Origin of the sequence: Rhodococcus sp. BUPNP1 (assembly GCF_002215235.1) — a bacterium.
Taxonomy (GTDB): domain Bacteria; phylum Actinomycetota; class Actinomycetes; order Mycobacteriales; family Mycobacteriaceae; genus Rhodococcus.
The window spans coordinates 115,344-162,020 of record NZ_NERM01000014.1 but is presented as its reverse complement, the minus strand read 5'-3'; the positions used below and the strand labels follow the sequence as shown (position 1 = coordinate 162,020).

Genomic DNA, 46,677 nt, shown 5'->3' with positions numbered 1-46,677 from the left:
CCCGCTGCGCGGCGGACGCGTCATCGGCGTGCTCGAACGCGGCGCGGTCACCGCCTCGATCCTCGCCGGATGGCCCGAGGGGATCGCGGTCATCATGGCGGTGAAGGGGCTCGCCCGTTATCCCGAACTACGCGAACCGAACGCCTCCGAACAGTTCATCATCGGCACGTCCACCTCGGTGCTGTGGGCGGTCGCGGTGTGCGGTGTCGGGCAGGCGCTGATCACCTGACCCGGATCTCCGCCGTCAGACCTTCTTCAGCGCACTGCCCTTGTGCATCGCGACGTGATCGGTCTTGTCGCTCCGGATCTCGTACTGCGGCTCGTCCTCGCTGCACCGCCGCGTGCGTCCCTTGAACTCCACGTCCTCCGTGTGCTTCGCGATGATCACACCCTCGACGTATCCGGCTTCGGAGTTCCATCGGACGTGATCACCGACGGAGAAGTGGGTCGCCATGTCGTCGTCCTCCCGATCGCCCGCTTCCTGCGACCGTCGGATAGCCGTCTCCCACCGGTCCTACACCCCGTCGGTCAGACCGTCCGATGCTCCGCAGGATCCGCGGACCCCTCGGCGACGGCGCGGAAACGCTCCAGGTCCTCCGGCCGGAACTCGGGTCGGACGACCACCGCGTCGACGAGCAGACGCAACTGGTGTTGCAGGGCCGGCACCGACTCGGTGCGCCCCTGCGCCGAGAGGTGATCGATGAGCATGCGCAGCACCCGGGCCAGGGCCGTCGCCACGTGCAGCTGCGCCGAACCGGCGTGCCGGATCTGCTCGAAGGCGTGCTCGACATATTCGTCGGGCGACAGGATCCACGGACGCAGCAGGATCCGGCCGTCCGCGCCCTCGATCGCCGGCGCCGGACTGTCGGTGACCAGCAGGGTACGCAGGAGACTGCCGAGCCGGAGCACCACCTCGGTGGCGGTCGTCGGATCGTTGATCGCCTGGCTCAACGCACGCAGCGCGATGTCGACGAGTTGCCGCAACGCGAAGTCCACGTCCTGCTGCATGGTGCGCGCATTCGAGATCTCCACGGCCGCCTCGAGTCGCCGCAGGATCACATCCCGTTCCGGCTTCGGATGGATCCGCAACAGCGGTTCCCCTCGATGGATGTACGCGCCGGGACGCGTCTCCATCCGCACCACCGCGCCCGGCGGCGCCACTGCGAGAACGAGCTCGGCCGGTGCCTGGGTCACCCAGCCGTCGCGCGGCGCGTGCACCGTCGCCCCCTCCCCGAAATCCGGTTGCGGCACCCGGTCGACGTGGATCTCGCGGTGCGCACTCCGGCTCGTGTTCGCGATGACCTTCTCGGCCTCCGAGGCGATGCTGCGTACCACTTCCCCGACCTGCAGACCGTGGGCCAGCCGGTTGAGATAGGCGATGATGAGCACCACGGTCGACACCGCGAGGACCACCGCGAGGGTCGTCGACAGTGTCGGGGCGGGTGCGGCGTCGTCCGCGCCGATGTGCCGCAGTGTCAGCACGCAGTAGACGAAGGTCGCCACCAGCATCCCGATCACCGTCTGACTGACCCGGTCCCGGATGAAGGACCGCATCACCCGCGGTGAGAACTGGCTGCTCGCCAACTGCAGACTCACGACGGTCAACGAGAAGACGACACCGGCGGTGGTGATCGTGGCGCCGGCCACGGTGCTCAGCAGCCAGATCGCGGCGTTGCTGTTCATCTTCATGCCCCACGGGAAGGGGCCGAAGGTCCGATCGATGTAGCCGCTCACCTCTGCGAGCACCGCTCCGGCGGCGACGACCAGCGCGGGCAGCGCGAACAGGCTCTCCCGGAATCGGTACTCACCCGCGGCGAGCCGCAACTGCATCCACGATCTCGGCAGAGCACTCATGCCGACCACGCTATCGACGCGCACGGCTCCGGCAACCCGACTTCCGCCGAGCACCTCGACCAGGAGCGATCATCGCGCCGGAGGGGTCATCCGCTCACCCGGTCGTCCGGAGAGGACGCTTCTCCTCCTCTTGCGCGACGACCTCGATGCGATCCTGCACTCGTCGCATCGCGCGCAGCCACCGATCCGGGTCCGATGCCCGCCGCTGGTAGTACTCCGCCACCTCGGGGTGCGGAAGGATGAAGAATCGGTCGTCGCCGAGGGCTCCGACGATACGGTCGGCGACCTCGTCCGGGGTGAGCACCCCGCTCTCGAAGATCACCCGGCCCGCAGCGTCGGTGGGCAGCAGATCCGTCGCGACGCCCTGCGGGCACACACACTGGACGATCACGCCCTTGTCCCCGTAGGTCGCCGAGAGCCACTCCGCGTGCGCGACGGCGGCGTGCTTGCTCACCGAATAGGCCGGGGAGCCGAGCATGGTCAACAGTCCCGCAGCCGAGGCCGTCACCACGAACCGCCCGGTGCCCCGCTCGAGCCACTCCGGCAGCAGTGCCCGGGCGGCGCGGACGTGACCCATGACGTTGACGTCCCAGGACAGCTGCCATGCCGCCTCGCTCTCGGCCGCTCCGGTCTCGACCCCGGCGTTGGCGAACCACACGTCCACGGCACCGAGAGCGGCGCGCGCACGGGCGACCAGATCGGCGACCCCCTGCTCCCCTGCCGCGTCCCCCGGTGCCGCGATGCCGCCGATCTCCTCGGCGACACGGACGCACGCGTCGGCGTCGAGATCGTTGACCACGACACGGGCGCCGGCCTGCGCGAGGCGGTGGGCGAGAGCCCGGCCGATGCCGTTACCGGCTCCCGTGACGACGACACCCGCGTCCCGGAGATGGTCCGGAGCCGTCCTGTACGTCATCTGTCGTCCTTCCGTTCGTGCCCGCCCCGAGTCGTCGGGGCAGGCGAGACCGAGCCCGGCAACGAGCGATTCGCCGCCGGGCCCGGTGATGACATCTCGATCCGTGTGGTCACATCTTGCTGAGCGCGTCGGCTCCGCCAACCAGCATCGCCGCGGCGACACCGACCGCGGTGACCCCGGTCATGACCAGGGCGACAGCGGCGACCAGCGGGTAACCGCCGTTGGACCAGTACTCGAACAGGATGGTGCCCATCACCTGCGTCTGCGAGGCCCGCACCAGCAGCGACGCAGTGAACTCGTGGGTGAGCAGGACGAACAACAGGGCCGCGGTCCCGCCGAGGCTACCGCGCATGAGCGGCAACAGGATCTTCACGTTGGTGGCCACGAAACCGGCACCGCTCACCCGGGACGCCTCGAGATAGGTCTCGCCCAGGGCGAGCATCGAGGACAGCTGCATGCGGGTCGCGAACGGCAGCATCAACGTCACGTACACCAGGATCACCACCCACGACGTGCCGTAGAGGACGATCGGCCCCTGCGTGTAGGTCAGCAGGAAGGCGGCACCGAAGATGACCGCCGGCACTCCCAGCGGCATGGACACGAGCACGTCGGTGACCACCCGCAGCACGGGGTACTTCGAGCCCCGCACGATGAGGTTCGCGGCGACGAAGCCGAGCGGCAGGACGATCGCCATCGCGATCAGGGAGAACATCACGCTGTTGCCCACCGCGGCGGGCACCGCCGTGCCGGAGAAGATCGTTTCGAAGTTCTCGAAGGTCAGCGCAGAGAAGTTGACGGTGCCACTCCAGTAGCGCGACAGGGCCACGAACACCAGCGCCAGCAGCGGCAGCACCGTCGACAACAGCGAGAACAGCAGGATGATCGCCACACCGGTCTTCGACGGGCGCCCCTGGGAGCGGAAGGCCTTGCCGCCGTGGGTGACGAACCGACGCTGATTGCCCAGCATCGCCTTCTGCGCGAAGACCACCACGATCCCCACGATCAGCAGCGGCGAGCCGAGGGCCGCGGCGGTGGCGAACTGGGCGGGCGAGTCGCTGATCTGGAAGTACATCTCCGTGGTCAGCACGCTGACCCCGGTGTTGGTGCCCAGCAACAGCGGACCGGTGAACTGGCCGAGCCCGAGCAGAAGCGCCACGCCCGCGCCGTAGATGAGTGTGGGGCGCAGCAACGGCAGGGTGATCTTGAAGAAGACCTTCCATTCCGGCATCCCGGAGACCTGAGCGGCCTCGATCATCTCCGAGTTGATGTTCTCGAAGCCCGAGCGGACGAACATGTACACGAACGAACTCAGCGAGAACCCGGTGATGATCACGATCCACTCGATCGAGTAGATGTCGATCGGGCCCTCTTCCAGGTGCGACCACCACGGCAGGTTCCGCAGCATCGCGTTGAGGTAGCCGGGACGCGGGGAGAGCAGGAACGCCCAGCCGACGATCGCGGCGACGGCCGGGATCACGATCGGCAGGATCGGCAGGATCTGCAACACGGCCAGTCGTCGGGGAAGCCGGTTCGCCGCCCACGCCAGTGCCGTACCGAGAACCATCGCGATCACCAGCGACCCGAACGCCAGACCGACGGTGTTCCACAGGATCTGGCCGATGCGGGGCAGACCGAAGGCACGGTCGTAGCCGGCGGCTCCGTCCTCGAAGGCCGTCGCCTGCAACCGCACCACCGGAAGCACGACCAGGTAGCAGAGCAGCGCCACGAAGGCGACGACGCCGAGACGGCGCGCGACGACCCGCACCGCGTCGTTCCCGAGCGCGCGGGGGACGCTCGGAGGGGCTTCACCGACCTCGGCGGTCGGCAACGTCATGACAGCCATGTCCGCCTCACCCCACCAGAGCGCCGGTCAGCGCCTGTCGGGGCAGTGCCAGTGCCGTGCCGTCGGTGTCGAAGGTGCGCGCGTCGAGCGGATCGAACGCGAAGATCATCGTCGCGCCGCGGTTCACCGTGCGCGGCATGCGCGCCGTGTCGAATGTCTGGATCCGGGCATGCAACTGGCGGCGCACCGATCCGTCGCCCACCACCGAGCACATGACGTCGAAGTGCAGGCCACCGTACTCGACATCGTCGATGTGCACGGCCATCCCGGCTTCACCGGGCAGCAGGTCCGCGACGTCGGTCACCAGCCGGACCTTCTCCGGTCGCAGGCGCAGGACGAACGAACCCACCGAGGCCTCCGCCCGCGGTTGCATGCCGTGGATCTCGGTGCCCAGCGCGTACCAGCGTCCGTCGACGTACTCGCAGGGCACCCGGTTCGACATGCCGGTGAAGCCTGCGACGTACTCGTCGACCGGCTCCTCGAAGACCTCTCGCGGCGGGCCGATCTGGACGATCCGGCCGGCGCGCATGATCGCCATGCGGGTGCCCAGCGCGAGGGCTTCGCTCTGGTCGTGCGTCACGAACACCGCCGTGAACGGCTTGCGCTGATGCAGGTCGTGCAGTTCCGCCCGGACCTGATCGCGCAGGCGCGCATCGAGGTTGCTGAGCGGCTCGTCGAACAGGACGAGATCGGGGTGGGAGACCAGGCCGCGTGCCAGGGCGACGCGCTGCTGCTGCCCGCCGGACAGTTCCGCCGGGAGCCGGTCGAGCAGACGTTCGCAGTCCACCAGAGCCGCGGTCTCCTCGACCCGGCCGTCGGCGAGCGCGTCGGTGAGCTTGCGCGACTTGAGGGGGTAGGCGATGTTCTTGCGGACCGTCATGTGCGGCCACAGGGCGTAGGACTGGAAGACCATGCCGATGAAGCGCTTGTCGGGCGGCAGGTTCACGCGGCGGGCACCGTCGAAGACCACCTCGTCGCCGAGGGTGATGGAGCCGCTCGCAGGCTGTTCGAGGCCGGCCAGGCAGCGAAGGGTCGTCGTCTTGCCGCACCCGGACGGGCCCAGCAGGACGAGGAATTCGCCGTCCTCGATCTCGAGGTCGAGATGATCCACGGCCACCGTCGGGGGCTTGCCGTCGAAGTTCTTCAGCAGCTGGCGTATCGAGACATGGGACATCGTGTACTCACTTTCCGACCGTCGGAGATCAGTGCTCGGTGGCGAACAGGGCGGGTGCCGGTTCGCGGACGGGTTCAGGGGACGGGGTGCCGCCTTCCCGGTCTGCGCGGCCGGTAGCGAGCCGATACAGCCGCTGTGCGTGTTCGTCGGCGGTGCCCCACAACACGCTCGAGTTCAGCGCCCGGCGGTAGTACAGGTGGGCGGTGTGCTCCCAGGTGAAACCGATGCCTCCGTGCACCTGGACGTTCGTCGCGGTGGCGAGGCCGGCAGCGTCGCCGCACGCGATCGCCGCGATGGCCGCTGCCTCGGCGAGCTCGTCGTCGGTGCCCTCCTCGACCGCCCACACCGCGTGTGCGACAGCGGAGTCGGCCAGTTCCACGGCCACGGCCACCTCGGCGAGCATGTGCTTCACGGCCTGGAACTCGCCGATGAGGCGGCCGAACTGCACACGTTCCTTCGCGTAGGCCACCGCGGCGTCGAGGCACGCGCGGGCGACGCCGAGACTGTCGCAGGCCAGCGCGACGAGAGCCCGATCGCGTACGCGGCCCGGTTCGGGCCGGTCGGTGAGCAGGGTGGCCGGGGCGTTCTCGGCGTGGATACGGGCCAGACCCCGGGTGGCGTCGGTGCTCTCCATCGGTTCGACCGTCAGATGGACACGGTCGACTGCGTAGAGCCCCAGGGCTCCGTACCGGTCGACGGCATGGATCAGGAGCGTGTCCGCCACCGTTCCGTCGAGCACGAAATCGGCCCGGCCCGTGAGGGTCACGCCTGCGCCTCCCTCGGCTGCGCGGAAGGCGCTCTCGGCGGACTGCGCGTCGCACTCGTCCCCGGGGACCACCGTGGCGACGATCCGTGTGCCCGAGGCGATCCCTTCGAGGAGGTCCCCGGCGAGGGGGTGCTCGGTGCAGCGGGTGAGAGCCGCGGCGGCGACGACAGCGCCGAGGACCGGGACGCGGGTCAGTTCCGCACCGAGGGTTTCGAGAACGGCGGCCACGGTGGCGAAGGAGGTGCCGAGACCGCCGAGGTTCTCGGGGACGGCGAGAGCGCCGATGCCGATCTCGCGGCCGAGCACGGACCACAGTTCGCGGTCGAGGGCACCGTCACGGTAGACCCGATCGGTCCGCCCGTCGACCGGGTCGGCCCGGCCGACGGCGGCTCGGATGGTGTCGACGAGGAGCGCCGTGTCCTCCGCGCCGGTCGCGCTCGAGAGAATCATGGTGTCGCCTTTCCTGGGGATGCCGGCCGTGGGGCTGCTGCCGGCGTCGGGATCTGCTCAGTCCGAGGACGGAAGGGGCCGGGCCTGCTTCTCGGCGAGAACCGCGTCGCCGATCGCGAGGGGTCCGGTGCCGGGACGTACGCACAGCACCTCGACTCCCCCACCCTCGTATCGCTTGCCGATGAGAAGACCCTGGTCCGTCGCCGCGCCGGCGGCCGGCGCCGCATCGGCGGACATCGGTTCGCCCCCGCACAGCAGGGGTCCGGTCACCGTGCCGTCGATTCGGACGACCACGACTTCGGCACCGCACACGGGGCTCTTGAGACGTTCTCCGACCTTCATGTTTCTTTCCTCTCGTGTCCGGGACCGGTTCGGGTCTCCGGAAGGCTCGTCGGGCACCGGAGGCGGCGCTGCCGACGGCGGCGGGTATCGGTGGGTTCTACTGGCTGGAGCCGAACAACTGCGCGAACTCGGCGCGGAAGGCCTCGGTCTCGTCGGCGGTGACGACCCGGCTGTTGACCCAGATGTCGTCCGCGGATGTCGCGGCCGTGGAGATGTCGGGCAGCACGGAGCCGGCGCGGTCGGCGACGGCTTCCTGACCGGCCTTGGTCACCAGGAAGTTCGCGAACAACTGTGCGGCGTTGGGGTGCGGTGCGGTCGCCGGGATCCCGGTGAGGAAGGGTGCCCCGAAGACCGGTGAGGGCAGACCGGAGTCGACCGGAGCTCCGGCTTCCTTCTCCGCGGTGAGCGGCATGGTGTAGATGGCCGCGGCGATCTCACCGGAGGTCAGTGCCTGGGCCATCGCCTGGGCGCCCGGGTAGGTGCGGGGCTTCTGACCGGCGAGCTTCTCGACGTAGTCGGGTGAGACCGTGTCCCCCAGGAAATCGTAGAAGTCCACGATGGCGGACGACACCGGCAGCATCACGCCGATCTTCCCGTCCGCGAGGGCGGGGTCGAGCAGGTCCTCGTATCCGTCGACGCCGTCCGGGACCCGGGAGATGTTCCAGCCGTAGGTGAGGACCGCGGCCGACGAGAGGAAGATCCGGTCGTCGTCCCGCAGGAACTTCTCGCGGTCGAACTCGGCGGCGTCGAAGGCGGGGCCGGTGACGGGGACGAAGTAGTCCTCGGCCAGCCGCGTGTCCACCCAGGGCCGGGAGGCGGTGGCGATGACATCGGCCGTGTGGCGACCGGTCTCCGCCTCCGCCGCCAGCTTGGTCTGGAGGTTGGCGTCGTTGTCGCGGACGATCTCCACCCCGATGCCGTACACCGACTCGAATCGGGCCGCGAGTTCCTGGAGGTTGTCCGTCGGTTGCCCGGTGAGATAGGTGACCGAGCCTTCCTGCTTCGCGGCCTCGACCAGCTCCTCCCAGGCACTGTCGCCGGCCGGACCGAGATCCTCCGCGGACACCTCCGTGGTACCGGACCCGCACGCAGCAGCAGCGAACGTCACTGCGGCGATGCCGATTCCGGCAAGCGAGCGACGAAGCGACGGAAATCTCATGGCAGACCTTTCGATTTTCTGAAGAGTCGAGCGACCGTGCGCCGGAGGACGCATGGGCGATGCGGTGGGACGGCCGGGATGCTCAGCTTCCGGAGGCGACCCGGCCGTGGACGCGATTTCGCGCCTCGCGCCAGGTCAGGCCACGGTCTGCACGAGCCTCCGCGGGGAGTCCGAGAAGTCGTTCCGCGACGATGTTGCGCTGGATCTGATCCGACCCGCCGGCGATGCTGTAACCGGGGGCGCCGAGAACGTGCGCATTCCATTCGTAGGTACCGGGAATGCCGGTGTCCGCGATGAGGTTACGCCCCAGCACCGTCCGTGCCGCAGCGGAGACCGCGGCGAGCTTGTCGACCCATTGGATCTTGCGGACGGATCCGATCGCCGAGGGCGCTGCTCCGCCGTCACGGGCCTGACGGTCGCGCAGTAGGTCCACCGCGGCGAGTTGCTGGCGCAGGTACACCCGGGCCAGTTGCTCACGCACACGCGGGTCCTCGTCGCGCCCGAGGCGCCGGGCCGTGGCCACGAGCTGATCGAACTGCCCGCCGACATTCGCGGTGTTGGAGCCGCCTTCGCGTTCGAAGGCGAGTGTGGTCAGGGCGACGGACCACCCCTTGCCCACCTCCCCGAGACGAAGACTGTCGGGGATGCGGACCCGGTCGAGGAAGACTTCGTTGAAGCTGCTGCCCCCGGACATCTGCCGGATCGGGCGGATCTCGACACCGGGAGCGTCGAGTGGGATCAGGAATGCGGTCATGCCCTGATGCTTGGGCTGGTCGGGATCGGTGCGGGCGATGAGTTCGCCCCATTCGGCGAACTGCGCTCCCGACGTCCAGACCTTCTGCCCCGAGACGATCCAGTCGTCACCGTCCCGGACCGCGCGTGTTCCGAGATTTGCGAGGTCGGAGCCGGCGTCGGGTTCGGAGAACAGTTGGCAGGCAAGCAGTTCGCCACGAAGCATCCGTGGCAGGAACTGCTGCTTCTGCTCGTCGGTACCGAGGAGCCTGATGGTGGGGGCGATGAGGTGCAGGGTGACCGAGACGAGCTCGTGCGGCGGGAGCGGGCACAGTTCGTTCTCGATGCGCGCGAAGGCTTCCGCGACCTCGGTTCCGGTCTCCGTGCCGCCGTATTCGCTCGGCCATCCGAGCGCACCGTAGCCGGCGTCGAACTTCTCGCGCTGCCAGGTGCGGTGGCGGTCGAGGAGCGCCCGCTCCTCGTCTTCGGGGAGATCGTGGAAGACCGAGACGTCGTACTCGTCGTCGCGGACGGTGAACGACAGTCGGGCCAGGGTGTCGGCCACCCAGGTGCGGGCGCGGGTCTCGAATTCCGAGAGGGACATGAATACTCCACTGGCTGAGATCGTCCCGGGTGGGGCGATCGGGCTGTTGGTCGGTCCGCGGCCGGTGGCAGAAGCTACCCGCTCGGCATCCATTAGGAACATACGTATATTAACGGAGATTTAGGTCACAGTCCAGTGATGCGAGAGATGCGTGTCACCTCTGCCACGGACCGGGAACCGGCCGCGAACCGCCGGTGCCGGCCCGCCCCGGAGGGCATGGACCGGCACCTGGGACTCGAGGACGTCAGTCCAGGTTGTAGAGCGCCGCGGCGTTGTCGTGCAGGATCTTTCGTGCGTCCGCCTCGGAGAGGTGTGCGAAGTTGCGACGCAGGTAGTCGTCCGGCCGCACGGCATCGCTCGCCGGCCCCGGGGACATCGAGGTCGGGTGCGGGTAGTCCGTCTCGTAGAGCACGTTGTCGGCACCGAGCTGCTCGATCGCGCTGCGCGCCGAATCCTGCTCGAACCAGAAGCAACCGTAGATCTGCCGCTTGAAGTACTCGCTGGGCAGAAGCTCGTAGTTCGGGTGCTCCTTGTGCACGCCACTGTTCCGCCACTGCCAGTCCATGCCCTCGAGCGCGAACGGCATCCAGCCGATGCCCGACTCCACGGAGACGAACTTCAGTTCGGGGAACCGATCGCAGATGCCGCCGAAGATGAGCTGCGAGATCGTGCGGGCATTGTCCATGAAGAACGAGATGCCCATCATGCCGTAGTTGGCCGCCACACCGTTGCTCTCGTGCCCGAAGCCGCTCAGATCGACCTCGCCCGAGGCGATGTGGAAGTTGATCGGCAGCTTCTTCTCCTGCGCGGACGCCCACAGCCGGTCCCAGTACGGATCGGTCAGTACCGGCAACCCGAATGCGGCCGGGTTCTGCGTGAACACCAGGCCCTTGTGCCCGGCAGCCGCGACCCGCTCGACCTCGGCGATGGTCGCCTCCATGTCCCAGAAGGGCAGGATGCCCACCGGGACGTAGCGACCGGGTGCGAACTGGGCCCATTCGGTGAGGTAGTCGTTGTAGGCACGGACACATTCGAGCTGCAGTTCGTTGGATCCGTTGGACTGCAACGTCTTCTGGCTGAAGACCGCGACGTTCGGGTACAGGATCTGGGCGTGGATGCCGTAATCGTCCATCAGCGCCAGACGCTTGGCGGGATCCCACGACCGCGGATCGGTGTCGGCGAAGCGCGGCGGGCAGCTCGGCGGGTACTCGTGCCAACCGGCCATCGCGGGCGCGCCGACGGCGCTCATGCGGGTACCGGAGACGAACCACGCCTCGTCGCCGCGCTGTTCGTCCCACCGCACGTGGGGAACGAGATCGCCCCACTTCTTCGACATCCGGGACGTCCACAGGTCCGGCGGTTCGACGACATGGGTATCGGTATCGATGATCTTGATATCGCGAAGGTCGTACACGAGAACTCCTCCTTGTGGAGATCGGGAAGTGGAAATTCGGGTGCGCACGTGCGCGGGAAGGGCGGCGACGTCCGGTCGCAGCCGGGAAAGGTTCTGTGATCGCCCGGAAGGGGCCTACTTGATCGCGCCGGCGATCTTGAGTTCGACGATGCGGTCCCAGTCCAGACCGTGCTCGAGCAGCACCTCGTCGGTGTGCTCGCCGTGATGCGGGGCTCGTGTCAGTGTCGGGGCCTCGCCGCCGAAGGAGGTCGGTGCCGTCACCATGTCCAGGGTCCGCCCGTCCTCGTATTCGACGGTGCGGACGAAGCCGTTCGCCAGGGCCTGCGGATCGGACAGCACGTCGATCGGCTTGCGGAAGACGTCCCACTGCCCTTCCTGCTTGCCCAGGATGTCGGTCCACTCCGCGAGGGTGCGCTGCTCGAAGATCTCCGTCAGGATCGCCGTGCACTCACGGGAATTGCGGGCGCGGTCCTCGAAGGTCGCGAACCGCGGGTCGTCGATCAGGTGGGACAGGCCGATCGCCTCGCACAGGCCGGGCCAGAACTTCTGGCTCTGCAGCAGCGCGAGATGGATGTAGCGGCCGTCGCTGGTGCGGTAGATGTTGGAGACGGGATTGACCGGGTTGTGGCGGTCGGGATACGGCAGCTCGTCGGCACCGACCATCTGGCAGCCCGCGATCGTCGCCTGCATCGCCCAGGCACCGACCGAGAACAGCGACGTGTCGACGACGATGCCCTCACCGGTGCGTTCGCGGTGGAGCAGACCCGCCGCGATACCGCCGGCCAGGGCCATTCCGCTCTGGGAGTCACCGAAGGCCGGACCGGGCATGTTGGCGGGCCAGTCCAGATCGTCCGGGGCGATGGATCCGGCAGCACCCGAGCGCGCCCAGTAGGTGATGCCGTCGAAACCGCCCTTGTCGCTGTCCGGGCCGGCGACGCCCTGAGCGGTGCCGCGGGCGTACACGATCCGCGGATTGCGCGCGAAGATGTCGTCGACGTCGATACCCAGCTTGGCGCGCGCGTCGGGCAGGAAGTTCGTCATGAAGACGTCGGCGGATTCGACGAGCTTCATGAGTACCTCGCGGCCCTCGGGGTGGGCGATGTCCAGTGCGACGGCACGCTTTCCGCGGTTGTTGATCTCGAACAGGCTCGCGAGGCCGTCGACCTGGGCGGGGACTCCCCAGGCTGCGGTGGAGCGGGTGGGGTCGCCGAAATCCGAGTGTTCGATCTTGACGACGTCGGCTCCCCAGTCGGAGAGGATCGCGGCCGCCGAGGGGACGAACGCGTACAGCGCCACCTCTACGACCTTGATCCCGTTCATCACCGTGGTCATCGAGTGTTCTCCTTCGTCGTCTCACGGCCACGAGAGGCCGCGCACAGCATGGGAAGTGAGCGCCGAGCGACTCCGTGAGATGCGGGTCGGGAATTCGGCGGAAGCTCGAACGCGAGCTGAAAACACCGTAACTATAGCAATGTTTTGTGCGTTGTACATCACAATTTTTCGGGAGGTCGCGAGGCGACGCCACGCAGGGCGGGTCAGTAGAGAGACTCACCCCCGTCCACCACGAGGTTCGTGCCGGTGACGAACGCCGAATCCGGACCCGCGAGATACAGTGCGGCAGCGGCCATGTCCGCCGGGGTGCCGGCCCGGCCCATGGGGACCGTCGCGGCGCGCTCGTCGAACAGGTTGTTGCGGTCCTGGGCGAGCGGGGTCGCCGTGATGCCGGGCGACAGCGCATTGACGCGCACCCCGGTGGGCGCGAGTTCGTAGGCCGCGAGGCGGACGAGCTGGTTCAGGCCGGCCTTCGAGGTGCCGTAGGGAACGAGCGAGGGGCGCGCGCCGAGGGCGCGGATCGAGGAGACAACGACGATGGACCGGTTCTCGTCCGTACGCTCGACCATGGATCGCGCCGCCGCCTGCACACAGAGGAACGTCCCCGTCAGGTTCAGGTCGATGCAGTCCTGCCATTGCCGCGGCGTGAGCTCGAGGAAGGGCACCACGCTCCCGCTCCCGGCATTGGCGACGAGTACGTTGAGCGGCCCGTTCCGGTCCTCCGCGGTCTCGAACATCGCGGCGATGGAGTCCGCGTCGCTGATGTCCGCGACGACGCCGGAGACCCGGTCCGCGGCCTCGCACCGCCTCTGCAGTCTCTCGACCGCCGCGTCGAGCACTTCGGGCCGACGTGCCGCGAGGGAGACCGTCGCACCGGCATCGAGCAGACGCTCGGCGATGCCGTAGCCGATGCCCTCGCTCCCTCCGGTCACAAGGGCGTGTTGCCCGACGAGAGCGCCCGCGCCGGTGTAGTTCACAGAATCTCCGGGTATACGTGTGTTCTGAGTCATAGAGAGTGGTATAACATCAACTAACCGAAACATACATATATTTCTTGGTAGCCCTCAACGCCGGGCTTCCTCCCTATACTCGGCCGCACGCTCACCCCCGCTCGGACGAGTGCGGGCCCCCGCAGAGACGACGAGGACACCATGACCCGCAACTTCACGAGTTCGCAGTCGGACACCGCCGCGCGACGACGCGCGGTAGCCATGACTCGCACCGAGAAGGTCTCGCGCACAGTGGCACGCATGGTCGCCAAGGAGATCGCCGACCGGCAGCTCGCTCCCGGTTCGGCCCTCGAAGCCGAGTCCGAGATGGCTCGCCGCTTCGGCGTCGGCCGCGCCTCCGTCCGCGAAGGGCTACGACTGCTCGAGGCGCAGGGCCTGGTGACGGTTCGACAGGGCCTCGGCGGTGGACCCATCGTCTCCGAACCCACGGGGAGTGAATTCGGCGACACGCTGTCGATGTACCTGCAGGCCAAAGGTGTTCGCTTCCGAGAGGTCGCCGAGGCCGCACTGGAGATGGAGGGCCTCGCCGCAGCGATGCTCGCCGACCGTGTCGCTGCCGGCGAGGACGTCGATCTCGACGCGCTGGCGGGCAAGCACATCGTGCCGGAGATGACCGACGACGAGGTCGTCGCCACCGCGGTCGGCTTCCACCAGACACTGCGGGAGATGTCCGGCAACTACGTGCTGACCCTCACCGGATCGGCGCTCGCGCACATCTACACCTTCCGCATGCTCGAGGCACACCCCGACGTCTGGGACGACGAGGAACGCGAGGGCTTCGAAGGTCCGCACAAGGCGATCCACCATGCCATCGCCGCCGGCGACTCGGAACGCGCCCGCCGCCTGGCCCGCGAACACATGCGTGAGGTCATCGATCACCTCTCCGCTCTCAACCCCCGGATGCTGGACGAACGCGTGGACTGGCGCTGAGCCCTCCCCTTCGGCGACGACCTGCATCCGGGCATCCGCCCGCGACCTGAACATCGATCACCCACGGCCCGGCGTGCCCGCGTGGCCGCCGGATCGCCGACGCAGGTCGCCGTACCGAACCGGAGCTCCGCGTGTCGTCGAAAGCTGTTTCCGATCCGAGGCATCCACGCCCACGCATCGCGCTCCCCCGCGCGGCGTGGGCCATCTCGTTCGCCACCGTCGGTGTCTTCATGGGCATCGGCGTCGTGAGTCCGATCCTTCCGTCCCTGGCCGACGAACTCGGTGGATCCCCCGCTCAGGTCTCCTTGCTGTTCACCAGCTACATGGCGGTGATGGGCCTGGCGATGGTCGTCACGGGCTGGATCTCGAGCCGCACGGGGGTGCGCGCCACCCTCCTGGTCGGCCTGGCCCTGATCGCGGCGGCCGCGGTGGGCTCGAGTGCATCGTGGGCACTGGGGCCGATCATCGGTTTCCGCGCGGGCTGGGGACTCGGCAACGCACTGTTCGTCGCGACGGCCCTGGCCGCGATCGTGGCCGCGATGCCGGGACAGCGGTCACGCGCGATCACCTACTACGAGGCCGCGGTGGGAGCCGGCATCGCCACCGGTCCGCTCGTCGGCGGTCTCCTCGGGCAGATCTCGTGGCGGGCCGCCTTTCTCGGATCCGCACTTCTGGTCGCCCTGTCCTTCGCCCTTCTGGCGGTCGTACTTCCCCGCACCCCGCGTGCGGCCGAACCGACTTCGCTCGTCGCGCCGTTCCGTGCCCTCGCCCATCGCGGCCTGTTCTCGGTCGCGGCGGTGTCGTTGCTCTACCATCTCGGGCTCTTCACGGTGTTCTCCTACGCACCGTTCGTACTCGGGTTCTCACCCGCGCACACGGGTTTCGTGTTCTCCGGTTGGGGCGTCTGCCTGGTCTTCGCGTCGGTCGTGGCCGCACCTCGTCTGCGGGGATCGGTCGGTGCCGTGCCGACCGTTGCAGCGTCACTGGCCTTGTTCGCGACGACGATCGCGCTCGTCGCGGTCTTCACCGAGAACAGAGCTGTCGTGACGGTCTGCATCGTCGTCTCCGGGCTGTTCGTCGGCGTGCTCAACGCTCTGGTGACCGAGATCGGCATGCACGTCTCCCCCGTCGACGGCGCCACAGCTGCGGCGAGCTACAGTTTCGTCCGCTTCGGCGGGGGCGCCTGCGCGCCGTGGCTGGCCGGATGGCTCGGGGAGGCCACCACTCCGTCCGTGCCTTTCGCCGCGGCGGCGGGCGCGACCGCACTCGGACTGGGCGCCCTCGCCTTCGGCCGGAAGCGCCTGCCTCCGCGACCCCGGCCTGATGTTTCCGGTGAGGGCGGCCCCGATCGAGCGACAGTGGGGAGTCCCTCTACGATCCGGGGGTGACGTGGGCCACTCCACACGCTATGCTCTCTAACATCATAAATATGACGATGTTTTGGTCGTCGATTCTTCTTCTGCTTCCGGCACGAAAGGCCTCGTCATGAGCGAACCTTCCCTCGGATCCGGTTCCGTCGTCGTCACCGGTGGAACCGGTGGTCTCGGTACCGCGGTCACCGAACGTCTCCTCGCCTCAGGCTCGCGGGTCGTCGTCCCGTGGTACGACGAGGCCGAAGCCGACCGGTTGACACCCCACCCCGATCTCGTCCTCGTCAAGGCCGACCTGTCCGACGAGAACGACGTCGAGCGCGTGCTCGGCCTCGCCACCGCGGACGAATCCCGCCCGTTGACCGGCCTGGTCAACCTCGTCGGGGGCTTCCACTCGGGTAGCCGCGTGCACGAGACACCCGTGGAGGTGCTCGACGCCCAGCTCTCCCTCAACCTGCGGATCGCCTATCTCGTGACCCAGGCCGCACTGCCCGAACTCATCCGACGCGGCGGCGGATCCGTCGTGTGCATCGGGTCGGCCGCCGCGACCCGCCCGTTCCCGGGAGCCGCCGGCTACATCGCCTCCAAAGCCGCTGTCGCGGCGCTGGTCCAGAGCATGGCGGTCGAGTACGCACCCGACGCCATCCGCGTCAACGGTCTCGTGCCGTCGATGATCGACACCCCTGCCAACCGCAGCGCGATGCCGAACGCCGACACCTCGTCGTGGGCCCGCCCGGCCGACATCGCCGACGTCATCACCTTCCTGTTGAGCGACGCGTCCCGCTCGGTGACCGGCGCGCTGATCCCCGTCACCGGAACCACATCCGATCGCTGATCCCGGTCCCCGATGCAAAAGGACCCCGCGGTCGAATCCGCGGGGTCCTTTTGCATCCGGTCCACCGGAGAAGCGGGTTCACCGGAGATACGCGGGAGATCGCACACCGAGCCGGTCCGCGAGGGCCGCGAGATTCTCACGTCGCTCCGCGACGGTGGCGCCCCTCCATCCCGCATCCGCCCACACGACCAGATCGTCCAGTCCACGATCCCGGTAGCGTTCGAGATCGGCCGCCGTCGTCGCCTCGGTGACCTCGACTCGCACATAACACGGGAACTCGGCGTTCCCACAGGTTTCCGTGCGATGCCGGCGCAGGACACCGACCAGCTCCACCGCTTCCTCGAAGGTCGGCGTGCCCGAGGAGATCCAGGCGTCACCGAGACGCGCCGCACGATCCAGTGCACGAGGACCGTTGCCCCCGTACACGACCGGCACGGCCACTGCTCGCGGGTGCAACCGCACCTCGTCGAACCGGTAGTGGCTGCCCTCGTGGGAGAACGACTCGCCGGCCCACGCCTTCCGCAGGATCTCCACGCATTCGTCGGTGCGCGAGAACCTCCCCGCGAAGGGCACGTCGAGGGCGGCGAACTCCTCGGCGAGCCACCCCGCGCCGACACCGAACAACAACCGCCCACCGCTCAGTTCCTGCAAGGTGATCGTGGTACGCGCGGTGTGCAAGGGATGACGCAGCGCCGTGACGTGGACGGCCGTACCGAGTTTCAACCGCTCGGTCACCGCCGCGATCGCCGCGTGCAGCGCGAGCGGATCGGTGAGTTCGGTGGTGTCGTCGACGATCGGTCCCGAATGGTGCTGGCGGGTTCCCGTCGAGGGATGGTCACTCGTGTACGAGGTCGGGTGCAACACGTGCTCCCCCAGCCACAGCGCGTCGAATCCGAGTTCGTCGGCGGTGCGGGCCAGTTCGAGCGCGTCGAGCGGCGTGATTCCGTAGGTGCACAATCCGATGGTGGGCACGTCTTCTCCTCGTGGTCGGGAACGGAGACAGGGCACGCCCGGGCGGTTCGCACCACCGGACGTGCCCCGGGCGGAGAGGATCTCCGCTCATGCAGGAAGCAGGCCGAGCGCTCGGCGCGCGAGCGGCGCGACGAGCTCCCCTCGCTGTCCCATCCGCGGATCGGTGGTCTCTCCACGGACGAACCGCGCATAGAGCTGCTGCAGGATGACCACGGTCTTCCAGCAACCGAAGGCCTCGTACCAGTCGATGCGCGAGAGATCGAGATCGCTGCCCGATGCGTAGCGCTCGACGATCTCCACCCGCGACGGCAGATCGAGCGCGTGCATACCGGGAACGACGATGAACGCCGCGTCCGAGTCGGGAGCCACGGTCCGGTCCGGCCAGTAGTTGAGCAGGGTGCCCAGGTCCACGAGCACATCACCGGTCGTGGCCATGTCCCAGTCGAACACCGACTTCACCCGGTCGGGGTCGCCGTGCGGGAACTGGCAGTTGTCGACCTTGTAGTCGTTGTGCACGATTCCGGCCCGCTGACTCGCAGGGACATCGGCCCGGATCCGACGGCCGACCTCCTCGACGAGAGCGGCGACCTCACGGTCGAAGACGTACTCGGCGACGGCATCCCACCGCGACGACCACCCGGCGACCTGCCGTTCCAGGTATCCCTCCGGCCGGCCGAGATCGGCGAGATCGCACGACGCCGGATCGACGGCATGCAGGTCGGCGAGCCCGTCGACCACGGCGAAGCCGATCCGCCGACCGGCGTCCGGGTACTGCCCCATCGACTCCGGGATCTCGTCCCACACCACGATCCCGTCGCGGTACTCGGAGACGAAGAACTCGGCGCCCACGACCGAGGTGTCGGCACAGTGCAGCAGCGCACGCGGAGCCCGGTCGTACGCGCGGTACAGGCGGGAGAGCACCCGATGCTCACGCGCCATGTCGTGCGCGCCGCGTGCGATCTGCCCGAAGGGAGGACGGCGCACGACCAGCAGGCGGTCACCGAAGGCGACCCGGTAGGTCAGATTCGCCGAACCGCGCGGGAACTGCAGCACCGAGAACTCCCCGTCGAGCCCGTCGAGGTTCGACCGTAGGTAGGCCTCGAGCGCGTCCCAGTCCAGTTCCTCCCCGGCACGGACGGGCGCGATCTCGACCCGCGGTTCCTCCACACCCTCGACGCGCGCCCCTTCGGCGACACCCGTCATCACTGCACCCCCAGCGCCGGCAACCCGAACTTGGCCTCTGCCGCAGCATCCAGGGCGAGCAGGTGGGTCGACGGGAACAGCCCCTCGGCCGGCGTCGCCGTCTTCAGCAGCTGCTTGGCGATCTGCTGCTTGTGCAGCTCGGTCGCACCGTCCGCCAGGCCCATGTGGTAGCTCTCGAGCAGCCACTTGCCGAACGGCATCTCGGTGGAGATACCGAGCGAACCGTGCAGCTGGATCGCGCGGGAGACGACGTTGTTGAGGACCTTCGGCATCACCATCTTCACGGCGGAGATGTCGGCGATGACCTTCTTGTAGTCGTCGAGCCGATCGATCTTCCACGCGGTCCGCAGCACGAGCAGGCGGAACTGCTCGAGTTCGACCCACGACTCGGCGATCATGTCCTGCACCAACTGCATGTCGGCGAGCGAACGGCCGCGCGTCTGCCGCGACACGGCACGTTCGAGCATCATGTCCAGCGACGCCTTGACCAGGCCGACCGTGCGCATCGCATGGTGGATCCGTCCGCCGCCCAGACGTGTCTGTGCGACCGCGAAGCCCTCGCCCTCCTCCCCCAGGAGGTGATCGGCCGGGACCCGCACATCGGTGTATCGGATGTAGGCGTGCGTGCCCTCGGACTCCTGATGACCCCAGACACCGACGTTCCGGACGATCTCGATGCCCGGCGTGTCCATCGGGACGACGAACATCGACGCCCGCTTCGTCCGGGGAGCCTCGGGATCGGTCACGGCCATCACGATGAGGAAGGACGAGAACCGTGCGTGCGAGGAGAACCACTTCTCACCGTTGATGACGTAGTGGTCGCCGTCGCGCACTGCACGGGTGACGAAGCTGGTCGGATCGGACCCGCCCTGGGGTTCGGTCATCGAGTAGCAGGATGCGATCTCGCCGTCGATGAGCGGCTGCAGGTAGCGTTCCTTCAGCTCCGGTGTGCCGTAGTGCGCGAGGATCTCGGCGTTACCGGAATCCGGCGCCTGGCAGCCGAACACCACCGGACCGCTGTGGGTGGCACCCAGGATCTCGTTGAGCAGTGCGAGTTTGAGCTGCCCGTAGCCCGGACCGCCGAGCTTCGGGCCGAGATGGCAGGCCCACAGCCCCTTCTCCCGCACGATGTCCTGCAGCGGCCGGATGAGCTTGTTGCGCGTCGGGTCGGTCACGTCCCACGCGTGCTCGATGACGCGGTCGACGGGGGCGACCTCCTCCTTCACGAAGGTCTGCACCCAGTCCAGCTTCTCCTGGAACTCCGGGTCCGTTTCGAAATCCCATGCCATGTCGATCGTCTCCTACCGTGTGATGAAAGTTCTCGTCGGCGAACCGGTCGCCGATTCAGCGTGTGAGGACGGTGCACGCGCTGATGCCCGGCGCCCCGTACACGTGGGTGAATCCGACCTTGGGGTCGCCCGGCACCTGCCTGTCCCCCGCCGCACCGCGCAGCTGCACGACGTTCTCGTAGACCTGACGCAGACCGGTCGCGCCGATCGGTTCCCCGTTCGCGAGGCATCCCCCGTCGGTGTTGACCGGTATCGCTCCGCCGATCTCGGTGGCGCCGGAGCGGATGAGTGTCTCCTGCTCCCCGTGCTTACACAGTCCCGTCTCCGCCAGGTGCATGATCTCCGCACCTGCCTCGGTGTCCTGGATCTGCGCCACGTCGATGTCGCTCGGGTCGATCCCCGCCGCTTCGAAGGCCGCGCGGGAGGCGGTCACCGTCGGCCCGTCGGCACGTTCGGGTGAGGTCCACGGACTGAACACCTCGAACGAACCGAACAGCCGCGAGCGCAGTTCGGCGGCCTCGAGGAAGACCGGGGTGTCGGTGTAGCGGTGGGCGCGGTCGGCGCGGGCGAGCACGAGCGCGACCCCGCCCTCTGCCGGCGAGCAGAACATGTACTGCGTGAGCGGGTCGTTGACCATCGTCGACCCGGCGATCTCCTCCTCGCCGAGCGGAGTTCGCCGCCAGGCGTGCGGGGCGAGCGAGCCGTTGCGGAACGCCTTGGCCGCCACCGTGGCCAGCAGCGATTTCGGCAGTCCGTGCTCGACGAGGTACCGCTGGATCTTCATGGCGAAGAACTGGGTGGTGACCATCATCCCGGTCTCGCCGTACCAGCGACCCAACCCGTTGTCCTCGGGACGAGGGTTGAATGCTCCGCGAGGATGCTTGTCGAAGCCGACGACGAGACCGAGATCGGACTCGCCGGACCGGATCCGGCTGACCGCCGAGGTCAGGGCGCTACCACCGGTGGCGCAGCCGTTGGAGACGTTGACGAAGGGCAGCCCGGTCAGGCCCAGGGTCGACACGAGGGTGTCGGCGTTGCCGGCGGAATCGCTGCCGCCGTAGGCGAACTGGATGTCCTCGAACTCGACCCCGGCGTCGGCCATCGCCTGCCGGGCCGCGTAGGCGCCCTGGTCCAGGCCGCTCACGCCCTCGGTGCGGCCGAACCTGTGTATACCGATACCGACGATCGCGACCTTCATGCCGCCTCCTCCTTGCTCGGTGCGAATGCGAAGGTGACGACCTCGGTGCCGTCGTCGTCGACGTGGTTGACGATGCTGCACAACCGCATCGGCATACCGATCTCCAGCGATTCCGGGTCGTTCACGGTGAGGCGGGATTCGACGATCACGTCACCGAGATCGATGTAACCGACCCCGAAGGGGGTGAACGGTTCGGTGTGCAGGAAGGGCCTCTTCGGGGCGAACGACTGCACGGTGTAGGACCAGAGCACCCCCTCGGTGGGCAGTGCCTCGGGGTTCATCTCCGCGGCCCCGCAGCGGGGGCAGCTGTGCTGGATCGGGAAGGTGACGGTCGAGCAGCGCGAGCAGCGGGCGCCGCGCAGCGCGACGTTCGGGTCGTCGTCGACGAACAGGACCGGATCGATCGGGCGGGTGGGTGCCGTGGTCATTCGTCCTCCCCGGTTACGGCGCTCGCACGCTCGGTGTCGATCTCCCAGACCGGCAGCACCACAGGGTTTCCGGCCGCGTCCTCGCCGAGGTCCTCGAAGGTGCAGCGGACCGGGGTTCCGGCGGTGACGTCGGCGCGGCCGGGCAGGTTGCCGATCAGGCGCACGCCGGCCTGCTCTCCGTCGAGGTCGACGACGATCACGGTGTACGGGACCGGGAACAGCGGGTGGACCTGATGTTCGACGACGGTGTGGCTGTACACGGTGCCGGTGTGGGGCGCCGGCTTCCACGACACCTCGGTGCTCGCGCAGTACACGCATCGCGGGCGCGGCAGGTGGATGCGTCGCCCGCAGTCCTCGCAGGTGAGGATCTCGATGCGGCGCTCGGCAGCGGCGGAGAAGAAGCCGGCGCTGCCCCGTTCGGTGACGAGGGGACGAAGACGGTCGGTGGTCGCCGCGCTCGCGGCTGCTGCGGCGCTCATGCCGCCACCAGGATCAGCGCGGACGCCGCCGGGGGCGGGGCCGAGGTGACCAGGGAGACCTGCGCACCCTCGACCTGGCTCGTGGAGGTACCGCGGATCTGCCGCACCCCTTCGACGACGTGGTTCATTCCGTGGATGTATCCCTCGGACATGTGTCCTCCGCTGGTGTTGATCGGTATCGCTCCACCGAGGTCGATCTGGCCCTCGGCGAGGAAGTCGCCGGTGTCGCCGCGCTTGCAGAACCCGTAGTCCTCGAGCTGGATGAGGGCCGTGATCGAGTAGCAGTCGTAGATCTGCGCGACGTCGACGTCCGCGGGACCGAGACCGGCCCGGCTGTAGAGCGTGTCCTGGCATTCCCGCGACGGCAGGGCGGTGATGTCCTCACGCATGAGCGTCGGGTACATCAGGCCCGGCTGGGGGTGGCGGCAGGTCGACATCGCGACCGACCGGATGAGTGCCGGCGTCTGCCGCAGGTCCTTGGCCCGTTCGGCGGTGGTGACGACAACCGCTGCGGCACCGTCGGTTTCGAGGCAGTAGTCGAACAGGCGCAGGGGCGACGACAGCATGCGCGAATCGAAGTAGTCGTCGAGCGTCATCGTCCGGTCGTACATCTGGGCGGCCGGATTCGCATTGGCGCGCTTGCGGGTCACCAGCGCGATCTGCGCGAGCTGCTCGGAGGTCAGGCCGGTCTCGGTCATGTAGCGCTGAGCCATGAGCGCGAAGTACTGGCCGGACGACAGCAGCCCGTACGGGCCGAAGAACTCCTCGAAGGACTCGTTGCCGCCCACCTCGGGGGTGACGACCGGAGACAGGCCGAACCGACGGCCCGAGCGGCCGTTGAGCGAACGGAACACGACGACGGTGGTCGCCTGTCCGCTCATGATGGCGGCGACGGCCTGGGCGACCATCGCGGCCGGCCCCGAACCACCCGGGCCGGCTTCGCCCCAGTAGGTCAGGTGCGGGACACCGAGGCCGTCGGCGAGCGCCGCACACGAGACGAGATCCATATCGTTGCGGACGACGCCGTCGACGTCGGCCGGGGTCAGTCCGGCGTCCGCGAGGGCCGCCGCGGCGGCCTCGACGGCGAGCGCTGTGACGGAGACACCGGAATCCTTGGAGAACGCGGTGGTTCCGATTCCTGCAATGGCGCAGGCATCCCTGCGCCAGGTCGGGTCGGTGGACATGTGTGGGTCACCTCTGTGTCGTGCCCGCCGCAGCGGGCGGGGAGTCAGTTCGCGGTCAGTCCGCCGTCGGCGGCGATCGCCGCGCCGGTCACGAAGGAGGAGTCGTCGGACAACAGGAAGGCCACCACCGACGCCATCTCGGCCGGGTCCGCCGAACGTCCGAGCGCGGTGTTCTCCACCACGCGACTGCGGGTCGCCTCGGGCTCGGGGCCCTGCAACGCCTGCGAGTTCACGCGCAGGCCCGTTCGCACCAGGCCGGGGCACAGGCAGTTCGCCCGGATGTTCCGGTCGGCGTACCCCATGGCGACCGACCGGGTCAGCTGCAGGACACCGCCCTTGGACGCGTCGTAACCCGGGGTGTTCAGGTTGGTCGCCACCAGCGACGCGACCGAGCCGACCGTCACGATCGAGCCCCCGCCGGCCTGGAGCAGGTGGGGCAGGGTCGCTCGCAACGGCAGGAAGGTGCCGGTGAGGTTCACGCGCAGGATGCGTTCCCAATGAGCGAGTTCCATCTCGTGGAGCATCGCCGTCCCGTTGATCCCCGCACAGGTCACAACGCCGTCGAGGCCTCCGAACTCGTCGGCCGCGGCAGCCACGGCGTCCGCGACCGAGCTCTCGTCGCCGACGTCGCATCGCAGCCCCAGCGTCGGTGCGCCGGTCTCCGCGACCGAGGCGGAGACGGCCTCCGCGGCCTCGCCTCGTGCGTCGGTCACCGCGACCGCTGCGCCCTCGGCGGCAAGGCGCTTCGCCACGGCCTCACCGATGCCGCTTCCACCGCCGGTCACGAAGATTCGGCGACCTTCGAGTCTGCGCAGCACCCGGGCGGTCTCGGGCCGGGTCTCGTTGTCCAGAGCGGTCACAGTCGCACCCCCGCGTCGACCGGCAGTGCCACGCCGGTGATGAATCGTGCTTCGTCCGAGGCGAGGAACAACACGGCGTTGCTCATGTCCTCGGGCGCAACCCAGCCGATGCCCATGGGATTGCGGTCCTTGGAGCGCTCCCACAGGTCGTCCGGTCCCGGATTCTCGAGATCGGGTCCGAAGATCCGGAAGGTCGCATCGTTGTGCAGCATCGGGGTCTCCACGGCGCTCGGATTGACCGTGTTGACACGGATGCCGTGGGGGCCGAGTTCGGTGGCCAGAGTCCGCATGAGGCCGACGACACCGCTCTTCGACGCGTTGTAGTGCCCGATGTTGGCCGAGCCGAGCATCGCCTGGATCGAGCTGGTCATGACGATCGATCCGCCGCGGCCGGCGCGGATCATCTCCGGGACGACGGCACGGACGGTGTGGAACACCCCGGTCAGGTTGACGTCGAGCATGTCCTGCCATTCGGCGTCGCTCAGCTCCCAGGTGGGCCGGAAACCGACGATGCCCGCGTTGGCGCACACGATGTCGATGTGCCCGAACGTTCCGACCGCATCCGCGACCGCAGCGTCGAGTTGCGCCTGGTCGCGGACGTCGGCGACGCGGGACAGGACCCGACGGCCGGTCGCGGCGACGAGCGCCTCGGTCTCCTTCAGGTCGTCCGCGGTGGCGAGCGGGTACGGCACCGAGTCGATCGACGTGCACACATCGAGGAGGACGACGTCCGCCCCTTCCTCGGCGAGCCGCACGGCGTGCGCGCGTCCTTGGCCACGGGCCGCGCCGGTGATCAGCGCGACCTTTCCTTCAACTCTTCCCATGGGGGTGACTCCTTCTCCGGCGATCCCGGGACTACTGGTTGAACAGGCGGCCGAAGCGGGCCTTGAGCTCTTCGAGTGCTTCCGGCGTCATGGCGTCCGTGTTCTGAGGGGCGACCTTGTCGACGGTGGTGACCGCCGAACCGATCCCCGGCAGTACGGCGGCATTGCGGAACGAGACCGCTTCCTGGCCGGCCGGGGTGATCATGTAGTTGGCCAGGACCTGGGCCGCATTGGGATGAACAGCGTCGGCGAGGATCGCGGTGTACATGGGCGCGCCCCACACCACGTCTCCGAAGGCCGAGTCGACGGGGGCACCGGTCTGCTGCTCGCTCTTCTGGTCCTGCACGAAGGCGGCGACGGCGATCTCACCGGACGCGAGGGCCTGCGCCAACGGCAGCGCGCTGGGGTAGATCCGCGGACGCTGCTGCGCCAGCTTCTCGAGGTAGCCCTCCCCTCCGACCTGCTCGAGATAGTTGTCGTAGAAATCCACGTGCGCGGTCGACGTGGGAAGGACGATGCCGATCCTGCCGTCGGCGAGCGCCGGATCGAGGAGATCGCCGTAGCTGTCGACGCCGTCCGGGTAGCGCTGGGTGTTCCAGCCGAAGGTCAGGACGGACGCGTTGGAGACGAAGTAACCCGTGTCGTCCTTCAGGGTCGTGGCGTCGTACTCACTGGCAGAATCGGTGAAGGCCGGGCCGACGGGCTCGGCGAACTCCCCCTCCGCGCCGAGGCTCACGGCCCAGGGCACGCTCGCCTGCGTCACCACGTCGGCGACCCGGTTGCCGGTCTCGGCCTCCGCGCCGATCTTCTGGTGCAGATTCGCGTCGACGTCACGCACGACGTTCAGGCGGATGCCGTAGTCGTCCTCGAAGCGGCGCCCCAGTTCGGCGAGAGCGTCCGCGGCGTTCGACGAGTAGATCGTGACCTCGCCCTCCGCCTTGGCCGCCTCGACCACCTGCTGCCAGGCATCGTCGCCGGCCGGGCCGGTCGATCCGATCGATTCCGAGGTGATGCGGTCGTCCCCACCGTTTCCACCGCAGGCCGCGAGGGCCGCGGCGAGCGCGGCGAGCGCGGCGGCAGTCAGGGTCGACAGGAAGGTGCGCCGGGTACGGCGCGGTGCTCGGATGAAGTCCATGAGAGGCTCCTGGTCGTCGGCCCGTGGGCCGCGGATCGGGTCAGGGGGTGGAGGTGCGGCCGCCGTCGACGGGAATCACGGCACCGGTGGTGTAGGTGGAACCGGTCCCCGCGAGATACAGTGCGGCGCCGACGATCTCGTCCGGATTTCCGGCACGCTGCAGCGGCATCGCCCCGAACAGTTCGTTGGCCGAGTCCATGTCCCAGGCCTTGCTGATGTCGGTGAGGAAGGCACCGGCCATGATCGTGTTGACCCGCACGCTGGGGCCGTATGCCTGCGCGAAGCCCTTGGTCAGGGTGTTCAGCCCCGCCTTGGCGGCCGCGTACGGCAGATCGGTGGTCATCGGCCGCTGGGAAGCGATGGAGCTGATGTTGATGATCGACCCCCCGGCACCCGCCGCCATCCGAGGACCGACGAGGGCGGTCAGACGGAAGGCACCCTTGAGATTGACCCCGATCACCTTGTCGAACAGTTCCTCGGTCACCTGGTCGAGACTGGGGTACAGAGGTGCCATGCCGGCATTGTTCACCAGGACGTCCAGGTGGCCGAACTCGTCGTAGACCCGGTCGACGACCGGCTCGTGGGCATCCCAGTCGCCGACGTGCAGTGCGAGGGGCAGAGCCTTGCGCCCGGTGGTCTCGGCGACCTCCGCGGCGAGTTTCTCGCAGCTGTCGACCTTGCGGCTGACGATGACGACGTCGGCACCGGCGTTCGCGAAGCCGAGAACCATCTCGCGGCCCAGGCCGCGGCTGCCACCGGTGACGAGCGCTACCTTTCCTTCGAGAGGACGGGGATGCGTGGTCATGCGGGCTCCTGTCGATGAGGTCGGCGTCGAAGGCGCCGAAAGAGTGAGAAGGTGTGGCGGGACACCGGCGTCGCCGCAGCGACGTCGGAACGGTCCCGAGGGGAGTCAGGTCGAGGGAACGAGAGGGACGAGGGCCTTACCGGTCGCGGCGCCGTCGAGCATCCCGACGAAGGCATCCCATGCACCGCCGATACCACCGGCGAACTCGGTGTGGACGGGCCGTATCCGTCCGCTCCGGACGAGCGCGGCCATCTCGTCCTCGAAGGCGTCGCGTGCGTCGAGATGGTCGGCCAGCAGGAAGCCTTCCATCCGGGCACGACGCCAGATCAGTTTGAGCAAGTTGTTCGGTCCGGGCACGGGTGTGGCGGAGTTGTAGACGCTGATCATCCCGCACAGAGCGATCCGGGCGTGATCGGCGAGCACGCGGATGGCCGCTTCGAGCTGTTCGCCCCCGACATTGTCGAAATACACGTCGAGCGCGGTGGCACCGACCTCGGCCATAGCGCTGCGGAGGAGGTCCTTCGCCGGCCCCTCGTGATGATCGAACGCCGCGTCGGCACCGAGTTCCCTGACGAGCGAGACCTTCTCGGGAGATCCCGCACTCGCGATCACCACGGCACCACGCTGTTTGGCCAGCTGGACCGCAGTGGATCCGACCGCACCGGCCGCGGACGACACGAACACCACATCGCCGCTGCGCACCTGCGCGATCCGATCGATTCCCACCCAGGCGGTCATACCCGGGATGCCGAGGACACTCAGGTGCAGGGCTGCGGGGAGATCGTCGTGCCGAAGTCTGCGGCAGTCGGACGGATCGACGAAACTTTCCGTCCGCCAGCCGTACTCGTGGAGAACCAGCGATCCGATCGGCAACTCGGGTCGATCGGACCAGGACACGACCCCGACCGTGGGAGCGAGCATCGGCTCCCCCAGGGCGTAGGGCTCCGCGTAGGTCGCCTCACCGCCCATCCTGCCCCGCATGTAGGGCTCGACGGACATGACGAGGTTCCGCACGCGGATCTGCCCCGGGGCGGGCTCGCCGAGAGCGGTTCCGACCAATTCGACGTCGGTGTCCCGGGGGCGGCCGCTCGGGCGCGCCCGGAGGATCCATTCGCGGCGGACGAGTTCGGTGTCGACGGTACCGGTCACGAGGATGTCCGTTCTCTTCGTGATGCGGACGGCAGCGCGGTCATCCCGCAAGTCCGGCCGTGACCTGCTCGACGAGATCGCGGCGCACGAGCTTGCCGGTGGGGGTACGGGGCAGATCGTCGACGAACACGACGTCGTCGGGGGTCCGCGAACCGCGCAGACGTTCACGGCACCACGTGCGGATCGCATCGGCCTCGTCGTGGTCGTCGACGGCGGGCACGATCACCGCGCAGATCCGTTCGCCCCATTCGTCGTCGGGGGTACCGATCACGGCCACCTCGCGTACCTGCGGGTGGTGTGCCAGCACGTCCTCGATCTCGGCCGGCGCGATGTTCTCCCCACCCCGAATGATCGTGTCGTCCGCGCGACCACCGATGTAGAGATAGCCGTCCTCGATCCGGGCGCGATCCCTGGTCGGGAACCAGCCCTCCGCGTCCAGGACCGAACCGTTGCCCATGTACTCGCCGCTGACCTGCGCCCCGCGCACCCACAGCAGACCCGTCTGCCCGTCGGACAGTACGCGTTCGCCGTCCTCGGATCGGATCTGCGCTTCGATGCCGGGCACGATCCGCCCGGTCGAGGAGAGACGCCCTCGCAGTTCGGGTTTCGCGAAGGCTTCCCGATGGTCCTCGGGTCCGAGCACCGCGATCGTCGAACTGGTCTCCGTCAATCCGTAGGCGTTGACGAATCCGGTGTCACCGAACGCCGCGAGGGCACGTTCGAGGACCGGCTGGGGCATCCTCGCGCCCCCGTAGGCGAGCGACTCGAGAGTCGGAACCTCGGCCGGCGCACCGTCGAGGTGATCGACGATGCGGGCGAGCATCGTGGGCACCACCATCGCGCTGGTGACGCCCTCGGTGCGGACGAGGTCGAGCCAGCCCTGTGGCGTGAAGTCGGGCAGGTACACCATGCGGCGACCCGAGTAGACGTTGCTCAGAACGGCACCGAGACCTGCGATGTGATAGGGCGGCGTGCTGACCAGCGTGGCCTGTTGCTCTGCCGCCGAACCGAATTCGACGGTGTTGAGGAGGTAGGACAGCAGGTGCCGGTGCCGGAGCAGCACCCCCTTCGGAGCCGAGGTGGTCCCGGAAGTGAACAGCACGATCGCGGTCCCCTCGTCCTCCGAGCGGTCGCCGGCGAGAGGTGCCGTCCCTTCCGCGAGACCGAGAAATTCGTCGGTCGAGACGATTCGGTGCGCGCACCCGTCGAGTTTGCCGACATAGTCGGCGTCCGCCACGACGATCGGTTCGTCCAACCTGTCGATCAATTCGAGCAACTGCGCAGCGGGAAGCCGGTAGTTCAAGGGAGCCAGAGGAATACCGGCGCGTCCGGCAGCGAACATGAGCACGGGAAGGACCGGACCGTTCACTCCGACGAAGACGATATGCCGGGCTCCGAGCTCTCCGATCAATCCCGCACCGCGCGAAGCGAGTTCGTCGAGCCGGCGGTAGGTGACGCCGTTCGCACGAGGACCCATCGCGATCCGATCGGGGGTGGCGGCGGACGCCATGTCGAGGACCATCCCGATACCCATATGACCACCTGTCTTCAGAAGCTCTGCCGTACGAGAGAAGAGACGAATCGACCGGCGCTCGCGATCACCGGGTGCCGAACCCTCGGTCGCGAGACCGTGTGATGCACACCATAGCAATTATGCCTATATTTGTGAAGGTATCGGCCGAAATTTTCTGGCAGCCCTCTCACCAGGTGAAATGCGAGACACGCCGACTCCGGTACGACCTCACAGACCGGCATCGAGCGCATGGCATACTTGACGCCACAACTGAACAGCCACCGAACCGCGGCGGGAGAGTCCCGCACACAGCGGGCGCCGAAGGAGCAACCTCCCCGGGAATCTCTCAGGCCCCCAGACCGCCACGGCGAGGCTCCTCTGGAAAGCAACTCTTCCGGGTTCACCGAAGGTGTAAGCGGCTCCGTCCGCGAAAGCTCTCAGGTCCGATGACAGAGCGGGGAACGACAACACCCGCTGGTGCTCGTTTCGTGCACCCTGGACCCGAGGTAGACGTGTGACCGTTTCCCTGGGCGCGCCCCTGCGCGCCGATAATTCACTGTCCGCGCCCCTGCGCGCCGATGATGCGCTGTTCGAGCAGCGCGCCGACGTTGCAGTTGCACCGACCGAGTCGCGTGGCCCTGTTCTCCCTCCCTCCCCCGCTCCGAAGTCGCCGCCGCACACGAACCGGCGACTCGGGATCGCCGCGATCGTGCTGTCCGCGACCGCGATGGGCGCCGCAGGATTGTTCGGCCGCAAGGCCACTCCCGAAGGCGCGGTGCTCGGTGAAGCACTGACACTCGGGCGGATGGCGGTCGGAGCGCTCGGCATGCTCATCCTGATCGCGCTCTCCCGCCGCCTCGGACAGTTGCGCCGGACCCGCCTGTCCTGGTCGGTCGTCGGTGGAGGTGCCCTCCTCGGACTGTCCCTCGCGACCTACCTGTCCGCCACGGTGTTGACCGACCTGTCCCGTGCCGTGGTTCTCCATTACCTCGGCCCCGTCGTCGCGACGGCCCTCGCCCGGGTGTTCCTGAAGGAGAGGGTCGGTCGGCTCGACGCCCTGTCGATCGGCACGGCGTTCGCCGGGATGTTGCTCGCCGCCGGCCTGGTGGGCGGTGAGTCGTCCGGGGGTGAGCACGAGACGCTGGGCACCGTGCTGGGCGCGGCCTCGGGAGTCTTCTACGGCGGGGCCCTGCTGTGCTACCGCTATCGCACCGACATGCCGTCCGACGTCCGGTCCCTGTGGAACTTTGTCTTCGGTGCCGTCGCGGCAGGTGGAATGGTCGCGGTGACCCGACCCGACATGTCGGGGATGACCGCGACGCACTGGTTGTGGGCCGGTGGGTTCTTCGTCGTCTGCGGTCTGTTCGCGCTGGGGCTGCTCGTCGTTGCGGGCAAGCACCTCCGCGCCGCGGAACTGTCCGGGCTGTCCTACCTCGAAGTCGTGGTCGCGCTGATGATCGGCATGGTCGCCTTCGGAGAGTCCGTGACCGTGCTCGCCGCCGCGGGCGCCGGTCTCATCATGGTGGCGATGGCACTGCCGATGCTCGGCCGCCGATGACACTGCCGATGCTCGGCCGCCGATGACGAGTGGGAGGGCGCGCCGACGGGCGCGCCCTCCCACTCGAATCGGTTTCCGTTACTGCTGTTGCGGCGGCTCGGCCGGCTGCTCGGATGCGTCGTTCGTCATCCAGCGCTGCGCCGGCGGCGTTGCGGGCAACGCCGACTGTCCTTCACCGGAACCCCCCTGCGTCCCCTCCGTAGCGAGACCCGTCCGAACTGCGGGGTCGACCGGCTTGCGCGCGACCGCCTCGGCTTCGGCGACGGCCTGGGCCACCTCGGGGTCGCGCTTGGTCGCGAACCAGTCCTCGACCTCGGCACTGTCGTCCTCGGGCCGTTGCAGTTCCTCGTCGACAGGACTCGGCTCGAAGCGGAAGACGCCGTCCTCGCCGGGCGCGCCGAGCGTCCGCGCGAATCCTTCGAGCGCCTTGCCGAAGTCGCTCGGCACCACCCACATCTTGTTCGCATCGCCCTGGGCCATCTGCGGCAGGGTCTGCAGGTACTGATAGGCGAGCAGCTCCGGAGTGGGCTTGCCGGCCTTGATCGCGGCGAACACCTTCTCGATGGACTTCGCCTCGCCCTGGGCCTCGAGGTACCGTGCCGCGCGATCACCCTGCGCGCGCAGGATCCGCGACTGCCGGTCGGCCTCGGCCTCGAGGATCGCGGCCTGCTTCGCACCCTCGGCGGAGAGGATGCGCGACTGCTTGTCGCCCTCGGCGGTCTTGATCGCGGATTCGCGGTGACCCTCGGCCGTGAGGATCATCGCGCGCTTCTCGCGGTCGGCCTTCATCTGCTTCTCCATCGATTCCTGGATCGACGGCGGCGGATCGATGCTCTTGAGTTCGACCCGGGCGACACGCAGTCCCCATCGGCCGGTCGCTTCGTCGAGCACCCCGCGGAGCTGGCCGTTGATGGAGTCACGGGAGGTGAGCGTTTCCTCGAGGGTCATACCGCCGACGACGTTGCGGAGCGTGGTGACGGTGAGCTGCTCGACCGCGGCGATGTAGTTGCTGATCTCGTAGACGGCCGCCTGCGGGTTCGTGACCTGGAAGTACACGACCGTGTCGATGCTCAGCGTGAGGTTGTCCTGGGTGATGACCGGCTGCGGCGGGAACGAAACCACACGTTCGCGTAGATCGACCTTCGCGCGGATGCGGTCGACGAAGGGCACCAGGAAGGTGAGCTGACCCGACGCCGTCCGGTAGTACCGGCCGAGACGTTCGATGACCGCGGCCTCCGCTTGCGGTACCAGCGATACCGATTTGGCCACGACCACCACGACCAGTGCCACCACTACGGCGAGCACGATCAGAGCTTCCATCCTCAGACACCCCTCCACACGACGGCAGTCGCGCCGTCTATCTGCATCACTGTCACTGTCGTTCCCGGCTCGTACACCTCGGTGGCGTCCAGCGGCCTGGCGGTCCACACCTCACCGTCGATCTTCACGCGCCCGGAATGCTCCCCCACCTGCTCGAGGACCAAGGCGTGCTTGCCCGGGAGAGCGTCGATCCCGGTCGGCAGAGCGGGCGGCTGAGAGTACCGCCGCCTCAGCATCGGCCGGACACCGAGCAGCAGAACCAGCGAGGTCACGGCGAAGATCACCGCGTCGATCCAGACGGGCAGATCGGTCACCGCGGAGACACCGCCGGTGACGAGCGCTGCACCGCCGAGCATGAGCAGCGCGAAATCGCCCGTGAGCGCTTCGCCGGCCGCCAACGCCACTCCGGCGATCAACCAAATCAATGCGGCCACGATCACCATCGAACCACAAATCGGACATCCTGGCAGACGCCCTGGTGGAGGAAACGGTCTCGTCTCCTCGTCCTCGATGCCGCTTTCCGCAGGGGGATCTCAGGCCGAGAATTCTGTATTTTTCTCTTTTCCGTCCCGACCGGACTCCCGCCTCGGGTGCATAAGTGAAGTTAGCCGAAACACATCCTTTTGCCGTTGTGAGATCGGTGATACCGTCCCCGAACTATGGGTATCACCCCCGTGCGTTCGCTCCTCGTGGGAGCGTTGATCGGCCAGAGCGCCGACGCCGATCCGACCGACACCGCAATCCTTGCGGCCACCATCCGCTGCCTGAGCCATCACGGACTCGAGCGGACGACGGTGGCCGACGTCGCCGCGGAGGCCGGCGTCGGACGCGCGACGGTCTTCCGGCGGTTCGACACCAAGGAGGAACTGCTCGGTCGCGCGTTCGCGTGGGAGCTCGATCAGCTCGTCACGCGGTTCCACGCGGCCATCGACGACATCGAGGACCCGTACGAGCGCGCCGTCGAATGGATCGTCGAAGCGGTCCGCACCGTTCGCCACCACCCGGTCGCACGACGATTCGTCGACGACGGAGCCGCCCTCCCCCTCCTGCACGACCCGCAGATCACCGCTGCGCTGCTCACGTCGGTCCGCCACGAACTCGACCTCACCGCACAACGGGCGGGGATCACGTTCGACACGGCCACCGCCGCGGAGATCGTCTCGCGATTCTTCGCGAGCGTGTGGCTCGCACCCGATCTCGGCAGCGCCACCGCGACCGACGAGGGGGTACGACGGGTGGCCCGGACCATGCTGTCCTTCCTGATCGTGCCCTCGACGCCCTCCACCGACAGCTGATGTCCGCATCCGTTCCCCAGCCTTCGAACCCGAGGAGTCCGGTAATGGAAGTCACTCCCGCACAGCGTGTTCGCGCAAACATCGAGGACGACGTACCCGTCGCCGACCGCACCTTCGTCCGGTTGCTGGCAAATCGCCGCATCTGGCCGATGTTCCTGTTCCGGGCGCTCTCCCTCCAGGGCACCCACCCCACCGTCATGGTTGCGCTCGAACAACATTCGAAGTCGTTCACCGAGCCGTCGGTACGCGCGGAGAACACCCTCGCGTACACCTACCGCATCTACTTCGGCGAGAACGTCGCCGATTCGGCACGCGAACTGCGGGAGATGCACCGCCCCATCACCGGACTCGACTACGAAGGCCGGAGATACCACGCGTGGAACCGCGACGTGTGGACGTGGGTCCACCTCACCACCATCGAATCGCTCATCTACGCGATCGAGGTCTGCTTCGGTCCGCAACCCGCACCGGAGGTGGAGGCCTTCTACCGGGAGAGCTGCCGGCTCGGCATGCTGTTCGGCGTCCGTGAGCAGGACATGCCGGACGACGTGGCAGCTCTTCGCGCCTACGTTGACCGAGGGGTCGCCGACAAGCTCGCGATGTCGCCCGGAACCCGGCGGATGCAGCAACTCGTCGACGAACAGGACGTGATCGCAACCCTCGAGCCGAAACTCGCCGCACTCCCCCGGCCCCTTCCCGCCGTCCTCGAGAAGTTGACGGGGCGGCCGGTGAAGACGTTGATGTTCGGCGCATTCCCCGAATCCGTCCGCCGGATCTGGGGAGTGCCGTGGAGCGCGGCCCGCGAGCGTGAGTTCCGAGCGATCCTCGCACTCATGCGCGTCGGCTCCCGGCTGTTTCCCGAGCGCCTGCGCATGATCCCGGAAGCCCGCGCCGCGCTGGGGATCTGACCCACCGGTCCTCACCGCCGTACACGCGTCCGCTCGTAGCGGACGCGAGCCGATGCTGCAGTCGTCGGCCGTCCTGCAAGTACCCGACTCGGGTATCCGGTTGCTTCCGTGCCCGGTTCCACCCAGTACCAATCGATTCAGTGTCAGTTCATCAGGGGGCTCGATGAAGACCTCGCGACCCGCGGACGCAGACGTCCGGGGCGAGCGGCCGTTCGGAGGTGCCGTGGTCACACGCACCGCCGACTCCACGCGCACATTCGGACGCACGCTCCGTCTGGCGTTCCGCTCCACCGCATACCTGATCGTCGACATCGCACGCGGTCGTTTCCCGATGCGGGAAGCAATCGTTCAGGGATGGTTCTTCATCTCCGTCTCGGCCGTGCCCGCAGTTCTGGTGGCGCTGCCGCTCGGCGTCGTCATCGCCGTCCAGGTCGGCAGCATGACCGACAACGTCGGCGCCAACTCCATGGCCGGCGCGGTGGGCGGCATGGGAGTGATGCAGCAGATCGCGCCCCTGGCCGCGGCCCTGCTCATCGGTGGTGCCGGTGGTTCGGCCATCTCGGCCGACCTCGCCTCGCGCACCATCCGGGAGGAGATCGACGCGCTGCGCACCCTCGGCATCGACCCCCAGCGCAGATTGGTCTCCCCCCGCATCCTGGCGATGGTCGTCGTCGCCCCGATGTTGTCGGTGCTGATCATCCTCATGAGCATCCTTGCGAGCTTCGCCGTGGCCTCGCTCGGCCAGGGGGTCGCCCCCGGCTCGTACTGGTTGTCGTTCGGCAGTTTCGCCTCGACCACCGACCTGATCGTCTGCCTGTTCAAGGCCGCGGTCTTCGGTTACGTGGTGGCGATCATCTCCAGCCAACGGGGCCTCGAAGCCAAGGGTGGCCCGAAGGGCGTCGCGGACAGCGTCAATGCGGCCGTGGTGCTCAGCATCATCGCCTGCATGGTCGTCAACCTCTTCATCACCCAGGTGGTCCTGATGTTCGTCCCCATGAGGTTCCTCTGATGAGCGCCACACGCAGCGGATCCGTTGCCACGCCGTCGCCCTATCGTCCCCGCGGTCTGCGGTGGACGCGCCACGCCGGCCGGGCGTGGAACCCGATCGAATCCCTCGGGCTCTACCTGCACTTCGTCGTCGTCTCGTTCCGCGGCATCGGCCACGCCCTGCGCCGCAACCGCCGCCAGACCGTCGCCATCTTCACCGACCTGACATGGGGCAACGGCCGCGCGGTCATCGTCGGCGGAGGCGTCGCACCGGTACTGGCCATCCTCGGCATCGTCGCCGGGGCGATGGTCGGTCTCGTCGGCTTCTCCGCACTCGACATGCTCGGGATGGGACCGTTGACCGGCGCCATGTCGGCCCTGGCGAATCCACGCGAGCTCGCTCCCCTCATTGCGGCGATCGGATTCGCCGCCCAGGCCGGCTGCCGCATCACCGCCGAGGTCGGCGCCATGCGGATCTCGGAGGAGATCGACGCGCTCGAAGCCCAGGCCATCGACTCGATCCCCTATGTCGTCTCCACCCGGCTCATCGCCGCCGTCGGCGCCGTCGTCCCGTCCTATCTGATCGCGCTCGCGCTCGGATTCGCCGCCACCGGCGCGACCGTCACCGTGGTGCAGGGTCAGGGGTCGGGCGCCTACGACCACTACTTCCACATGTTCACCGAGCCGATCGACCTGATCTACTCGCTGGTCAAGGTGATCGTGTTCGTCCTGGTCGTGACGCTCGTGCACGCCTACCAGGGCTATCACGCGAGCGGTGGTCCCGAGGGGGTCGGGATCGCCTCGGGCAGGGCCATCCGGGCGAGTCTCGTGCTGATCGTGACCACCGACATGGTGCTCACGCTCGTCATGTGGGGCCTCGACGCGACGATCAGCTTCTCGGGGTGAAGAACCAGTGAGCGCAGCACAGTATTCGGGCTTCGGCCCCAGCCGCCGCGGACTGCGGATCCGCGGGCTCGCCGTCGTGGTCGCCGCCGCACTCGTCGTCACCGCGGCCTGGTGGGCGTCGCAGCCCGACCGCTCCGGTGAGGTGCAGTTCGCCGTCACCGCATCGAATCTCGGCGACGGGGTCTCCACCGACACCGCCGTGCGTCTGCGGGGCATGTCGATCGGATCGGTGATCGAGGTCGAACCGCAGGGGCCGCAGCAACAGATCGTCACGCTCAGTGTCGACGAGGAGCACGTCGACGAGTTGTCGACGGCCATGCACACCCGTTTCGTCTCGTCGAACATCTTCGGTTCCACCGCACTCGAGCTCATCCCGATGCCGGGCGGCGAGCCGATCCGAGCCGGCAGCACCCTCGCTCTCGGCGATGTCGGGGACTACACCGTCACCACGGTGCTGCGCGATTCCGGTCGTCTCCTGCTCGACGTGGTGACGCCACAGCTGTCGGACTCGATCGACAGTGCCGCCGAACTGACCCAGCAGATGGCGCCGCTGCTCGCCTCGTCGCTGCTCGTGATGCGCAACATCGCCCGCACCCAGAACGAGCCGCTCAGTGAGTTGCTGCCGAAATTCGCGGATGTCTCCGAAGGTGTCGCGGCGTTCACCCCGTCGGCACTGAACACTCTGTCGGCCATCGCGTCCGTCGAGGAACTCGAGGACGACTTCCGCACGCAGCAGGCGAGCGAGACGATCACCGAGGTCTCACATCTGGTCCTCGCGCTGTCCGGTGAGATCGTCGGCGCGCTCGGCCCGACCTCGGATGCCGTCGACATGCTCCTCGACATCCTGATCCCGATGAACCAGAGCCTGCGCGGGGTCACCCCCGGCCAGGTCGACCGTCTCGTCGACGGCGCCGACGGCGCACTGCAGCACCAGGGTGACCGGGTGGTCCTGGGGGTGGACGTGCTCGTCGACACCTTCCCGGCCTTCCGGGTCCCGCTCGAGACCACCGGGGGTACCCGATGAGAACTCCACGCCAGGCAGCCGTCCGGCTCGCCCTGCTCGCCGGCGTCGTCGTCCTGATCATCGTGCTGATCGTGCAAGCGATCGAACGCCCTGTCGGCGGATCGACCGTCGCCTACAAGGCCCAGTTCGGTGACGTCTTCGGCCTCAAGGAGAACGCCGACGTGCGCCTGCGGGGCGTACAGATCGGCAAGGTCACCGACATCTCGGTGTCCGACGGCAACCGTGCGCTCGTCGACTTCACGGTGCTCGAGGAGTACCGTCTGCGCGAATCGGACCGACTGCTCGTCAAGTTCCAGAACCTCACGGGCCAGCGCTATCTCGAACTCGATCGCAGCGAGGAGGGCGGTCAGGAGGTCGATCCGTCGGGGCTGGTCGTGAACACCGTCGACTCGTTCGACATCACCACGGTGTTCAACGGGCTCAAACCGCTTCTGCGCGAGGCTGATCCGTCCGTCTACAACCGGCTCGCCACGAATGTGGCCGCGTTGATCGAGGGCAGCGAGTCCAGTCCGACCCCGGTGATGCGCGACATCGCCGAGCTCGCGAGCTACGCCGAGGACCGCAGCGCGTTGATGAGCACCCTGCTCGACAACTTCACGGCTCTCAACGAGCAACTCGAAGGCCGGTCCGAGAACCTCGAGAACATCCTCGAGGTCTTCCATTCGATCTTCACACCGCTGGTGACACGTATGACCGAGTTCCTGTCCCTGACCAAGCTCGGTGCACTCGAGATGGCGGAGGTCGACCGCACGGTGAACCTGCTCTCCCAGCTGGGCCTCGGCGCGCCCGCCGAGCACGACGGATTCCTCGAACGCAACGACGATTTCATCGTCCGGGTGGACCAGGTGATCCCGGATCCGCAGACGGCCATCGACACCCTGTCGGTGCTGCCGGGGATCTTCGAGGGCATCAATTCCCTGGTGCCGCGCGTGGACGAGTCCCGGCAGTGCAGCAACGGCGCGGTGCAGTTGCCGATCGAGGCCGACATTCTGCTCCAGGGTCGTCCCCTGACCATCTGCAACGGAGGTGCCTGATGCGCACCCGCCTGTTCGGACGACTCGACTTCGGTGCCGAGGACGCCGATCCCCGCACCCAGATGTGGTGGGCGCTGTCGGGTCTGATCGTCGTCGCCCTCGTCGCGGGCATCGTCCTCGCGCTCTATCTGCGACCGGTCGGTTCGACGACCTACCGCCTCGAACTGCCGGAATCGGCGGGGCTCGCCGCGGGCGACGACGTGCGCATCGCGGGTGTGCCGGTCGGTTCGGTCACCGGCCTGAGTCTGGACGACGACCACGTCGACGTCGAGTTCACCGTGGACTCCGAGCATTTCGTCGGCGACCAGACCTCCGTGTCGGTGCGGATGCTCACCCCGATCGGGGGCCTGTACCTCGCGGTGCACCCGGCGGGCCGGCAGCCGCTCACCGAACCGATCCCCGAGAACCGCGCAGCACTGCCATTTCTGGTGAACGACATGTTCGAGGAGGCCACCGAGGTGGTGGAGGAACTCGACACCCAGGCACTGCGCACCGCCCTGGACAAGACCGCAGCGCTGCTCGGCGAATCCCCGGATTCTGTGCGGATCACGGTCACCGATCTCGAAGCCGTCATGGACGTCATCGCGAATCAGAAGGACCAGATCGAGAGCCTGCTCGAGCTGTCCAACGAATATCTCCGCACCGCCAACGACAACAAGGAACTCGCGCTCGAGATCATCCGCGGCTATGCGATCCTCGGCCCGAAGATCGTCGAGGCCCATCAGGACGTGAAGATCTTCGCCGACGGGCTCTCCGGGCTCGCCGGGCTGCTGTTCGACTTCCTCAGCGGCCCGTACCAGGAAAAGGTCGAACCGATCATCCCGCATCTCGTCGAAGCCGCCGACAGCAGTGCGGAACTGTCGGCCTCCGTCGAGTCGATGACGGAATCCCTCCGTGCCACCCTCACGGGACTCGCGGCCGTCGCCGGTCCCGAAGGCCAGGCCCTTGTCGACCAGAGCGGACTGACGGTCCAGCGACCCGACGTCTGTCTCCCGATGCCGGGAACACGGTGCTGACGTGCGAACACTGACGACGACTACACGACGACTCGTTCCCGCGGTGACGGTCGTGGCGCTGGCCGTGGCCGGCGCGACCGCCTTCGCCGCGACCTCGGGGGACGACACCTCGATCTGCGCGTACTTCGAGGACTCCTACGGCCTCTACCCCGGTTCCCCGGTCACCATCCGCGGGATCTCGGTCGGGACCGTGGACCGGATCGAACCCGACGGTGCGCGCGTGCGCATCGACATGACCGTCGGCGATCGCGCGCTTCCCGCCGAGACCGGCGCGGTGATCACCAACGCGTCCATCCTCACCGACCGCAGACTCGAACTCGTCGACGCCGATCCCCGGCCGGGACCGACCCTGTCGCCGGAGACGTGCATCGACACGGCGCACACCCGCACCCCGGTCAGCGTGTCGGACGCGCTCGGATCGTTCTCCGAACTCGTGCGGCAGATGACCGAACGCGGACCCGACGGGACTGCGCCGCTCGAAACCGCATTGAAGGACGCCGGACGTGAGTTCGAGGACCTGGGACCGACACTCAACCGCGAACTGCGCGACCTCGCGGACCTGCTCTCCTCCCCCGACAACTTCATGGACCAGCTGGGACAGATCCTCGACAACTCGGCCGAGATGACGACCCTGCTCACCGAGGACTGGGACAACGTCAAGTCCACCATCCAGACGTTCGCGCCGGGTCTGGCCGGCATCGAGCAGATGCTCGTCGTCGCGAAGATCCTCGTCGAGAAGCTCTCGCTGGCCGTCGGACCGCTCGACCGGCTGTTCAACGAGCACTTCCCGTACCTGATGAACGCCCTGAACTCCACGCTGCCCACACTGACGATGCTGCGCACGCAGGCCGAGAGCTCGAGCGAACTGCTCGCCACCATTCCCGGCACGATCACGATGCTCGAGACCATGGTGCAGACCCACCCGGGGTCGGTCGCCGTCGAACTCGACCCCGTCCGCGCCGAGGTGCCGACCCCCGACGCTGCGCTGACGTGCTCGGCACTCGAGCAGATCGCACCCGACAGCTGCACCGTGGTGTCCTCCCGCTCGGTGTCGGTGCCGCTGCCCCAGCTGGTCCTGTCGACGATCGGAGCAACGCCGTGAGCCGGTCGTTCTTCCGGTCCCGCCTTCTCATCGGTGCGGTCCTCACCGCTCTGGTGGCATTGTGCGGATGCAGTTTCGACCCCAGCGACCACGCGCTGCCCGGCTCCGGGGTGCGCGGACCGACCTACCGGCTGAACCTCGAATTCGAATCGCTGCTGAGCCTGCCGGCCGGGGCGGACGTCCGCTCCGAGGGCATCTCCGTCGGCACCCTGCGGGCGATCGATCTCGAGCCGCACAGCGCCGTCGCCCGGATCGACGTGCGCGAGTCGGTGGTCGTGCCGGCGGGCACCCGCGCCGAACTGCGGCAGAACACCGTACTGGGCGACATCTACATCGCTCTGCTCCCGCCGAAGGACGGCAGCGGCGCGCCCTTGCAGGACGGCGACACGATCCCGTTGCAGGACACGGATCCGGGTCCGCAGATCGAGGACATGCTCGAACGGATCGCGATGTTCGTCAACGGCGGAAGCCTGACCCGTCTGCAGGATTCGCTCGCGCGACTGAACGACGTGCTGCCCGAGGACACGGAGGAGACCCGCGAGTTGTCGGCGGTCGTCTCCAACGATCTGAGCGAGGCCGCGGCGAACCTCGACCAGATCGATCGCATCGTCGTCGCGACGGAGGACCTGTCCCAGCGTCTCGATGCCGCACGTGACGACGTGGGGTTCCTGTTCTCCGACACCGCACGTCGGCGTCTCGACCGGGTGCCCTACTTCATGGAGGCCGTGCTCAACATCGTCATCGACGTGAACACCATGGTCACGGGCCTGGAATGGCTGATCCCCCGCCTCCCGCACATCAACGACAACCTCGAGATCCTCACTCCGCTGCTGCGCGAACCGTCGCCGAACGCCACCGAACTGCGCGGCAACGCAGCAGAACTCGTGGAGCTCGTCGACGAGAAGCTCGTCCCCTTCCTGCTCGAACCCGGCATCGACATCCGTGAGGTGACCATCGCCGGTAACGAGGGGAGTCCGGCGGCCGACGGACTGGTTCTCCTGCGCATGATCGGAGCGATCCCGTGACCCGAATCCCGGCCTGGATGTCCGCACTCGCCCTGGCCCTCGTGATGATCCTGGGCACCTGGTATCTCGTCGTCGGTGTGCTGCAGATCGATCCGACCCAGCGCCGCGCCCACGCCGTGGTCGACATGCGCGACGCGGCAGGACTGCGCACCGGATCGAGCGTCGTCTACCGCGGGGTGAACATCGGACGGGTCGACGGCATGGAGAACCTCGACGGTTTCGTCCGCATGAACATCTCCTACGAGGCCGAACACCGCATCCCCGTCGACAGCACCATGCGCGTCGAGAACCTGTCGTCGCTGGGCGAACCGGTGTTCTCGTTCCTCCCTGCCTCGACACAAGGGCCCTATCTCGAGGACGGCGCCCACCTGACCGAGATCGTCGAACTGCCCACCTCGGTCCCCGATCTCCTCGCCACCACTTCGGAGCTGCTCGAACAGACCGACGCCGAATCGCTGAACGAACTCGTCGCGACGTTCACCGAATCGGTTGCGGGTCTCGAGGAGACCATGCCTGCGGCAGGTCGTGGCGCCGAGCTGCTGCTGTCGACCCTGACCCGGCACGAGGGATCGCTGGAAACGGTGCTGAGCGACCTGATGTGGATGATGGGGGACGTCGACTGGGTGCGGCCGGCGATGGTCGCGGCGCCACCCATGCTCGACCAGTTCGGGGAGACCCTCGGTATCTCGTACGAGTACCTCTTCGAGGGGTCCTCGGTACTGAAGGGTGAGGAGATCCTCGGCTCGTGGCGCGAGGAGGAGATCGAACTCGCCGACTTCCTCAGGAGGTTCGCACCCGAACTCGGCGCGATCGGTGTCGCGCTCCGCCCGGTGACCCAGGCCACCGGTTCCGTGGTGGGCCGGATGGATCTCGGTACCCTGCTCGAACAGGCCATCGCGACCATGCCGGGCGACAGTGTCCGATTCACCGTGAACGTACCCCGATGAAGAAGGAAGAAATCGTCATGTCGAACACCGGAGCTTCGAACACCGGACCTTCGAACACCGGGCCCTCGAACATCGGGGTCACCGAACAGGAACCGGCCGTCTCCGCCCCTACCGCCACTGCCACCGAGGCGGGAAGTCGCGGTCCGTGGTGGTCGTCGGTCCGCGCCCTCGCGGTCGTCACGGTGCTCGCCGTCGTCGCCGCGGTGACCTTCGGGATACTGTGGGCGACGGACGACTCGGCCGAGCAACTGCAGGCCCTGCAGAGCCGGCTCGACACCGAGGCCGAGGCCGAGGCCGTCGCCTCCGACTACGCACTGAATGTCTCCGAGGTCGACTTCCGTGACCTCGACGCCTGGCGGGCGGCGCTCACCGACGGCGTCAGCGGACAACTCGCACCGAAACTCGAAGGGGCCGTGGACGTCGTGGCTCCGTGGCTGACGCAGATGGAGTACATCGCCGACGCCCGGTTGCTCGCCGCCGAAGTGGCGAGCAACGACGGCGACACCTTCGTCGTGCAGGTCTTCGTCGACATGATCTCGAAGAGCAAGCAGACACCCGACGGTGTCGCCGCGACCGCGACCTACACGGTGACGATGGACCGCGCGTCGGACTGGACCATCACCGACGTCGGCGGAGTGGGCACCGGCCTGCCGGGCGGCGCCGGGGAGCCGGAACCTGCGCCGGCGCCGGCGGACGGGGGCCGCTGAGTCTCCGGTCAATCAGCCCTCGTCGGGTTCGGTGACGAAGTCGACGAGGCGCTCGACGGCGCCGATGAGGTGCGATTCGAGATCGCGGAACGAGTTCACGGCGTTGTAGACGCGCCGCCAGCCGTCCTGCGGGGTGCCCCAGCCGAGTTCACGGCAGACGCCGGTCTTCCAGTCCTGCCCGCGCGGGATGGTGGGCCAGGCGTCGATGCCCACAGCCTTCGGTTTCACCGCCTGCCATACGTCGATGTAGGGATGGCCGGTGACCATCACGTGCGGACCGAGATTCGCGGTGAGGCGCTCCTCCTTGGATCCGGTGACGAGGTGGTCGGCGAGCACACCGACCCGCCGGCCCGGTCCGGGCTCGAACTCGGCCAGCCGGGCACCCAGATTGTCGAGGCCCTCGAGCTGTTCGACGACCACGCCCTCGACCCGCAGGTCGTGCCCCCACACCCGTTCGACGAGGGCGGCGTCGTGCACGCCCTCCACCCAGATCCGGCTCCCCCGCGCCACGCGTGCGCGCAGACCCTCCACCCGGGTGGATCCCGAGGCGGATCTCGTCGGTGCGGAGGCGGGACGGATCTTCGGCTTGACGAGGGTGACGGATGCTCCGTCGACCAGGAACGCGGCGGGGCGCATCGCGAACAGGCGGGTGCGTCCCTGCGCGTCCTCGAGCCGCACGAAGTCGCCGTCGTAGGTCTTCTCGATCCCCACGACCGCGCCGCACCAGCCGGATGCGGCGTCCTCGACGACGACGCCGCGCTCCGCTGCGAGTTCGGGAACGGCCTTCTTCTTGGTGCGGGCGTGACCGGCATAGATGTCGCCGCCGTAGATATCGCGTGGGCTCACGCCAGTCGACCCTAGGACATCGCGCGGGGCCGCTCACGCTGCCACGCCGGACCGCCGTGCGCGGTCGCCGTATGCTTTCGGGGTGAGTTCTCCGAGCCTGACGCTGACCGTGTGGGCGGGGTCGTGGCTGTCCGGTCACGCCTCCCCCGACGATGTGATCGATGCGCTGCACGAGTGGGCGCCGATGCATCTCGTGGGTGCCCACGATGCGGCGACGGCCTCCGCGGCGGATCTGCCCGACAGGGGTGTCGCCGACGGTGCCGCCCTGCTGCTCACCCTGATCCGCCGCGTCGACACCGCAGCCGGCGCGGGTCTGCATCTCGTCCTTCCCGCCCCGGGCGACGTCCGCGCGCTGCCTGCAGGTACGGCGTTCGCCTCCGCGGCGCTCGCGGCCGGTGAAGGCGTCGTCGTGGGAGCGCCCGGTGCACCGGGGTTGGGCCTGGTGCCCGTGATCGAGGGTCCGGACGTGCTGCGATGGAACGTCTTCACACTGCCGGCGGTCCCCGAGATCGCCGTCGACGGTGGTCTCGGTGCGGCCGAGTTCGCGATTCGCGAGGCGGTACGTGATGCCGCCTCCGCATTGAGCGGAATCCCGACAGTGGGCACCGACGGGCGCCGCGCCGATCCGCGGACGGAGATCGCCGAGGAGGTCGCCGACCTCGCCCGGCACCGCTATCCCCCGTCCCTGCCCGCACGTGCCGTGCGCGTCCTCGACACCGCCGACCAGGTCGCGGCAATCCTCACCGTGGCCGGTCGCGGAGGGGGCCTGCAGGCCGGTTCGGTGTCCGCCGCCACCGGTCGCGAGGGCGCGCTGCAGCCGCTGTGGGCCGCGGTCCGCGAGGCCCGCACCGGTGCAGTCGCGGCGGCTCTGCGGGCCGAGCACCATCACTGACCGCGCCGGCAGTGCGCGTCGACTCCAGTGCGCGTCAACCTCGTTGCGCGGTGACCAACAGGTACTCCCAATTCATCGCTCCCCCACCGAGATCGTGACGCTGGGCGAGTTCGAGCAGATCGAGATCGAGAGCCGCGACCCGTTCGTGGTCGTCCGCGATGTTGCGGTACACCGCGATGGTGGGACCGTAGGCGGACTTGAAGAACTCGCGGAAGTCCTCCCCGGTCGCGAACCGTTCGACGCGCAGATTGTCGGTGCGTGCCTGCAGGTCGGTGACGCGGTCGCCGATCAACTCGCGCACGTGCACCTCGTCGCCCCACAGAGGCGGGGGCTGTGCACCCGGCGGGGGCGGTGGCGCATACGGTTTCATCGTCGCGAACATCTGCCCGATGAAGCCGGTGGGGGTCCAGCTCAGGAGGCCGATACGTCCGCCCGGCCGGGTCACCCGGAGCAGTTCGTCGGCAGCGGCCCGGTGGTGGGGCGCGAACATCACTCCCACGCAAGAGATCACGGCATCGAAGCTCGCATCGTCGAACGGGAGTGCTTCGGCGTCGGCTTCCTGCCAGTCGAGCGTCGCACCTGCCGCTTCGGCGTCACGACGGCCCACCTCGAACAGTTCCGGAGTCAGGTCGGTCGCGAGCACCGTCGCACCGGTGAGCGCGGCGGGGATCGACGCGTTGCCCGATCCGGCGGCGATGTCCAGGACGCGGTCGCCCGGACCGATTCCGGTCGCGGCCACGAGAGCAGGGCCGAGTTCGGCGATGACCTCGGTCGCCACCGCCGGATAGTTGCCGAGTGCCCACATCGCCCGGTGCTTGGCCTTCAGGGCGAGATCGGCGTCGTGTGTCGTGGAGATGTCGGTCATCAGAGGATTCCTCCTGTCGAGGGACCCGGCTTCGGCGCCGTCCCGGAGGCGGCCCGGGTCACAGATCGACTGTAGGAACGCGGACGCGATGTCCTCCAGTACACAATCTGTACTGCACCGCCACACATTCGTGCTGGTCGCGGCGGTCCGACCGGCCTAGGATCCGATCATGGGCCCGCCCTACCACCAGTTCTGTCCCGTCGCGAAAGCGATGGAACTGTTCGACGAGAGGTGGACGCTGCTCGTGGTGCGCGAACTCGTGCTCGGCAGCGAACGGTTCAACGATCTCCGGCGCGGCCTGCCCCGCATGTCGCCGACGCTGCTGTCGAAGCGGCTGCACCAGCTCACGGCGGCGGGAATCGTGCGGCGTCTCGAGGACGGAAACGACGTCCGGTACGTGCTCACCCCGGCGGGACGCGATCTGGAGACCGTCGTCGACGCACTCGGTGCGTGGGGCACGCGGTGGACCGGAAAA

46 protein-coding genes, 1 pseudogene and 1 riboswitch (1 of these 48 cut by a window edge) are annotated in these 46,677 nt (G+C 68.1%); of the genes and pseudogenes, 18 read left to right on the top strand and 29 right to left on the bottom strand.

Translation table 11 applies throughout. The features are described 5' to 3' along the window. Positions 1-229: pseudogene (locus B9C99_RS16180) on the top strand (hypothetical protein); the annotation flags it as partial. Positions 230-244: 15 nt separating this feature from the next. On the opposite strand, the gene B9C99_RS16175 reads toward B9C99_RS16180, so the two are convergent. The 12 genes from B9C99_RS16175 to B9C99_RS16120 all read right to left on the bottom strand — a co-directional run bounded on the left by B9C99_RS16175 (position 245) and on the right by B9C99_RS16120 (position 13,563). Further along, positions 245-454 (bottom strand): DUF2945 domain-containing protein, encoded by a 210-nt coding sequence (locus B9C99_RS16175; protein ID WP_088898566.1) that lies wholly within the window; start codon positions 452-454, stop codon positions 245-247. A 74-nt stretch (positions 455-528) separates the two neighbouring features. Next, the gene (locus tag B9C99_RS16170) at positions 529-1,854 is read right to left on the bottom strand and encodes a DUF2254 domain-containing protein (protein WP_253250096.1); all 1,326 of its coding nucleotides are present in this window, start codon (positions 1,852-1,854) and stop codon (positions 529-531) included. 94 nt (positions 1,855-1,948) lie between these two features. Then, positions 1,949-2,770, bottom strand: coding sequence for an SDR family oxidoreductase (locus B9C99_RS16165; protein ID WP_088898565.1), 822 nt, complete (start codon positions 2,768-2,770; stop codon positions 1,949-1,951). A 109-nt stretch (positions 2,771-2,879) separates the two neighbouring features. Then, entirely contained in the window at positions 2,880-4,613 is a 1,734-nt protein-coding gene (locus B9C99_RS16160) for an iron ABC transporter permease (protein ID WP_088898564.1), read from the bottom strand. Positions 4,614-4,620: 7 nt separating this feature from the next. After that, the gene (locus tag B9C99_RS16155; protein WP_088898563.1) at positions 4,621-5,787 is read right to left on the bottom strand and encodes an ABC transporter ATP-binding protein; all 1,167 of its coding nucleotides are present in this window, start codon (positions 5,785-5,787) and stop codon (positions 4,621-4,623) included. A 28-nt stretch (positions 5,788-5,815) separates the two neighbouring features. Next, positions 5,816-7,003, bottom strand: a complete 1,188-nt coding sequence (locus B9C99_RS16150; RefSeq protein WP_088898562.1) for an acyl-CoA dehydrogenase family protein — start codon at positions 7,001-7,003, stop codon at positions 5,816-5,818. Between the two features lie 57 nt (positions 7,004-7,060). Next, the gene (locus tag B9C99_RS16145) at positions 7,061-7,345 is read right to left on the bottom strand and encodes a hypothetical protein (RefSeq protein ID WP_088898561.1); all 285 of its coding nucleotides are present in this window, start codon (positions 7,343-7,345) and stop codon (positions 7,061-7,063) included. 97 nt (positions 7,346-7,442) lie between these two features. Further along, complete coding sequence (locus tag B9C99_RS16140; protein WP_088898560.1) at positions 7,443-8,504, bottom strand: ABC transporter substrate-binding protein; 1,062 nt, start codon at positions 8,502-8,504, stop codon at positions 7,443-7,445. 82 nt (positions 8,505-8,586) lie between these two features. Further along, on the bottom strand, positions 8,587-9,840 hold the full coding sequence (locus B9C99_RS16135) for an acyl-CoA dehydrogenase family protein (protein ID WP_088898559.1): 1,254 nt from the start codon (positions 9,838-9,840) through the stop codon (positions 8,587-8,589). Between the two features lie 244 nt (positions 9,841-10,084). Further along, entirely contained in the window at positions 10,085-11,254 is a 1,170-nt protein-coding gene (locus B9C99_RS16130) for an amidohydrolase family protein (protein ID WP_088898558.1), read from the bottom strand. A 114-nt stretch (positions 11,255-11,368) separates the two neighbouring features. Next, positions 11,369-12,586 carry a CaiB/BaiF CoA-transferase family protein gene (locus tag B9C99_RS16125; RefSeq protein ID WP_088898557.1) on the bottom strand — a complete coding sequence of 406 codons (1,218 nt, stop codon included), beginning with the start codon at positions 12,584-12,586 and terminating at the stop codon, positions 11,369-11,371. A gap of 203 nt (positions 12,587-12,789) precedes the next feature. Then, complete coding sequence (locus tag B9C99_RS16120) at positions 12,790-13,563, bottom strand: SDR family NAD(P)-dependent oxidoreductase (protein ID WP_253250095.1); 774 nt, start codon at positions 13,561-13,563, stop codon at positions 12,790-12,792. A 174-nt stretch (positions 13,564-13,737) separates the two neighbouring features. On the opposite strand from B9C99_RS16120, the gene B9C99_RS16115 reads away from it, so the two are divergent. The 3 genes from B9C99_RS16115 (at position 13,738) to B9C99_RS16105 (ending at position 16,731) form a co-directional block, all read left to right on the top strand. Continuing rightward, on the top strand, positions 13,738-14,526 hold the full coding sequence (locus B9C99_RS16115; protein ID WP_088898555.1) for a GntR family transcriptional regulator: 789 nt from the start codon (positions 13,738-13,740) through the stop codon (positions 14,524-14,526). Between the two features lie 131 nt (positions 14,527-14,657). Beyond that, the gene (locus tag B9C99_RS16110; RefSeq protein ID WP_143543564.1) at positions 14,658-15,914 is read left to right on the top strand and encodes an MFS transporter; all 1,257 of its coding nucleotides are present in this window, start codon (positions 14,658-14,660) and stop codon (positions 15,912-15,914) included. 97 nt (positions 15,915-16,011) lie between these two features. Next, a complete protein-coding gene (locus B9C99_RS16105) occupies positions 16,012-16,731 on the top strand; it encodes an SDR family NAD(P)-dependent oxidoreductase (protein ID WP_088898554.1) in 720 nt (239 codons plus the stop codon). A gap of 78 nt (positions 16,732-16,809) precedes the next feature. On the opposite strand, the gene B9C99_RS16100 is transcribed toward B9C99_RS16105, so the two are convergent. The 13 genes from B9C99_RS16100 to B9C99_RS16040 form a co-directional block, all read right to left on the bottom strand. Beyond that, entirely contained in the window at positions 16,810-17,703 is an 894-nt protein-coding gene (locus B9C99_RS16100; protein ID WP_088898553.1) for a TIGR03619 family F420-dependent LLM class oxidoreductase, read from the bottom strand. Between the two features lie 87 nt (positions 17,704-17,790). Then, positions 17,791-18,906, bottom strand: a complete 1,116-nt coding sequence (locus B9C99_RS16095; RefSeq protein WP_088898552.1) for a phosphotransferase family protein — start codon at positions 18,904-18,906, stop codon at positions 17,791-17,793. Beyond that, entirely contained in the window at positions 18,906-20,195 is a 1,290-nt protein-coding gene (locus tag B9C99_RS16090; protein WP_088898551.1) for an acyl-CoA dehydrogenase family protein, read from the bottom strand. The genes B9C99_RS16095 and B9C99_RS16090 overlap by 1 nt, the downstream gene beginning before the upstream one ends. 55 nt (positions 20,196-20,250) lie before the next feature. Then, complete coding sequence (locus B9C99_RS16085; protein ID WP_088898550.1) at positions 20,251-21,393, bottom strand: thiolase family protein; 1,143 nt, start codon at positions 21,391-21,393, stop codon at positions 20,251-20,253. After that, on the bottom strand, positions 21,390-21,821 hold the full coding sequence (locus B9C99_RS16080; RefSeq protein ID WP_088898549.1) for a Zn-ribbon domain-containing OB-fold protein: 432 nt from the start codon (positions 21,819-21,821) through the stop codon (positions 21,390-21,392). Before B9C99_RS16080 ends, B9C99_RS16085 begins: the two co-directional genes overlap by 4 nt. After that, positions 21,818-22,300 (bottom strand): Zn-ribbon domain-containing OB-fold protein, encoded by a 483-nt coding sequence (locus tag B9C99_RS16075; RefSeq protein ID WP_088898548.1) that lies wholly within the window; start codon positions 22,298-22,300, stop codon positions 21,818-21,820. The genes B9C99_RS16080 and B9C99_RS16075 overlap by 4 nt, the downstream gene beginning before the upstream one ends. After that, positions 22,297-23,484: a lipid-transfer protein gene (locus tag B9C99_RS16070; protein ID WP_088898547.1), complete on the bottom strand. Its 1,188-nt coding sequence runs from the start codon at positions 23,482-23,484 to the stop codon at positions 22,297-22,299. The genes B9C99_RS16075 and B9C99_RS16070 overlap by 4 nt, the downstream gene beginning before the upstream one ends. Positions 23,485-23,528: 44 nt before the next feature. Beyond that, on the bottom strand, positions 23,529-24,344 hold the full coding sequence (locus B9C99_RS16065; RefSeq protein ID WP_253250094.1) for an SDR family NAD(P)-dependent oxidoreductase: 816 nt from the start codon (positions 24,342-24,344) through the stop codon (positions 23,529-23,531). Next, a complete protein-coding gene (locus tag B9C99_RS16060) occupies positions 24,341-25,168 on the bottom strand; it encodes a mycofactocin-coupled SDR family oxidoreductase (RefSeq protein ID WP_088898546.1) in 828 nt (275 codons plus the stop codon). The genes B9C99_RS16065 and B9C99_RS16060 overlap by 4 nt, the downstream gene beginning before the upstream one ends. Positions 25,169-25,199: 31 nt before the next feature. Further along, positions 25,200-26,303 (bottom strand): ABC transporter substrate-binding protein, encoded by a 1,104-nt coding sequence (locus B9C99_RS16055; protein WP_088898545.1) that lies wholly within the window; start codon positions 26,301-26,303, stop codon positions 25,200-25,202. A 40-nt stretch (positions 26,304-26,343) separates the two neighbouring features. Continuing rightward, positions 26,344-27,108 carry an SDR family NAD(P)-dependent oxidoreductase gene (locus tag B9C99_RS16050; RefSeq protein WP_088898544.1) on the bottom strand — a complete coding sequence of 255 codons (765 nt, stop codon included), beginning with the start codon at positions 27,106-27,108 and terminating at the stop codon, positions 26,344-26,346. A gap of 105 nt (positions 27,109-27,213) precedes the next feature. Further along, positions 27,214-28,257, bottom strand: a complete 1,044-nt coding sequence (locus tag B9C99_RS16045) for an NADP-dependent oxidoreductase (RefSeq protein WP_253250093.1) — start codon at positions 28,255-28,257, stop codon at positions 27,214-27,216. A 40-nt stretch (positions 28,258-28,297) separates the two neighbouring features. Continuing rightward, positions 28,298-29,791 carry a class I adenylate-forming enzyme family protein gene (locus tag B9C99_RS16040; RefSeq protein ID WP_088898543.1) on the bottom strand — a complete coding sequence of 498 codons (1,494 nt, stop codon included), beginning with the start codon at positions 29,789-29,791 and terminating at the stop codon, positions 28,298-28,300. Positions 29,792-30,052: 261 nt separating this feature from the next. Next, a riboswitch (glycine riboswitch) is annotated at positions 30,053-30,142 on the top strand. A gap of 142 nt (positions 30,143-30,284) precedes the next feature. Here B9C99_RS16040 and B9C99_RS16035 point away from each other — a divergent pair. Further along, entirely contained in the window at positions 30,285-31,328 is a 1,044-nt protein-coding gene (locus tag B9C99_RS16035; protein WP_088898542.1) for a DMT family transporter, read from the top strand. 78 nt (positions 31,329-31,406) lie between these two features. Here B9C99_RS16035 and B9C99_RS16030 read toward each other — a convergent pair whose 3' ends face one another. Both B9C99_RS16030 and B9C99_RS16025 read right to left on the bottom strand, forming a co-directional pair. Beyond that, positions 31,407-32,648, bottom strand: a complete 1,242-nt coding sequence (locus B9C99_RS16030; RefSeq protein WP_088898541.1) for an SPFH domain-containing protein — start codon at positions 32,646-32,648, stop codon at positions 31,407-31,409. A 2-nt stretch (positions 32,649-32,650) separates the two neighbouring features. Further along, positions 32,651-33,091, bottom strand: coding sequence for an NfeD family protein (locus B9C99_RS16025; protein ID WP_060653287.1), 441 nt, complete (start codon positions 33,089-33,091; stop codon positions 32,651-32,653). Positions 33,092-33,307: 216 nt separating this feature from the next. Between B9C99_RS16025 and B9C99_RS25900 the strand changes: the two genes are divergently transcribed. From B9C99_RS25900 to B9C99_RS15970, 11 genes are all read left to right on the top strand, one after another. Further along, positions 33,308-33,943 (top strand): TetR/AcrR family transcriptional regulator, encoded by a 636-nt coding sequence (locus tag B9C99_RS25900; protein WP_016694053.1) that lies wholly within the window; start codon positions 33,308-33,310, stop codon positions 33,941-33,943. A 44-nt stretch (positions 33,944-33,987) separates the two neighbouring features. Continuing rightward, positions 33,988-34,851, top strand: coding sequence for an oxygenase MpaB family protein (locus B9C99_RS16015; RefSeq protein WP_172414977.1), 864 nt, complete (start codon positions 33,988-33,990; stop codon positions 34,849-34,851). 163 nt (positions 34,852-35,014) lie between these two features. Then, positions 35,015-35,860, top strand: coding sequence for an ABC transporter permease (locus B9C99_RS16010; RefSeq protein ID WP_202399687.1), 846 nt, complete (start codon positions 35,015-35,017; stop codon positions 35,858-35,860). Beyond that, entirely contained in the window at positions 35,860-36,744 is an 885-nt protein-coding gene (locus B9C99_RS16005; protein ID WP_060653283.1) for an ABC transporter permease, read from the top strand. The genes B9C99_RS16010 and B9C99_RS16005 overlap by 1 nt, the downstream gene beginning before the upstream one ends. A 7-nt stretch (positions 36,745-36,751) precedes the next feature. Further along, positions 36,752-37,768: an MlaD family protein gene (locus B9C99_RS16000; protein ID WP_088898539.1), complete on the top strand. Its 1,017-nt coding sequence runs from the start codon at positions 36,752-36,754 to the stop codon at positions 37,766-37,768. After that, positions 37,765-38,802 (top strand): MlaD family protein, encoded by a 1,038-nt coding sequence (locus B9C99_RS15995; protein WP_088898538.1) that lies wholly within the window; start codon positions 37,765-37,767, stop codon positions 38,800-38,802. The genes B9C99_RS16000 and B9C99_RS15995 overlap by 4 nt, the downstream gene beginning before the upstream one ends. Then, positions 38,802-39,818, top strand: coding sequence for an MlaD family protein (locus B9C99_RS15990; RefSeq protein WP_088898537.1), 1,017 nt, complete (start codon positions 38,802-38,804; stop codon positions 39,816-39,818). Before B9C99_RS15995 ends, B9C99_RS15990 begins: the two co-directional genes overlap by 1 nt. Position 39,819: 1 nt before the next feature. Continuing rightward, a complete protein-coding gene (locus B9C99_RS15985; protein ID WP_088898536.1) occupies positions 39,820-40,920 on the top strand; it encodes an MCE family protein in 1,101 nt (366 codons plus the stop codon). After that, positions 40,917-41,945, top strand: a complete 1,029-nt coding sequence (locus B9C99_RS15980) for an MlaD family protein (protein ID WP_088898535.1) — start codon at positions 40,917-40,919, stop codon at positions 41,943-41,945. Before B9C99_RS15985 ends, B9C99_RS15980 begins: the two co-directional genes overlap by 4 nt. Continuing rightward, the gene (locus B9C99_RS15975; protein ID WP_016694062.1) at positions 41,942-42,892 is read left to right on the top strand and encodes an MlaD family protein; all 951 of its coding nucleotides are present in this window, start codon (positions 41,942-41,944) and stop codon (positions 42,890-42,892) included. The genes B9C99_RS15980 and B9C99_RS15975 overlap by 4 nt, the downstream gene beginning before the upstream one ends. Further along, positions 42,889-43,599, top strand: coding sequence for a hypothetical protein (locus B9C99_RS15970; protein WP_088898534.1), 711 nt, complete (start codon positions 42,889-42,891; stop codon positions 43,597-43,599). Before B9C99_RS15975 ends, B9C99_RS15970 begins: the two co-directional genes overlap by 4 nt. A gap of 12 nt (positions 43,600-43,611) precedes the next feature. On the opposite strand, the gene B9C99_RS15965 is transcribed toward B9C99_RS15970, so the two are convergent. Beyond that, complete coding sequence (locus B9C99_RS15965) at positions 43,612-44,445, bottom strand: DUF3097 domain-containing protein (RefSeq protein ID WP_088898533.1); 834 nt, start codon at positions 44,443-44,445, stop codon at positions 43,612-43,614. 82 nt (positions 44,446-44,527) lie between these two features. Here B9C99_RS15965 and B9C99_RS15960 point away from each other — a divergent pair, with 82 nt between their 5' ends. Further along, the gene (locus B9C99_RS15960; RefSeq protein WP_026061540.1) at positions 44,528-45,337 is read left to right on the top strand and encodes a hypothetical protein; all 810 of its coding nucleotides are present in this window, start codon (positions 44,528-44,530) and stop codon (positions 45,335-45,337) included. Between the two features lie 34 nt (positions 45,338-45,371). Here B9C99_RS15960 and B9C99_RS15955 read toward each other — a convergent pair whose 3' ends face one another. Continuing rightward, a complete protein-coding gene (locus B9C99_RS15955) occupies positions 45,372-46,202 on the bottom strand; it encodes a class I SAM-dependent methyltransferase (RefSeq protein WP_016694066.1) in 831 nt (276 codons plus the stop codon). A 169-nt stretch (positions 46,203-46,371) separates the two neighbouring features. On the opposite strand from B9C99_RS15955, the gene B9C99_RS15950 reads away from it, so the two are divergent. Then, positions 46,372-46,677: the 5' end (the start) of a helix-turn-helix domain-containing protein gene (locus tag B9C99_RS15950; RefSeq protein WP_016694067.1), read on the top strand. 375 nt of this gene lie beyond the right edge of the window; only the first 306 of its 681 coding nucleotides appear in the window; it begins with the start codon at positions 46,372-46,374; the stop codon falls past the right edge of the window.

What these genes read in the sequence shown, in the direction of transcription:
- B9C99_RS16175 (WP_088898566.1), bottom strand. Translation starts at nt 454, where the DNA reads ATGGCGACCCACTTCTCCGTCGGTGATCACGTCCGATGGAACTCCGAA.
- B9C99_RS16170 (WP_253250096.1), bottom strand. Translation starts at nt 1,854, where the DNA reads ATGAGTGCTCTGCCGAGATCGTGGATGCAGTTGCGGCTCGCCGCGGGT.
- B9C99_RS16165 (WP_088898565.1), bottom strand. Translation starts at nt 2,770, where the DNA reads ATGACGTACAGGACGGCTCCGGACCATCTCCGGGACGCGGGTGTCGTC.
- B9C99_RS16160 (WP_088898564.1), bottom strand. Translation starts at nt 4,613, where the DNA reads ATGGCTGTCATGACGTTGCCGACCGCCGAGGTCGGTGAAGCCCCTCCG.
- B9C99_RS16155 (WP_088898563.1), bottom strand. Translation starts at nt 5,787, where the DNA reads ATGTCCCATGTCTCGATACGCCAGCTGCTGAAGAACTTCGACGGCAAG.
- B9C99_RS16150 (WP_088898562.1), bottom strand. Translation starts at nt 7,003, where the DNA reads ATGATTCTCTCGAGCGCGACCGGCGCGGAGGACACGGCGCTCCTCGTC.
- B9C99_RS16145 (WP_088898561.1), bottom strand. Translation starts at nt 7,345, where the DNA reads ATGAAGGTCGGAGAACGTCTCAAGAGCCCCGTGTGCGGTGCCGAAGTC.
- B9C99_RS16140 (WP_088898560.1), bottom strand. Translation starts at nt 8,504, where the DNA reads ATGAGATTTCCGTCGCTTCGTCGCTCGCTTGCCGGAATCGGCATCGCC.
- B9C99_RS16135 (WP_088898559.1), bottom strand. Translation starts at nt 9,840, where the DNA reads ATGTCCCTCTCGGAATTCGAGACCCGCGCCCGCACCTGGGTGGCCGAC.
- B9C99_RS16125 (WP_088898557.1), bottom strand. Translation starts at nt 12,586, where the DNA reads ATGACCACGGTGATGAACGGGATCAAGGTCGTAGAGGTGGCGCTGTAC.
- B9C99_RS16115 (WP_088898555.1), top strand. Translation starts at nt 13,738, where the DNA reads ATGACCCGCAACTTCACGAGTTCGCAGTCGGACACCGCCGCGCGACGA.
- B9C99_RS16105 (WP_088898554.1), top strand. Translation starts at nt 16,012, where the DNA reads ATGAGCGAACCTTCCCTCGGATCCGGTTCCGTCGTCGTCACCGGTGGA.
- B9C99_RS16095 (WP_088898552.1), bottom strand. Translation starts at nt 18,906, where the DNA reads ATGACGGGTGTCGCCGAAGGGGCGCGCGTCGAGGGTGTGGAGGAACCG.
- B9C99_RS16090 (WP_088898551.1), bottom strand. Translation starts at nt 20,195, where the DNA reads ATGGCATGGGATTTCGAAACGGACCCGGAGTTCCAGGAGAAGCTGGAC.
- B9C99_RS16085 (WP_088898550.1), bottom strand. Translation starts at nt 21,393, where the DNA reads ATGAAGGTCGCGATCGTCGGTATCGGTATACACAGGTTCGGCCGCACC.
- B9C99_RS16080 (WP_088898549.1), bottom strand. Translation starts at nt 21,821, where the DNA reads ATGACCACGGCACCCACCCGCCCGATCGATCCGGTCCTGTTCGTCGAC.
- B9C99_RS16075 (WP_088898548.1), bottom strand. Translation starts at nt 22,300, where the DNA reads ATGAGCGCCGCAGCAGCCGCGAGCGCGGCGACCACCGACCGTCTTCGT.
- B9C99_RS16070 (WP_088898547.1), bottom strand. Translation starts at nt 23,484, where the DNA reads ATGTCCACCGACCCGACCTGGCGCAGGGATGCCTGCGCCATTGCAGGA.
- B9C99_RS16060 (WP_088898546.1), bottom strand. Translation starts at nt 25,168, where the DNA reads ATGGGAAGAGTTGAAGGAAAGGTCGCGCTGATCACCGGCGCGGCCCGT.
- B9C99_RS16055 (WP_088898545.1), bottom strand. Translation starts at nt 26,303, where the DNA reads ATGGACTTCATCCGAGCACCGCGCCGTACCCGGCGCACCTTCCTGTCG.
- B9C99_RS16050 (WP_088898544.1), bottom strand. Translation starts at nt 27,108, where the DNA reads ATGACCACGCATCCCCGTCCTCTCGAAGGAAAGGTAGCGCTCGTCACC.
- B9C99_RS16040 (WP_088898543.1), bottom strand. Translation starts at nt 29,791, where the DNA reads ATGGGTATCGGGATGGTCCTCGACATGGCGTCCGCCGCCACCCCCGAT.
- B9C99_RS16030 (WP_088898541.1), bottom strand. Translation starts at nt 32,648, where the DNA reads ATGGAAGCTCTGATCGTGCTCGCCGTAGTGGTGGCACTGGTCGTGGTG.
- B9C99_RS16025 (WP_060653287.1), bottom strand. Translation starts at nt 33,091, where the DNA reads ATGGTGATCGTGGCCGCATTGATTTGGTTGATCGCCGGAGTGGCGTTG.
- B9C99_RS25900 (WP_016694053.1), top strand. Translation starts at nt 33,308, where the DNA reads ATGGGTATCACCCCCGTGCGTTCGCTCCTCGTGGGAGCGTTGATCGGC.
- B9C99_RS16015 (WP_172414977.1), top strand. Translation starts at nt 33,988, where the DNA reads ATGGAAGTCACTCCCGCACAGCGTGTTCGCGCAAACATCGAGGACGAC.
- B9C99_RS16010 (WP_202399687.1), top strand. Translation starts at nt 35,015, where the DNA reads ATGAAGACCTCGCGACCCGCGGACGCAGACGTCCGGGGCGAGCGGCCG.
- B9C99_RS16005 (WP_060653283.1), top strand. Translation starts at nt 35,860, where the DNA reads ATGAGCGCCACACGCAGCGGATCCGTTGCCACGCCGTCGCCCTATCGT.
- B9C99_RS15995 (WP_088898538.1), top strand. Translation starts at nt 37,765, where the DNA reads ATGAGAACTCCACGCCAGGCAGCCGTCCGGCTCGCCCTGCTCGCCGGC.
- B9C99_RS15990 (WP_088898537.1), top strand. Translation starts at nt 38,802, where the DNA reads ATGCGCACCCGCCTGTTCGGACGACTCGACTTCGGTGCCGAGGACGCC.
- B9C99_RS15970 (WP_088898534.1), top strand. Translation starts at nt 42,889, where the DNA reads ATGAAGAAGGAAGAAATCGTCATGTCGAACACCGGAGCTTCGAACACC.
- B9C99_RS15955 (WP_016694066.1), bottom strand. Translation starts at nt 46,202, where the DNA reads ATGACCGACATCTCCACGACACACGACGCCGATCTCGCCCTGAAGGCC.